General features: G+C 54.9%; 56 protein-coding genes and 1 pseudogene (2 of these 57 cut by a window edge). 32 read left to right on the forward strand and 25 right to left on the reverse strand.

The genetic code is table 11. The annotated features are described in order from the left end of the window. Both UR504_RS11260 and UR504_RS11265 read right to left on the reverse strand, forming a co-directional pair. Window positions 1–436 carry the 5' portion of a DUF72 domain-containing protein gene (locus UR504_RS11260; RefSeq protein WP_274240216.1) on the reverse strand. The gene continues 383 nt to the left of window position 1, outside the view, so the window shows 436 of its 819 coding nt (coding positions 1–436); the start codon lies at window positions 434–436; its stop codon lies off the left edge, out of view. After that, window positions 433–999 (reverse strand): hydrolase, encoded by a 567-nt coding sequence (locus UR504_RS11265; RefSeq protein ID WP_271369328.1) that lies wholly within the window; start codon window positions 997–999, stop codon window positions 433–435. The genes UR504_RS11260 and UR504_RS11265 overlap by 4 nt, the downstream gene beginning before the upstream one ends. Before the next feature lie 263 nt (window positions 1000–1262). Here UR504_RS11265 and aspS point away from each other — a divergent pair, with 263 nt between their 5' ends. The 6 genes from aspS to ruvB all read left to right on the forward strand — a co-directional run bounded on the left by aspS (window position 1263) and on the right by ruvB (window position 6518). Next, complete coding sequence (gene aspS, locus UR504_RS11270) at window positions 1263–3035, forward strand: aspartate--tRNA ligase (protein WP_111964818.1); 1773 nt, start codon at window positions 1263–1265, stop codon at window positions 3033–3035. A 1-nt stretch (window position 3036) separates the two neighbouring features. Then, on the forward strand, window positions 3037–3480 hold the full coding sequence (nudB, locus tag UR504_RS11275) for a dihydroneopterin triphosphate diphosphatase (RefSeq protein WP_008500446.1): 444 nt from the start codon (window positions 3037–3039) through the stop codon (window positions 3478–3480). 27 nt (window positions 3481–3507) lie between these two features. Beyond that, window positions 3508–4248 carry a YebC/PmpR family DNA-binding transcriptional regulator gene (locus tag UR504_RS11280; protein WP_008500447.1) on the forward strand — a complete coding sequence of 247 codons (741 nt, stop codon included), beginning with the start codon at window positions 3508–3510 and terminating at the stop codon, window positions 4246–4248. A 34-nt stretch (window positions 4249–4282) separates the two neighbouring features. Beyond that, complete coding sequence (ruvC, locus tag UR504_RS11285) at window positions 4283–4804, forward strand: crossover junction endodeoxyribonuclease RuvC (protein ID WP_003859749.1); 522 nt, start codon at window positions 4283–4285, stop codon at window positions 4802–4804. A gap of 80 nt (window positions 4805–4884) precedes the next feature. Then, entirely contained in the window at window positions 4885–5499 is a 615-nt protein-coding gene (ruvA, locus tag UR504_RS11290; protein WP_274240202.1) for a Holliday junction branch migration protein RuvA, read from the forward strand. An 8-nt stretch (window positions 5500–5507) separates the two neighbouring features. Continuing rightward, complete coding sequence (gene ruvB / locus UR504_RS11295) at window positions 5508–6518, forward strand: Holliday junction branch migration DNA helicase RuvB (RefSeq protein ID WP_008500449.1); 1011 nt, start codon at window positions 5508–5510, stop codon at window positions 6516–6518. 52 nt (window positions 6519–6570) lie between these two features. Here ruvB and znuB read toward each other — a convergent pair whose 3' ends face one another. Further along, window positions 6571–7356, reverse strand: a complete 786-nt coding sequence (znuB, locus tag UR504_RS11300) for a zinc ABC transporter permease subunit ZnuB (RefSeq protein WP_302235248.1) — start codon at window positions 7354–7356, stop codon at window positions 6571–6573. Then, entirely contained in the window at window positions 7353–8108 is a 756-nt protein-coding gene (gene znuC, locus UR504_RS11305) for a zinc ABC transporter ATP-binding protein ZnuC (RefSeq protein WP_023312233.1), read from the reverse strand. Before znuC ends, znuB begins: the two co-directional genes overlap by 4 nt. A 77-nt stretch (window positions 8109–8185) precedes the next feature. Here znuC and znuA point away from each other — a divergent pair, with 77 nt between their 5' ends. From znuA to lpxM, 3 genes are all read left to right on the forward strand, one after another. Then, the gene (gene znuA, locus UR504_RS11310) at window positions 8186–9130 is read left to right on the forward strand and encodes a zinc ABC transporter substrate-binding protein ZnuA (protein WP_133295439.1); all 945 of its coding nucleotides are present in this window, start codon (window positions 8186–8188) and stop codon (window positions 9128–9130) included. Window positions 9131–9145: 15 nt separating this feature from the next. Then, complete coding sequence (mepM, locus tag UR504_RS11315) at window positions 9146–10465, forward strand: murein DD-endopeptidase MepM (RefSeq protein WP_045326742.1); 1320 nt, start codon at window positions 9146–9148, stop codon at window positions 10463–10465. 121 nt (window positions 10466–10586) lie between these two features. Then, a complete protein-coding gene (gene lpxM, locus UR504_RS11320) occupies window positions 10587–11558 on the forward strand; it encodes a lauroyl-Kdo(2)-lipid IV(A) myristoyltransferase (protein WP_127731450.1) in 972 nt (323 codons plus the stop codon). A gap of 45 nt (window positions 11559–11603) precedes the next feature. On the opposite strand, the gene pyk is transcribed toward lpxM, so the two are convergent. Continuing rightward, window positions 11604–13046 carry a pyruvate kinase gene (gene pyk, locus UR504_RS11325; protein ID WP_008500455.1) on the reverse strand — a complete coding sequence of 481 codons (1443 nt, stop codon included), beginning with the start codon at window positions 13044–13046 and terminating at the stop codon, window positions 11604–11606. A gap of 140 nt (window positions 13047–13186) precedes the next feature. Beyond that, entirely contained in the window at window positions 13187–14056 is an 870-nt protein-coding gene (locus UR504_RS11330) for a MurR/RpiR family transcriptional regulator (RefSeq protein ID WP_115875687.1), read from the reverse strand. A 356-nt stretch (window positions 14057–14412) separates the two neighbouring features. Between UR504_RS11330 and zwf the strand changes: the two genes are divergently transcribed. The 3 genes from zwf (at window position 14413) to kdgA (ending at window position 18614) form a co-directional block, all read left to right on the forward strand. Continuing rightward, entirely contained in the window at window positions 14413–15888 is a 1476-nt protein-coding gene (gene zwf / locus UR504_RS11335; protein WP_008500457.1) for a glucose-6-phosphate dehydrogenase, read from the forward strand. Window positions 15889–16121: 233 nt separating this feature from the next. Next, window positions 16122–17933: a phosphogluconate dehydratase gene (gene edd, locus UR504_RS11340; protein ID WP_115875686.1), complete on the forward strand. Its 1812-nt coding sequence runs from the start codon at window positions 16122–16124 to the stop codon at window positions 17931–17933. 39 nt (window positions 17934–17972) lie between these two features. Next, window positions 17973–18614: a bifunctional 4-hydroxy-2-oxoglutarate aldolase/2-dehydro-3-deoxy-phosphogluconate aldolase gene (gene kdgA / locus UR504_RS11345; protein ID WP_063409039.1), complete on the forward strand. Its 642-nt coding sequence runs from the start codon at window positions 17973–17975 to the stop codon at window positions 18612–18614. Between the two features lie 41 nt (window positions 18615–18655). On the opposite strand, the gene purT is transcribed toward kdgA, so the two are convergent. After that, the gene (purT, locus tag UR504_RS11350) at window positions 18656–19834 is read right to left on the reverse strand and encodes a formate-dependent phosphoribosylglycinamide formyltransferase (protein WP_302235251.1); all 1179 of its coding nucleotides are present in this window, start codon (window positions 19832–19834) and stop codon (window positions 18656–18658) included. A 171-nt stretch (window positions 19835–20005) separates the two neighbouring features. On the opposite strand from purT, the gene UR504_RS11355 reads away from it, so the two are divergent. Then, the gene (locus UR504_RS11355) at window positions 20006–20653 is read left to right on the forward strand and encodes a tellurite resistance TerB family protein (protein WP_111964812.1); all 648 of its coding nucleotides are present in this window, start codon (window positions 20006–20008) and stop codon (window positions 20651–20653) included. 85 nt (window positions 20654–20738) lie between these two features. Further along, complete coding sequence (gene ptrB, locus UR504_RS11360) at window positions 20739–22799, forward strand: oligopeptidase B (protein WP_302235255.1); 2061 nt, start codon at window positions 20739–20741, stop codon at window positions 22797–22799. On the opposite strand, the gene exoX is transcribed toward ptrB, so the two are convergent. The 3 genes from exoX to UR504_RS11375 all read right to left on the reverse strand — a co-directional run bounded on the left by exoX (window position 22796) and on the right by UR504_RS11375 (window position 24474). Further along, a complete protein-coding gene (exoX, locus tag UR504_RS11365; RefSeq protein WP_010432611.1) occupies window positions 22796–23458 on the reverse strand; it encodes an exodeoxyribonuclease X in 663 nt (220 codons plus the stop codon). The genes ptrB and exoX overlap by 4 nt on opposite strands. 24 nt (window positions 23459–23482) lie before the next feature. Further along, entirely contained in the window at window positions 23483–24133 is a 651-nt protein-coding gene (locus tag UR504_RS11370; protein ID WP_274240177.1) for a carbon-nitrogen hydrolase family protein, read from the reverse strand. Window positions 24134–24243: 110 nt separating this feature from the next. Further along, window positions 24244–24474, reverse strand: a complete 231-nt coding sequence (locus UR504_RS11375; protein ID WP_008500465.1) for a DNA polymerase III subunit theta — start codon at window positions 24472–24474, stop codon at window positions 24244–24246. A 137-nt stretch (window positions 24475–24611) separates the two neighbouring features. On the opposite strand from UR504_RS11375, the gene yobA reads away from it, so the two are divergent. Genes yobA through UR504_RS11390 form a run of 3 tightly spaced genes read left to right on the forward strand, consistent with a single transcriptional unit; the run spans window position 24612 to window position 26209 of the window. Beyond that, window positions 24612–24983 carry a CopC domain-containing protein YobA gene (gene yobA / locus UR504_RS11380; RefSeq protein WP_115875680.1) on the forward strand — a complete coding sequence of 124 codons (372 nt, stop codon included), beginning with the start codon at window positions 24612–24614 and terminating at the stop codon, window positions 24981–24983. 1 nt (window position 24984) lies between these two features. Continuing rightward, window positions 24985–25854, forward strand: coding sequence for a copper homeostasis membrane protein CopD (gene copD / locus UR504_RS11385; RefSeq protein WP_127731440.1), 870 nt, complete (start codon window positions 24985–24987; stop codon window positions 25852–25854). A gap of 16 nt (window positions 25855–25870) precedes the next feature. Then, complete coding sequence (locus UR504_RS11390) at window positions 25871–26209, forward strand: YebY family protein (protein ID WP_111964807.1); 339 nt, start codon at window positions 25871–25873, stop codon at window positions 26207–26209. Window positions 26210–26649: 440 nt separating this feature from the next. Here UR504_RS11390 and UR504_RS11395 read toward each other — a convergent pair whose 3' ends face one another. Both UR504_RS11395 and UR504_RS11400 read right to left on the reverse strand, forming a co-directional pair. After that, window positions 26650–27546: a benzoate transporter gene (locus tag UR504_RS11395; RefSeq protein WP_302235257.1), complete on the reverse strand. Its 897-nt coding sequence runs from the start codon at window positions 27544–27546 to the stop codon at window positions 26650–26652. Window positions 27547–27719: 173 nt separating this feature from the next. Continuing rightward, window positions 27720–28661, reverse strand: a complete 942-nt coding sequence (locus UR504_RS11400; RefSeq protein ID WP_133294682.1) for a VirK/YbjX family protein — start codon at window positions 28659–28661, stop codon at window positions 27720–27722. Between the two features lie 166 nt (window positions 28662–28827). On the opposite strand from UR504_RS11400, the gene pphA reads away from it, so the two are divergent. Next, the gene (gene pphA / locus UR504_RS11405) at window positions 28828–29472 is read left to right on the forward strand and encodes a protein-serine/threonine phosphatase (protein ID WP_271369296.1); all 645 of its coding nucleotides are present in this window, start codon (window positions 28828–28830) and stop codon (window positions 29470–29472) included. A 34-nt stretch (window positions 29473–29506) separates the two neighbouring features. On the opposite strand, the gene UR504_RS11410 is transcribed toward pphA, so the two are convergent. The 4 genes from UR504_RS11410 to yebS form a co-directional block, all read right to left on the reverse strand. Beyond that, the gene (locus UR504_RS11410; RefSeq protein ID WP_008500472.1) at window positions 29507–29746 is read right to left on the reverse strand and encodes a YebV family protein; all 240 of its coding nucleotides are present in this window, start codon (window positions 29744–29746) and stop codon (window positions 29507–29509) included. 107 nt (window positions 29747–29853) lie between these two features. Further along, window positions 29854–31296: a 16S rRNA (cytosine(1407)-C(5))-methyltransferase RsmF gene (gene rsmF / locus UR504_RS11415; protein ID WP_414464878.1), complete on the reverse strand. Its 1443-nt coding sequence runs from the start codon at window positions 31294–31296 to the stop codon at window positions 29854–29856. A gap of 77 nt (window positions 31297–31373) precedes the next feature. After that, a complete protein-coding gene (locus UR504_RS11420) occupies window positions 31374–34007 on the reverse strand; it encodes a PqiB family protein (protein WP_302235259.1) in 2634 nt (877 codons plus the stop codon). Then, window positions 33976–35259, reverse strand: a complete 1284-nt coding sequence (gene yebS / locus UR504_RS11425) for a membrane integrity lipid transport subunit YebS (RefSeq protein WP_045908227.1) — start codon at window positions 35257–35259, stop codon at window positions 33976–33978. Before yebS ends, UR504_RS11420 begins: the two co-directional genes overlap by 32 nt. A gap of 132 nt (window positions 35260–35391) precedes the next feature. On the opposite strand from yebS, the gene UR504_RS11430 reads away from it, so the two are divergent. The 4 genes from UR504_RS11430 (at window position 35392) to htpX (ending at window position 39815) form a co-directional block, all read left to right on the forward strand. Further along, window positions 35392–35889, forward strand: a complete 498-nt coding sequence (locus UR504_RS11430; RefSeq protein WP_008500476.1) for a GAF domain-containing protein — start codon at window positions 35392–35394, stop codon at window positions 35887–35889. 96 nt (window positions 35890–35985) lie between these two features. Next, window positions 35986–36672, forward strand: a complete 687-nt coding sequence (gene proQ / locus UR504_RS11435) for an RNA chaperone ProQ (RefSeq protein ID WP_028018656.1) — start codon at window positions 35986–35988, stop codon at window positions 36670–36672. A gap of 19 nt (window positions 36673–36691) precedes the next feature. Beyond that, window positions 36692–38740 (forward strand): carboxy terminal-processing peptidase, encoded by a 2049-nt coding sequence (gene prc, locus UR504_RS11440; RefSeq protein WP_320739701.1) that lies wholly within the window; start codon window positions 36692–36694, stop codon window positions 38738–38740. Window positions 38741–38933: 193 nt separating this feature from the next. Further along, a complete protein-coding gene (gene htpX / locus UR504_RS11445) occupies window positions 38934–39815 on the forward strand; it encodes a protease HtpX (RefSeq protein ID WP_014884290.1) in 882 nt (293 codons plus the stop codon). A 50-nt stretch (window positions 39816–39865) separates the two neighbouring features. Here htpX and UR504_RS11450 read toward each other — a convergent pair whose 3' ends face one another. Continuing rightward, the gene (locus UR504_RS11450) at window positions 39866–41239 is read right to left on the reverse strand and encodes an MFS transporter (RefSeq protein WP_302235263.1); all 1374 of its coding nucleotides are present in this window, start codon (window positions 41237–41239) and stop codon (window positions 39866–39868) included. 179 nt (window positions 41240–41418) lie between these two features. On the opposite strand from UR504_RS11450, the gene kdgR reads away from it, so the two are divergent. Further along, window positions 41419–42210, forward strand: coding sequence for a DNA-binding transcriptional regulator KdgR (kdgR, locus tag UR504_RS11455; protein ID WP_111964800.1), 792 nt, complete (start codon window positions 41419–41421; stop codon window positions 42208–42210). 63 nt (window positions 42211–42273) lie between these two features. Here kdgR and UR504_RS11460 read toward each other — a convergent pair whose 3' ends face one another. Further along, window positions 42274–42513, reverse strand: a complete 240-nt coding sequence (locus UR504_RS11460; RefSeq protein WP_111964799.1) for a YobH family protein — start codon at window positions 42511–42513, stop codon at window positions 42274–42276. A gap of 161 nt (window positions 42514–42674) precedes the next feature. Here UR504_RS11460 and mgrB point away from each other — a divergent pair, with 161 nt between their 5' ends. From mgrB to rlmA, 7 genes and pseudogenes are all read left to right on the forward strand, one after another. After that, complete coding sequence (gene mgrB, locus UR504_RS11465) at window positions 42675–42818, forward strand: PhoP/PhoQ regulator MgrB (protein WP_013096124.1); 144 nt, start codon at window positions 42675–42677, stop codon at window positions 42816–42818. A gap of 74 nt (window positions 42819–42892) precedes the next feature. Further along, on the forward strand, window positions 42893–43183 hold the full coding sequence (locus UR504_RS11470; RefSeq protein WP_111964798.1) for a YebO family protein: 291 nt from the start codon (window positions 42893–42895) through the stop codon (window positions 43181–43183). A gap of 23 nt (window positions 43184–43206) precedes the next feature. After that, entirely contained in the window at window positions 43207–44196 is a 990-nt protein-coding gene (locus UR504_RS11475) for an MBL fold metallo-hydrolase (RefSeq protein ID WP_302235267.1), read from the forward strand. A gap of 525 nt (window positions 44197–44721) precedes the next feature. Beyond that, window positions 44722–44866, forward strand: a pseudogene (locus UR504_RS11480) (DUF2627 domain-containing protein). Window positions 44867–44879: 13 nt separating this feature from the next. Further along, window positions 44880–45089 (forward strand): transcription antiterminator/RNA stability regulator CspE, encoded by a 210-nt coding sequence (cspE, locus tag UR504_RS11485; protein WP_001062678.1) that lies wholly within the window; start codon window positions 44880–44882, stop codon window positions 45087–45089. A gap of 231 nt (window positions 45090–45320) precedes the next feature. After that, window positions 45321–47027 carry a peptidoglycan glycosyltransferase FtsI gene (gene ftsI, locus UR504_RS11490; protein WP_115875570.1) on the forward strand — a complete coding sequence of 569 codons (1707 nt, stop codon included), beginning with the start codon at window positions 45321–45323 and terminating at the stop codon, window positions 47025–47027. Window positions 47028–47092: 65 nt separating this feature from the next. Then, a complete protein-coding gene (rlmA, locus tag UR504_RS11495; RefSeq protein ID WP_302235270.1) occupies window positions 47093–47908 on the forward strand; it encodes a 23S rRNA (guanine(745)-N(1))-methyltransferase in 816 nt (271 codons plus the stop codon). On the opposite strand, the gene mntP is transcribed toward rlmA, so the two are convergent. The 5 genes from mntP to manX form a co-directional block, all read right to left on the reverse strand. Further along, window positions 47905–48471 carry a manganese efflux pump MntP gene (mntP, locus tag UR504_RS11500; RefSeq protein WP_127731419.1) on the reverse strand — a complete coding sequence of 189 codons (567 nt, stop codon included), beginning with the start codon at window positions 48469–48471 and terminating at the stop codon, window positions 47905–47907. The genes rlmA and mntP overlap by 4 nt on opposite strands. 398 nt (window positions 48472–48869) lie before the next feature. Beyond that, window positions 48870–49328: a DUF986 family protein gene (locus tag UR504_RS11505; protein ID WP_111964794.1), complete on the reverse strand. Its 459-nt coding sequence runs from the start codon at window positions 49326–49328 to the stop codon at window positions 48870–48872. Between the two features lie 55 nt (window positions 49329–49383). Further along, window positions 49384–50235: a PTS mannose transporter subunit IID gene (locus UR504_RS11510; RefSeq protein ID WP_028018668.1), complete on the reverse strand. Its 852-nt coding sequence runs from the start codon at window positions 50233–50235 to the stop codon at window positions 49384–49386. A 12-nt stretch (window positions 50236–50247) separates the two neighbouring features. Continuing rightward, on the reverse strand, window positions 50248–51048 hold the full coding sequence (gene manY / locus UR504_RS11515) for a PTS mannose transporter subunit IIC (RefSeq protein ID WP_008500490.1): 801 nt from the start codon (window positions 51046–51048) through the stop codon (window positions 50248–50250). Between the two features lie 47 nt (window positions 51049–51095). After that, window positions 51096–52061 (reverse strand): PTS mannose transporter subunit IIAB, encoded by a 966-nt coding sequence (gene manX / locus UR504_RS11520; RefSeq protein WP_271369288.1) that lies wholly within the window; start codon window positions 52059–52061, stop codon window positions 51096–51098. Window positions 52062–52378: 317 nt separating this feature from the next. Here manX and UR504_RS21555 point away from each other — a divergent pair, with 317 nt between their 5' ends. Further along, the gene (locus tag UR504_RS21555; protein ID WP_372587060.1) at window positions 52379–52537 is read left to right on the forward strand and encodes a protein YoaL; all 159 of its coding nucleotides are present in this window, start codon (window positions 52379–52381) and stop codon (window positions 52535–52537) included. Continuing rightward, the gene (gene yoaE / locus UR504_RS11525) at window positions 52525–54084 is read left to right on the forward strand and encodes a CNNM family cation transport protein YoaE (protein ID WP_111964792.1); all 1560 of its coding nucleotides are present in this window, start codon (window positions 52525–52527) and stop codon (window positions 54082–54084) included. The genes UR504_RS21555 and yoaE overlap by 13 nt, the downstream gene beginning before the upstream one ends. 6 nt (window positions 54085–54090) lie before the next feature. Here yoaE and UR504_RS11530 read toward each other — a convergent pair whose 3' ends face one another. Beyond that, window positions 54091–55689, reverse strand: coding sequence for a cyclic diguanylate phosphodiesterase (locus UR504_RS11530; RefSeq protein WP_302235271.1), 1599 nt, complete (start codon window positions 55687–55689; stop codon window positions 54091–54093). Window positions 55690–55819: 130 nt separating this feature from the next. Continuing rightward, a protein-coding gene (gene sdaA / locus UR504_RS11535) for an L-serine ammonia-lyase (RefSeq protein WP_023312197.1) crosses the window boundary here: on the reverse strand, window positions 55820–57150 show its 3' portion. Its footprint extends 34 nt past the window's final position; the window shows 1331 of its 1365 coding nt (coding positions 35–1365); its start codon lies off the right edge, out of view; its stop codon occupies window positions 55820–55822.

Genomic DNA, 57150 nt, shown 5'->3' on the forward strand with positions numbered 1-57150 from the left:
GCGCTTTTTCCGCTTCGCCCTTAGCAAAAAACTCAGGATGCCTGACTTCAACGCCGTAGGTAAACTCCCGGGGCAGGGCGTCCAGAAACGTCCACAGCGAGGGCAGGTCGCGCGGGCCAAAGACGGCCGGAAGCTGCAGCCAGTACTGGCCGATGCGGTTTGCCAGAGGCGTCATCCGGGCAAAGAATTCATCGGTCAACTCACCGCAGTTTCGCAGTGCGGCCTGGTGAGAAATGGTCGCCGGAAACTTAAAGCAGAAGCGGAAGTCATCGGTCGTTTGTTCCCGCCAGCGCGCAACAATCTCGGCTTTCGGAAGCGCATACAGGGTGGTGTTACCCTCGACACAGTTGAAGTGCCGGGCATATTCCTCAAGGCTGGTGATGCCAAGGCGCACCCATTTCGGGTGCGACCACTGGGGTAAACCGACATACATCATAGCGCGCTGACAATCTCATCCGTGCTGCGCACGCGGCCGATGCGCGGGAAGATGTGGGTCATGCTGCCCTGATGCTGTTCTGCGGAGGCCGCGCTGCAGGCATCTTCGGCAATCACCAGATTAAAGCCGAGTTCCCACGCGTTGCGGGCAGTCGACTCCACGCCGATGTTGGTGGAAATACCGCACAGGATAATGGTGTCAATGCCGCGACGGCGGAGCTGCAGTTCAAGATCGGTGCCGTAGAATGCGCCCCACTGACGTTTGGTCACTTCAATATCGCTGTCGCGTTTACCCAGTGAGGCCGGATACGTCCACCAGTTTTCCGGCAGGGCGCGTGCAGGAGCCTGGGCATCAACGGGCTGTTTTAACGCTTCGGCGTAATCAGCAGACCAGCCGACGCGCACCATGACAACCGGGGCACCGCTGGCGCGGCATTTTTCCGCCAGGCGGGCGGCGCGGCTAACTACATCTTCCGCGGTATGCGGGCCACCGGCGAAGGGCAAAATGCCTTCCTGTAAATCAATCACGACAAGCGCGGTTTTACTGGCATCAAGTGTTAACATCGTTACTCCCGTTAAATGAATCACTTCCGGACACCATACGACGTGATGGCCTGTTCCTGGGCGGATAATTTTGTTAATTTTTGTGAGAATGCGCAATAAGAGTGCAGCAAACGACCGCCAGGCCGTGGTTCGCTCTTATCGTCCGGCGGAATTTCCAGTATAATAGCCGCCTTTTTTCATCCAGTTGTGACATACAGAAAGCTGCGACATAGTAGCCTGCATACCAGGCGACATTTAGCCTGCGGCTAATTAAGGGATATCTCATGCGTACAGAATATTGCGGGCAGCTGCGTCAGTCCCACGTCGGACAGCAGGTAACCCTGTGTGGTTGGGTCAATCGTCGTCGTGATCTTGGTAGCCTTATCTTCATCGATATGCGCGACCGCGAAGGTATCGTTCAGGTGTTCTTCGACCCGGATCGCGCTGATGCGTTGAAGCTGGCCTCTGAGCTGCGTAATGAGTTCTGCATTCAGGTCACCGGCACCGTGCGTGCGCGTGACGAGAAAAACGTTAACGCCGACATGGCGACGGGTGCCATTGAAGTGCTGGCGTCCGATCTGACGATCATTAACCGTGCTGAAGCGCTGCCGCTGGACTCCAACCACGTCAACACTGAAGAAGCGCGTCTGAAATACCGCTATCTGGATCTGCGTCGTCCGGAGATGGCTCAGCGCCTGAAAACCCGTGCGAAAATCACCAGCCTGGTGCGTCGCTTTATGGATGACCACGGTTTCCTCGATATCGAAACCCCGATGCTGACCAAAGCCACGCCGGAAGGCGCGCGCGATTACCTGGTGCCATCCCGCGTCCATAAAGGCAAATTCTACGCGCTGCCGCAGTCTCCACAGCTGTTCAAACAGCTGCTGATGATGTCCGGCTTCGATCGCTACTATCAGATCGTGAAATGCTTCCGCGACGAAGACCTGCGTGCTGACCGCCAGCCTGAATTTACCCAGATCGATGTGGAAACCTCCTTCATGACCGCTGAGCAGGTGCGTGAAGTGATGGAAGCCCTGGTGCGTAGCCTGTGGAACGACGTTAAAGGCGTTGAGCTGGGCGATTTCCCGATCATGACCTTCGCGGAAGCCGAGCGTCGTTATGGCTCTGACAAACCAGACCTGCGTAACCCGATGGAGCTGGTGGACGTTGCAGACCTGGTGAAAGCCGTTGAGTTTGCCGTCTTCTCCGGCCCGGCTAACGATCCTAAAGGCCGTGTGGCGGCCCTGCGCGTACCGGGTGGTGCAGCACTGAGCCGTAAGCAGATCGACGATTACGGCAACTTCATCAAGATCTACGGCGCTAAAGGTCTGGCCTATATTAAAGTGACCGAGCGTGCGAAAGGTCTGGAAGGTATCACCAGCCCGGTCGCGAAATTCCTGAACGCTGACATCGTGGAAGCGATCCTTGAGCGCACCGGCGCGCAGGACGGCGACATGATCTTCTTCGGCGCAGATAACAAGAAAGTTGTTGCGGATGCGATGGGCGCGCTGCGTCTGAAGCTCGGCAAAGACCTGAACCTGACCGACGAGAGCAAATGGGCGCCGCTGTGGGTTATCGACTTCCCAATGTTTGAAGACGACGGTGAAGGCGGCCTGACCGCGATGCACCACCCGTTCACCTCGCCAAAAGAGATGACGGCGGCAGAGCTGAAAGCGGCACCGGAAGAGGCCGTCGCCAACGCCTACGATATGGTCATTAACGGCTACGAAGTGGGCGGCGGTTCCGTGCGTATTCACAGCGGTGAAATGCAGCAGACCGTGTTCGGCATCCTGGGTATCAACGAGCAGGAGCAGCGCGAGAAATTCGGCTTCCTGCTGGACGCGCTGAAATACGGTACGCCTCCGCACGCGGGCCTGGCCTTTGGTCTTGACCGTCTGACCATGCTGCTGACCGGCACCGATAACATCCGTGATGTTATCGCCTTCCCGAAAACCACTGCCGCAGCGTGTCTGATGACCGAAGCGCCAAGCTTTGCCAACCCGGCCGCACTGGCTGAGCTGGGCATTGAGGTGGTGAAGAAGGAAGAGAAAAACTGATATGACATATAAGCTCCCCGTTTCGGTCCTGGTGGTCATTTATGCAGAAGACACGAAGCGGGTGCTGATGTTGCAGCGGCGTGATGACCCTGAATTCTGGCAGTCGGTTACCGGCAGTCTGGAAGAGGGGGAGACCGCGCCGCAGGCCGCCGCGCGTGAAGTAAAGGAAGAGGTCGCCATTGACGTTGCCCGCGAGCAACTGACCCTGAAGGACTGTCAGCGCACGGTGGAGTTCGAAATTTTTAGCCATTTACGTCATCGCTACGCGCCGGGTACCGAGCGCAATACGGAATCGTGGTTCTGTCTCGCGCTCCCCCATGAACGGGAGATCGTGTTTACCGAACACCTGACCTACCGCTGGGTGAATGCGGCGGATGCCGCCGCGCTGACCAAGTCGTGGAGCAACCGGCAGGCGATTGAAGAATTTGTAATTAACGCTGCCTGAAAAGGCGCGCTCTTTGAGGATATTTTTATGGCAGGTCATAGTAAGTGGGCCAACACCAAACACCGCAAAGCGGCACAGGATGCCAAGCGCGGTAAGATCTTTACCAAAATCATTCGCGAGCTGGTGACGGCAGCGCGTCTGGGCGGCGGCGACCCGGCGTCTAACCCGCGTCTGCGCGCGGCGGTTGATAAAGCGCTGTCCAACAACATGACGCGTGACACCCTGAACCGTGCAATCGCACGTGGCGTGGGCGGTGACGAAGACGCGAACATGGAAACCATCATTTATGAAGGTTACGGTCCTGGCGGTACGGCGGTGATGGTTGAGTGCCTGTCCGACAACCGTAACCGTACCGTTGCGGAAGTGCGCCACGCGTTCACCAAAACCGGTGGCAACCTGGGCACTGACGGTTCCGTTGCGTACCTGTTCAGCAAAAAAGGCGTCATCTCTTTCGAGAAAGGCGACGAAGATGCGATCATGGAAGCGGCGCTGGAAGCCGGTGCGGAAGACGTAGTGACCTTCGACGACGGTGCTATCGACGTTTATACCGCATGGGAAGAGATGGGTGCCGTGCGCGACGCGCTGGAAGCGGCAGGCCTGAAAGCGGACAACGCTGAAGTCTCCATGATCCCGTCCACCAAAGCGGACATGGATGCGGAAACCGCACCAAAACTGCTGCGTCTGATCGACATGCTCGAAGACTGTGACGACGTGCAGGAAGTGTACCACAACGGTGAAATCTCTGATGAGGTTGCAGCGACTCTCTGATGAGAGCGTATGAATCCGTTACAGGAGACGCGTGATGTCGATTATTCTCGGGATTGACCCAGGCTCACGCGTCACCGGTTATGGCGTTATCCGTCAGGTGGGACGCCAGTTAACCTACCTGGGCAGCGGCTGTATCCGCACCAAAGTTGACGATCTGCCGTCGCGCCTGAAGCTCATTTATGCGGGCGTATCTGAGATCATCACCCAGTTTCAGCCGGACTATTTCGCCATCGAGCAGGTCTTCATGGCGAAAAACGCCGATTCGGCGCTGAAGCTCGGCCAGGCGCGTGGCGTTGCCATTGTCGCTGCCGTGAACCAGGATTTGCCGGTATTTGAATACGCGGCGCGTCAGGTTAAGCAGACGGTGGTGGGTATTGGTAGCGCGGAGAAAAGTCAGGTGCAGCACATGGTGCGTACCCTGCTGAAGCTCCCTGCGAACCCGCAGGCCGATGCCGCGGATGCGCTGGCGATTGCGATTACCCACTGTCACGTGAGCCAGAACGCGATGCAAATGAGCGAGTCGCGGCTCAATCTGGCGCGAGGCAGGTTACGATAATGACAAATCAGGCTGGATGTTTATCCAGCCTTTTTTTATTATGTCGGCAGTTAATTTCTTCCAGAACGCAGGAGCGTCACGTGATAGGCAGACTCAGAGGCATCATCATTGAAAAACAACCCCCGTTAGTGCTGCTGGAAGTGGGTGGCGTGGGCTATGAAGTCCATATGCCGATGACCTGCTTCTACGAGCTGCCGGACGCGGGCAAAGAGGCGATTGTCTTTACTCAGTTTGTGGTGCGTGAAGATGCCCAGCTGCTGTATGGCTTCAACAACAAGCAGGAACGCACGCTGTTCCGCGAGCTGATTAAAACCAACGGCGTCGGGCCGAAGCTGGCGCTGGCGATCTTATCCGGCATGTCTGCACCACAGTTTGTGAATGCCGTTGAGCGCGAAGATCCTGCGGCGCTGATTAAGCTTCCGGGCATCGGTAAGAAAACGGCAGAGCGTCTGATTGTCGAGATGAAAGACCGCTTTAAAGGCCTGCATGGCGATCTCTTCACGCCGGCGGCCGATCTGGTACTGACCTCTCCAGGTGCGCCTGCGACGGATGATGATGCCGAGCAGGAAGCGGTTGCCGCGCTGGTGGCGCTGGGCTATAAACCTCAGGAGGCCAGCCGTATGGTGAGCAAAATTGCCAAACCGGACGCCAGGAGTGAAACCCTGATTCGTGAAGCGCTGCGCGCTGCATTGTGAGGTAAAGGATGATTGAAGCAGACCGCCTGGTTTCGGCAGGCACTGTTCAGGCAGAGGATGTGGTGGATCGCGCGATTCGCCCAAAACTGCTTGATGAGTACATTGGCCAGCCGCAGGTTCGTTCCCAGATGGAGATTTTCATCCAGGCGGCAAAGCTGCGCGGCGATGCGCTCGATCACCTGCTGATTTTTGGCCCTCCCGGTTTAGGCAAAACCACGCTGGCGAATATCGTCGCCAATGAGATGGGCGTTAACCTGCGCACCACCTCCGGCCCGGTGCTGGAGAAGGCGGGCGATTTGGCGGCCATGCTGACCAACCTCGAACCGCATGACGTGCTGTTTATCGATGAGATCCACCGTCTTTCACCGGTGGTAGAAGAGGTGCTCTATCCGGCGATGGAAGATTACCAGCTGGATATCATGATCGGCGAAGGTCCGGCCGCGCGCTCCATCAAAATTGATCTGCCGCCGTTTACCCTGATTGGCGCAACGACGCGAGCCGGGTCGTTGACCTCTCCACTGCGCGACCGTTTCGGGATCGTGCAGCGTCTGGAATTTTATCAGGTTGCCGATCTCCAGCACATCGTTGGCCGCAGCGCCCGCTATATGGGGCTGGAAATGAGCGAAGAGGGCGCGTTTGAAGTGGCGAAGCGTTCCCGCGGTACGCCGCGTATCGCCAACCGCCTGCTGCGCCGCGTGCGTGACTTTGCTGAGGTGAAGCACAACGGTTCGATTTCCGCCGAGATTGCCGCCCAGGCGCTGGACATGCTGAACGTCGATGCCGAAGGTTTTGATTACATGGACCGCAAGCTGCTGCTGGCGGTGCTGGACAAGTTCTTTGGTGGCCCGGTCGGGCTGGATAACCTGGCGGCGGCTATTGGTGAAGAGCGTGAGACGATTGAAGATGTGCTGGAGCCGTATCTGATTCAGCAGGGCTTCCTGCAGCGCACCCCGCGTGGACGTATGGCAACGGTGCGGGCGTGGAATCATTTCGGCATTACGCCACCGGCAATGCCGTAAGCAGCGATAATTTGTAGCCCCGGTAAGCGAAGCGCCACCGGGGACATACCCACTACTGTGCGGTCTTCTTCATCATACTGAGGATAAACAGCACCGCAGCACTCAGCACCACGGACGGCCCCGCAGGCGTGTCATAGAACGCCGAGAAGGTGAGTCCACCCGTTACCGCAATCATCCCGACGATCACGGCTACGCCGGCCATCTGCTCAGGCGTACGGGCAAAACGACGCGCCGTAGCGGCAGGGATGATCAGCAGGGACGTAATAATCAGCGCGCCGACAAACTTCATCGCTACGCCAATGGTTAACGCCGTCACCAGCATCAGCAGCAGCTTAACGCGCTGCAGCTTCACGCCGTCGACAAACGCCAGGTCCGGGCTGACGGTCATGGCCAGTAAATTCCGCCACTGCCAGAACAGAATAGCGAGCACCACCAGCACGCCAATGGCTATAGCGATGAGATCCTCCGGCGTCACGGCCAGCAGGTCACCGAAGAGGTAGGCCATCAGATCCACGCGGATGTTCGACATCAGGCTGACCACCACCAGGCCCAGCGACAGGGCACTGTGCGCCATGATGCCAAGCAGGGTATCGATGGCGAGGTGAGGGCGCTTCTCCAGCCAGACCAGACCGGCCGCCAGCAGCAGCGTGACCACAATCACCGCGTAGAACGGGTTGACGTTCAGCAGCAGGCCAAAAGCCACGCCCAGCAGGGACGCATGCGCCAGGGTATCACCGAAGTAAGACATTCTGCGCCATACCACAAACGAGCCGAGCGGGCCCGCGGCGCAGGCAAGCATAATCCCGGCCAGCCAGCCGGGCAGTAACAGTTCAATCATGAGTGTCCATTTCCCCGACGCAGTACGATTCGTCCCTGTAAATCATGGCGATGATTATGATGATGACGATAAATGCCAAGCTGCTCGGCGCCGCGAGGGCCGAACATGGAGATAAACTCCGGATGCATGGAGACGACTTCAGGTGTACCTGAGCAGCAGATATGATGGTTGAGGCACAGCACTTCGTCGGTTTTTGCCATTACCAGATGGAGATCATGGGAGACCATCAGCACTGCGCAATCGAGCTCTCGACGTAGCTGGTCGATCAAATCATAAAGCGCAACCTGACCATTCACATCCACACCCTGAGTCGGCTCATCCAGTACCAGAAGCTGCGGGCTGCTCAGCAGCGCGCGGGCAAGTAAAACACGCTGAGTTTCACCGCCGGACAGTTTTTGCAGCGGCGCATCGACAAGATGGCCCGCCTGCACGCGTTTCAGTGCCGGGAGAATATCGGCTTTACGCGTGCCGGGGCGCAGACGCAGGAAACGGCTGACCGTCAGCGGCAGCGTGGCGTCGAGATGAAGTTTTTGCGGCACATAGCCAATACGCAATTTTTCCTCACGCTTAATCACGCCTTCATCGGGTGCGACCAAACCCAGCACCACGCGTACCAGGGTGGATTTACCTGCGCCATTGGGGCCGAGAAGCGTCAGAATTTTGCCGGGCTTCAGATCGAGCGACACGTCAGAGAGGACGCGGCGCTGGCCAAATGAGACCGAAATATTTTCAAGAGAAACCAATGTCGTCATGTCATTTTAAGCTTGAAGAAGTCAACGAATGTTATAATATCACACTCCACGCATTCACTACGATGATTAGTCGCATTATGTTACATAAAAATACGCTTCTTTTCGCAGCATTATCTGCTGCCCTTTGGGGGACAACCGCACAAGATGTTAACGCTGCGGTTGTCGCTTCGCTTAAGCCACTTGGATTCATCGCGTCCGCCATTGCAGACGGCGTAACGGAGACCCAGGTTCTGCTCCCTGATGGTGCATCTGAGCATGACTATTCCCTGCGCCCGTCAGATGTAAAACGCTTGCAAAACGCGGACTTAGTCGTCTGGATTGGTCCTGAAATGGAAGCGTTCATGCAGAAGTCAGCAAAACAGGTGGCGGGTGAAAAACAGGTCGCGATTGCCGACCTCCCCGGCGTGAAACCGTTGCTCATGAAAGGGGCGGATGACGACGGCGACGAACATGACCACAATGCTGCAGACGGTGAAAAAGGTGATGGAGATCACCATCACGGCGAGTACAACATGCATCTTTGGTTATCCCCAGAGATAGCGCGGCTTTCAGCGGTTGCAATCCATGACAAATTAGTGGAACTTATGCCGCAAAGTCGAGCCAAACTAGACGCCAACCTGAAGGATTTTGAGGCACAATTAGCCGCAACCGATAAGCAGGTGGGTAATGAGCTCGCACCGTTGAAAGGAAAAGGGTATTTCGTTTTTCATGACGCCTACGGCTATTACGAAAAACACTACGGTTTGACCCCGCTGGGCCACTTCACCGTCAACCCTGAAATTCAGCCTGGTGCGCAGCGTTTACATGAAATCAGAACACAGCTGGTTGAGCAGAAAGCGACATGCGTTTTTGCTGAGCCACAGTTCAGGCCAGCGGTCGTAGAAGCCGTGGCCAGGGGAACATCCGTGCGCATGGGAACCCTTGACCCGCTAGGTACGAATATCCAGTTGAGCAAAGCGAGCTATTCGCAGTTCCTCAGCCAACTGGCGAACCAGTATGCGAGCTGCCTGAAAGGAGAATAACGAGGAAGTGAATACGTGCAACAGATAGCCCGCTCTGTCGCCCTGGCATTTAACAATCTGCCTCGACCCCACCGCGTTATGCTGGGGTCGCTTACAGTACTCACCTTAGCGGTCGCCGTCTGGCGGCCCTATGTGTACCACCCGAGTTCTGCCCCTATTATCAAAACCATTGAGCTTGAAAAGAGCGAAATCCGTTCTTTGCTGCCTGAAGCCAGTGAGCCTATCGACCAGGCGGCACAGGAAGATGAAGCTATCCCGCAGGATGAACTGGACGATAAAACCGAGAACGAAGCGGGTATCCACGAATATGTAGTGTCTACCGGTGACACGCTGAGCAGCGTGCTGAACCAGTACGGCATCGACATGGGTAATATCAGCCAGCTGGCGGCTGCGGATAAAGATCTTCGTAATCTGAAAATCGGACAGCAGCTCTCCTGGACATTAACGGCGGATGGCGATCTCCAGCGTCTGACCTGGGAAATGTCCCGCCGCGAAACCCGCACCTACGATCGCACTGCAAACGGTTTCAAGATGACCAGCGAAATGCAGAAGGGCGACTGGGTTAACAGCGTTCTGAAAGGCACCGTGGGCGCGAGCTTTGTTTCCAGCGCGCGTGATGCAGGGTTGACCAGCGCTGAAATCAGTTCGGTGATCAAAGCCATGCAGTGGCAGATGGATTTCCGCAAGCTGAAGAAGGGTGATGAGTTCTCCGTCCTGATGTCACGCGAAATGCTGGACGGCAAGCGCGAGCAAAGCCAGCTGCTGGGCGTCCGACTGCGCTCTGAGGGTAAAGATTATTACGCGATTCGTGCCGAAGACGGTAAGTTCTACGATCGCAGCGGTACGGGCCTTGCGAAAGGCTTCCTGCGCTTCCCGACGGCAAAACAGTTCCGCGTCTCCTCTAACTTTAACCCGCGTCGTCTGAACCCGGTTACCGGGCGCGTCGCGCCGCACCGTGGGGTTGATTTTGCCATGCCGCAGGGTACGCCGGTACTGGCGGTAGGGGATGGCGAAGTGGTGGTGGCCAAGCGTAGCGGTGCCGCCGGATATTATGTCGCGGTACGTCATGGTCGTACTTATACGACCCGCTACATGCACCTGCGCAAGCTGCTGGTCAAACCGGGCCAGAAGGTGAAGCGTGGTGACCGTATCGCGATTTCCGGCAATACCGGACGCTCCACCGGCCCGCATCTGCACTATGAAGTGTGGATCAACCAACAGGCAGTGAACCCGCTGACGGCGAAACTGCCGCGCACCGAAGGCCTGACAGGTAAAGATCGTACTGATTATCTGGCGCAGGTGAAAGAGGTGATACCGCAGCTGAGCTTAAACTAAGCCCTCTGTTTTTGTTAAAAAAGCCGGCGCACACTGACGCCGGCTTTTTCTTTTGTGCGGGGACGACTGCCTCGCTACACTATCTGAATAAAATTTTGCGTCATCAGACCCTGGATCCAGCATGGAAACCAAAAAAAACAATATTGAATACATTCCTGAGTTTGAAAAATCCTTCCGCCATCCGCGCAACTGGGGCGCCTGGCTTGGTGTTTACGCCTTCGCGGGGATGGCGTTGCTGCCGGCTTCCGTCCGAGACCCGGTTCTGGGGAAAATTGGCCGTCTGGCCGGGCGTTTAGGCAAGAGCGCCCGCCGCCGCGCGCAGATTAACCTCTACTACTGTTTTCCTGAGAAAAGCGACGCCGAACGTGAGGTAATTATTGATGAGATGTATACCACTGCCCCGCAGGCAATGGCGATGATGGCGGAACTGGCGCTGAAAGGGCCGGATAAAATCGTCGATCGCGTTGACTGGAAAGGGCTGGACATCATCGAGGAGATGCGCCGCAATGACGAGAAAGTGATTTTCCTTGTCCCCCACGGCTGGGGCGTTGATATTCCGGCGATGCTCATGGCGTCTCAGGGCCAGAAAATGGCGGCAATGTTCCATAACCAGGGAAATAAAATCTACGATTTTGTCTGGAACACGGTGCGTCGTCGTTTTGGCGGACGTTTGCATGCGCGTAACGATGGCATTAAGCCCTTCATTCAGTCGGTACGTCAGGGGTACTGGGGCTACTATCTCCCGGATCAGGACCACGGCCCAGAGCACAGCGAGTTTGTCGATTTCTTTGCGACCTATAAAGCGACGCTTCCCGCGATTGGTCGACTGATGAAAGTCTGTCGTGCCCGCGTGATCCCGCTATTCCCGGTCTATGACGGCAAAACGCATCGCCTGAGTATTGAGGTCCGTCCGCCGATGGACGATCTGCTCACCGCGGACGACCACACCATCGCGCGTCGAATGAACGAAGAGGTGGAGATCCTGGTGGGGCCGCATGCCGAACAGTACACGTGGATTTTGAAGCTGCTTAAAACGCGTAAACCGGGTGAAACAGAGCCCTACAAACGCAAAGAGCTTTATCCGAGGAAATAAAAAAAGCCCTCTCCAGACGGAGAGGGCTTTTTAACACAAACGTTATTACTCGACGGTCATAACGCGCGTGGTGTTGGTTGAGCCGATGGTGCTCATCACATCGCCCTGGGTCACGATGACGATATCACCGGACACCAGATAGCCTTTGTCGCGCAGCAGGTTTACGGCATCGTGCGCTGCAGCTACGCCGTCATTGGTGCTGTCGAAGTGAACCGGCGTCACGCCGCGGTACAGCGCCGTCAGGTTCAGGGTACGTTCGTGACGGGACATGGCGAAAATTGGCAGGCCAGAGCTGATACGAGAGGTCATCAGCGCGGTGCGGCCAGATTCGGTCATGGTGATGATCGCGGTAACGCCCTTCAGGTGGTTTGCCGCGTACATCGCAGACATCGCAATCGCTTCTTCCACGTTGTCGAACTGCACGTCCAGACGATGTTTAGAGACGTTGATGCTTGGGATCTTTTCAGCGCCCAGGCAGACGCGCGCCATGGCGGCCACGGTTTCTGCCGGATACTGGCCCGCAGCGGTTTCCGCAGAGAGCATCACCGCATCCGTACCGTCCAGCACGGCGTTGGCCACGTCCATGACCTCCGCACGGGTTGGCATTGGGTTGGTGATCATCGATTCCATCATCTGAGTGGCGGTGATCACCGCGCGGTTCAGCTGACGTGCGCGACGAATCAGCGCTTTCTGGATACCGACCAGCTCAGGGTCGCCGATTTCCACGCCCAGGTCACCACGCGCAACCATGACAACGTCAGAGGCGAGGATCACATCGTCCATGGCATCCTGATCGCAAACGGCCTCCGCGCGTTCAACTTTAGCGACGATTTTAGCATCACAGCCTGCATCACGTGCCAGGCGACGCGCATAGTTAAGATCTTCGCCACAGCGCGGGAAGGAGACGGCCAGGTAGTCAACGCCGATCAGCGCGGCAGTTACGATGTCCGCTTTGTCTTTATCGGTAAGCGCTTCTGCTGAGAGGCCGCCACCCAGTTTGTTGATGCCTTTATTGTTGGAGAGCGGGCCGCCAACGGTGACTTCGGTGAACACTTTCATGCCCTGAACTTCCAGCACCTTCAGCTGTACGCGACCGTCGTCGAGCAGCAGGATATCGCCAGGCACCACGTCAGCCGGCAGGCCTTTATAGTCGATACCAACTTTCTCTTTATCGCCTTCGCCTTTGCCCAGGTTGGCATCAAGCAGGAATTTGTCGCCGATATTGAGGAAAACTTTACCCTCTTTAAAGGTCGATACACGGATTTTTGGACCCTGCAAATCGCCGAGGATAGCAACGTGGCGGCCCAGTTTTGCTGCAATTTCACGCACTTTATCGGCACGTAATTTATGGTCTTCTGGCGTACCGTGAGAGAAGTTCATACGCACCACGTTGGCACCGGCGGCGATAATTTTTTCGAGATTATTATCGCGATCGGTGGCCGGGCCTAAGGTGGTTACGATCTTGGTTCTGCGAAGCCTTCTGGACATGTAATACTCCGTTGACTGAAACAACTTTGGTGTTGCGTGAACATTGAATCGGCCTTCATCTGCTGCAAGGCAGCGGCGAGGGGACCGAATGCCGTAAATCGTTACATCGTCATTATTCGTGACGTATTCGTTATCAACTATCAGGGAACATCGCTCTTTATAAGCAATTCTTTATCAAAACGCGATTCCTTCAGCGCTTCCTTGACCCGCTTCAAGTTATCCCGGAATTTTGCCCCGCGACGTAGGGTAAAACCGGTCGCAAGCACGTCAATCACGGTGAGCTGGGCCAGTCGGGAGACCATCGGCATATAAATGTCTGTGTCTTCCGGCACGTCGAGGGTGATTGCCAGCGTTGCCTCACGCGCCAGCGGCGTGCCGGCTGTAGTGAGGGCAATCACCATGGCATCGTTTTCACGGGCCAGCTGCGCCAGCTCTACCTGACTTTTGGTGCGGCCGGTATGCGAAATCAGTACCACGACGTCATCTTCACTGCAATTCATACAGCTCATGCGTTGCAGCACAATGTCATCGGAATAAATAACCGGAACGTTAAAGCGGAAAAATTTATTCATGGCGTCATGCGCGACGGCCGCCGACGACCCGAGCCCAAAGAACGCAATTCGCTTGGCCTGGGTGAGTAAATCCACCGCGCGATTCACGGAGCTCATGTCCAGAGACTGACGGACGTGGTCAAGCGAAGCCATGGCCGACTCAAAAATTTTCGTGGTATAGGCATCAACGCTGTCGTCTTCATCCACATTACGATTAACATAAGGGGTGCCGTTAGCCAGACTTTGTGCCAGATGCAGTTTAAAATCAGGAAAGCCGCGCGTTTCCAGACTGCGGCAAAAACGATTGACCGTGGGTTCGCTAACACCCGCTTCCTGTGCCAGAGCGGCGATGCTTGAATGAATCGCCTGAGCGGGGGAGGCCATAATGACCTCGGCCACTTTTCGCTCGGATTTGCTAAGGTGTTCCAGTTGAAACTGGATTTTTTCCAGCATGTTCATGTTAACAGGACGCTCATGGGTGTAAACGATTTCATAAATTGATGAAATCGAGATTCGATTTAGCCGATATTACCCTTGTGGCTTCCATTAAGGGTAATAATCGACAAGATAATGTTGTTGTTTTTTTTCATTACTTGATCGATGTCGGGTTTTGCTATGACCCTGTTGCGCAAAGAAACGACGGTTGTTGCGTCATTAAGCCGTCGAAATCATCCGAAGGGTGAAAAATCGCGGTATCGCACGCGACGATAAGCGCTAATGGTTTCGGGAATGACGTAAAAGCAGTACAGTGCATTGTAATAAAATTACAACGATACCTGGCAGAAGCACCAGGTGATCCAACTGAGGAGAATGACATGGCGGTAACGCAAACAGCCCAGGCATGTGACCTGGTCATTTTCGGCGCGAAAGGCGATCTTGCACGCCGAAAATTGCTGCCTTCCCTGTATCAACTGGAGAAAGCGGGCCAAATTCATCCGGATACCCGTATCCTGGGTGTAGGGCGCGCCGACTGGGACAAGGACGCTTATACCAAAGTCGTCCGCGAGGCGCTCGAAACTTTCATGAAAGAAAAAATTGATGAAAGTTTGTGGGATACCCTGAGTGGACGCCTCGATTTCTGCAACCTGGACGTGAATGACGTCAGCGCATTCGCCCGCCTGGGCGCGATGCTGGATCAGAAAAACCGTGTCACCATTAACTATTTCGCCATGCCGCCAAGCACCTTCGGCGCCATTTGCAAAGGTCTTGGCGAAGCCAAACTGAACGCCAAACCGGCGCGCGTCGTGATGGAGAAGCCGCTGGGTACGTCGCTGGCAACCTCGCGCGAAATCAACGACCAGGTGGGCGAGTTCTTTGAAGAATGCCAGGTCTACCGTATCGACCACTACCTCGGTAAAGAGACGGTTCTGAACCTGCTGGCGCTGCGTTTCGCTAACTCCCTGTTTGTGAATAACTGGGACAACCGCACTATCGATCACGTGGAAATCACCGTGGCGGAAGAGGTGGGGATTGAAGGTCGCTGGGGTTACTTTGACCAGGCCGGTCAGATGCGCGACATGATCCAGAACCACCTGCTGCAGATTCTGTGCATGATTGCCATGTCTCCTCCGTCTGACCTGACGGCTGACAGCATCCGCGACGCCAAAGTGAAAGTGCTGAAGTCGCTGCGCCGTATCGACCGCTCCAACGTGCGCGAGAAGACCGTTCGCGGCCAGTACACCGCCGGGTTTGCGCAAGGCAAAAAAGTGCCAGGCTACCTGGAAGAAGAGGGCGCGAACAAGTCCAGCAACACCGAGACGTTCGTGGCGATCCGCGTGGATATCGACGACTGGCGTTGGGCGGGGGTTCCGTTCTACCTGCGCACCGGTAAGCGTCTGCCGGCCAAATGTTCCGAAGTGGTTGTCTACTTTAAGAACCCGGAACTGAACCTGTTCAAAGAGTCCTGGCAGGAACTGCCGCAGAATAAACTGACCATTCGTCTGCAGCCGGACGAGGGCGTGGATATCCAGATCCTGAACAAAGTGCCGGGCCTGGATCATAAACACAACCTGCAGACCACCAAGCTGGATCTGAGCTATTCCGAAACTTTCAACCAGACGCACCTGGCCGATGCTTACGAGCGTCTGCTGCTGGAAACCATGCGCGGTATTCAGGCGCTGTTCGTGCGCCGTGATGAAGTGGAAGAAGCATGGAAATGGGTCGACTCCATCACCGAAGCCTGGGCTGCCGATCAGGATGCGCCAAAACCGTATCAGGCGGGCACCTGGGGACCTGTCGCGTCGGTGGCGATGATCACCCGCGATGGCCGCTCCTGGAACGAGTTTGAGTAAGATAATCCGCTAGCCCGAAAGTGTTATTTTACCGGTAACATGATCTAACACAGCTAGTGGCACAATTTTCAACTTTTAAGCTCCGTGTGGATTCACCCGCGGAGCTTTTTTTATTACACTGCCGGAAGTGATTTTGCCCCTGAGCTCCGGACAGCAAGCGTTTCAGCGTTGTTAACAACTGCCAGCGACTTTGTAAACACCCGAGCCCGGACAGATAAATGAGAGGAGCTTTTATGAATCCGACATTGTTACGCGTAACACAGCGCATTATTGAGCGCTCGAAAGAGACCCGTTCGGCCTACCTCGCCCGAATTGAGCAGGCAAAGAGCAACACCGTCCACCGCTCCCAGCTGGCCTGCGGTAACCTGGCGCACGGCTTCGCCGCCTGCCAGCCTGACGATAAAGCGTCGCTGAAAAGCATGTTGCGTAACAATATCGCCATCATTACCGCCTATAACGATATGCTCTCCGCGCACCAGCCGTATGAGGTCTACCCGGATATCATTCGTAAAGCGTTGCACAGCGTGAATGCGGTGGGCCAGGTCGCGGGCGGCGTACCTGCCATGTGCGACGGCGTGACGCAGGGACAGGACGGTATGGAGCTCTCCCTGCTGAGCCGCGAAGTGATTGCCATGTCCGCAGCGGTTGGCCTGTCACACAACATGTTTGATGGCGCGCTTTATCTCGGCGTGTGCGACAAAATTGTCCCGGGTCTGGTGATGGCGGCGCTGTCGTTTGGGCATCTGCCTGCTATCTTCGTGCCGTCCGGTCCAATGGCAAGCGGTCTGCCGAACAAAGAAAAAGTGCGTATCCGCCAGCTGTACGCGGAAGGGAAAGCAGACCGTCAGGCGCTGCTGGAGGCGGAAGCCGCGTCCTATCATGCGCCGGGGACCTGCACGTTCTACGGTACGGCTAACACTAACCAGATGGTGGTGGAGTTTATGGGGATGCAGCTTCCGGGCTCGTCCTTTATCCAGCCGGATGCGCCGCTGCGCAAGGCGCTGACCGAGGCCGCGGCCCGTCAGGTCACGCGTCTGACCGGAAACGGCAACGAATGGATGCCGATGGGTAAAATGGTCGATGAAAAAGTCATCGTCAACGGGATTGTCGCGCTGCTGGCAACCGGGGGGTCAACCAACCACACCATGCACCTGGTGGCTATGGCGCGTGCGGCGGGCATTCTGATTAACTGGGATGACTTCTCCGAGATCTCTTCCGTGGTGCCGCTGATGGCACGCCTCTACCCGAACGGTCCGGCGGATATTAACCACTTCCAGGCCGCTGGCGGCGTACCGCTGCTGATGCGCGAGCTGCTGAAGGGCGGTCTGCTGCATGAAGACGTGAATACCGTGGCTGGCTTTGGCCTGCAGCGCTACACCCAGGAGCCGTGGCTGAACAACGGCGAGCTGGACTGGCGTGATGGGGCGAGCGCGTCTCTTGATGCGCAGGTGATTGCCACTATCGACAAACCTTTCTCTCCTCACGGTGGCACCAAAGTGCTGAGCGGCAACCTCGGTCGCGCGGTGATGAAAACCTCTGCAGTACCGGAAGAGAACCAGATTATCGAAGCGCCGGCGGTGGTGTTTGAAAGCCAGCACGACGTATTACCCGCCTTTGACGCCGGCCTGCTTGATAAAGACTGCGTGGTGGTGGTGCGCCACCAGGGGCCTAAAGCCAACGGGATGCCAGAATTACATAAACTTATGCCCCCACTTGGTGTATTATTGGACCGCCGTTTCAAAATTGCGTTAGTAACCGATGGACGCCTCTCTGGGGCATCCGGTAAAGTGCCTTCAGCCATCCACGTGACGCCTGAAGCTTACGACGGCGGTTTACTGGCGAAAGTGCGTGACGGTGACACGATCCGCGTGAACGGTCAGACAGGTGAGTTAACCCTGCTGGTCGATGACGCCGAGCTGGCGGCACGTCAGCCCCATATTCCTGACCTGAGCGCATCGCGCGTGGGGACCGGACGCGAAATGTTCAGCGCGCTGCGTGAGAAACTCTCCGGTGCGGAGCAGGGCGCTACCTGTATTACGTTTTAAGACGACTTGATTTTAACGATCTGGCGAGAGAAAACTCTGATGAAAAACTGGAAAACAAGTGCAGAATCAATCCTGACCACTGGCCCTGTCGTGCCGGTTATCGTGGTAAACAAGCTGGAGCACGCTGTACCGATGGCGAAAGCGCTGGTTGCGGGTGGCGTTCGCGTTCTGGAAGTGACCCTGCGCACCGCCTGCGCAATGGATGCCATTCGCGCGATTGCCAAAGAAGTGCCGGACGCCATCATCGGTGCGGGTACCGTGACGAACGCAAAACAGCTGGCTGAAGTGACCGAAGCGGGCGCACAGTTTGCCATCAGCCCGGGTCTGACCGAGTCGCTGCTGAAAGCCGCGACCGAAGGCACTATTCCACTGATCCCGGGTATCAGCACCGTCTCCGAACTGATGCTGGGCATGGACTACGGTCTGAAAGAGTTCAAATTCTTCCCGGCTGAAGCGAATGGCGGCACCAAAGCGCTGCAGGCGATTGCGGGTCCATTCTCTCAGGTACGCTTCTGCCCGACGGGCGGCATCTCTCCTGCCAACTACCGTGACTACCTGGCACTGAAAAGCGTCCTGTGCATCGGTGGCTCATGGCTGGTTCCGGCGGATGCGCTGGAAGCGGGCGACTGGGATCGCATCACAAAACTTGCTCGCGAAGCGGTGGAAGGCGCGAAGCAGTAAGTCTCTCGTCGCATGAAAAACGGGCCTTACGGCCCGTTTTTTTATCCTGCAACCTTGACGCTCGCAGCGGCCGCTTTGGCTCTCGCCACGGCGTCGTCAACGTTATCCCCGGTGGCTAACGCCACGCCAAGACGGCGGGTTCCGTCGATCTCCGGCTTACCGAACAAACGTACCTGCAACCCGGCACCCACCGCCGCGTCAACGTTATCAAACGTAACGTTCTGGCTGGTTAGCTGCGGCAGGATCACCGCCGAGGCGGCCGGGCCGTACTGACGGATACCCCCGACGGGCAGGCCGAGGAAGGCACGCACGTGCAGAGCGAATTCGGAGAGATCCTGCGAAATCAGCGTCACCATGCCGGTGTCATGCGGGCGAGGGGAGACTTCGCTGAAAATCACCTCATCACCGCACACAAACAGCTCCACGCCAAACAGGCCATAGCCGCCCAGCGCCAGGACGGTTTTACGGGCGATCTCCTGAGCACGTTCAAGCGCCAGGGCGCTCATCTGCTGCGGCTGCCAGGATTCGCGGTAATCGCCATCTTCCTGGCGGTGGCCAATCGGGTCGCAGAAATGGACGCCGTCAACGGCGCTGACGGTCAGCAGGGTGATCTCGAAATCAAACTTCACGACGCCTTCGACGATGACGCGACCGGCACCGGCGCGGCCACCCTGTTGGGCGTACTCCCACGCCTTGCCCAGCGTGCTGCTGTCGCGGATAAAGCTCTGTCCTTTACCGGAGGAGCTCATCACCGGCTTAACGATGCACGGGTACCCAATCTCCTCAACGGCCTGCAGGAATGCGGCTTTATCGCCAGCAAAACGATAGCTCGACGTGGGCAACCCGAGCTCTTCTGCCGCCAGACGACGAATGCCTTCGCGGTTCATGGTCAGCTTTGCGGCTTTCGCGCAGGGCACCACGCGCTGGCCTTCCTGCTCAAGCGCAATCAGCGTGTCGGTGGCGATGGCTTCAATTTCCGGCACGACAAAATCAGGTTTCTCGCGCGTAATCAGCTCGCGAAGGGCATCGCCGTCCAGCATGTTAATCACATAAGAACGATGGGCGACGTGCATGGCGGGTGCATCGGCGTAGCGGTCTACGGCAATAACTTCCACGCCTAAACGCTGGCACTCAATGGCGACCTCCTTTCCCAGCTCGCCCGATCCCAACAGCATCACTCGCGTCGCCGCAGGTCGCAGCGCGGTTCCTAAACGAATCATAACAATCCCCCTGAAAAAGTTGCGGGCAGTATAAACGAAAACGTTTGCGTCTGTCTTGTGCACGGCCAGGTGAGGGGAGAAGAAATTTGCGCTTCTTTAGCCCGTCCAGACATTTCCTGACGCCTGCTCGCTTACGCTGTGGATTATGTTCACCGTTAAGTGAGGGAAACTATGTCTGGCTGGCTAAATCAATTGCAATCCCTGTTAGGGCAGAAAACATCGTCTGGCGAGCGGGACCTGAGCAAACTGCTGGTACCCGGGGCGCTCGGCGGGCTGGCAGGCCTGCTGGTCGCGAATAAATCCTCGCGCAAGCTGCTGGCTAAGTATGGGACAGGCGCGCTGCTCGCCGGTGGGGGCGCCATTGCGGGTACCGTCCTGTGGAACAAATACAAGGACAGGGTTAGGACCGCGCACAGCGATGAACCGCATTACGGCGAGCACACCTCGCCGCTGGATCTGCGTACCGAACGGCTGATCCTGGCGCTGGTCTTTGCCGCGAAAAGTGACGGACATATCGACGATAAGGAACGACTGGCGATCGAGCAGCAGCTGCGTGAAGCCGGCGTTGAAGAGAAGGGCAGAACGCTGGTGGCGCAGGCCATCGAACAGCCTCTGGAGCCGCAGCGTCTGGCGCAAAGCGTGAAAAATGAGGAAGAGGCGCTTGAACTCTATTTCCTCAGCTGTGCCGCCATCGATATCGATCACTTTATGGAGCGGAGCTACCTTAACGCCCTGGGTGATGCGTTAAAGATCCCACAAGACGTGCGCGAAGGCATTGAGCGGGATATCCGGGAACAAAAACAGGCGTTACAGGGATAGTTCTCGCCGTTGCGACCCTGTTTCGCTTGCATCATGCGTGGGTTTTGCCAACCTTATAGGGTGTAAAACGAAAAAGAATGATGACATGCCACCGAAAGCCCGACGTATACCTTATGCGATCACCACGCATGGCGATACGCGTATAGACAATTATTACTGGCTACGGGACGATTCGCGCTCCCGGCCAGATGTGCTCGACTACCTGCACGAGGAAAACGACTATGGCCGCAAGGTCATGTCCAGCCAGCAGACGCTTCAGGACCAGCTGCTGAATGAAATGGTGCAGCGTATTCCTCAGCGCGATATCTCCGCGCCCTGGACCAAAAACGGCTATCGCTATCGCCATATTTACGAGCCCGGCAATGAGTATCCCATCTATCAGCGTCAGTCGGTGTTAAGCGCCGAATGGGACGAGTGGGATATTCTGCTGGATGCCAACCAGCGCGCTGCACACAGCGAGTTTTATACCCTGGGCGGCATGTCCATTTCGCCGGATAACGCGGTGATGGCGCTGGCGGAGGATTATCTCTCCCGCCGCCAGTACGGCCTGCGGTTTCGCAATCTGGAGAGCGGCAACTGGTATCCGGAAATGCTGGAAAACGTCTCCCCGGATTTTGTCTGGGCGAATGATTCCGAGACGGTTTACTACGTCAAAAAGCACGCCTCGACGCTACTGCCTTATCAGGTATGGCGGCACACCGTGGGAACGGACTCCGCTGACGACGAGCTGGTTTATGAAGAGAAAGACGAAACGTTCTATGTCAGCCTGCATAAAACCTCCTCGCGCCACTATGTGATTATCTTCCTTGCCAGCGCGACGACGTCGGAAGTTCTGCTGCTGGATGCCGAACTGCCTGACGCCCAGCCGCTCTGTTTCCTGCCGCGCCGCAAGGATCACGAGTACAGCCTGGATCACTTCCAGCACAGCTTTTATCTGCGCTCCAATCGTGAGGGCAAAAACTTTGGTCTCTATAAAACCAAAGTGCGCGATGAGCGCAAGTGGGAGGTGCTTATTCCCGCGCGGGATCAGGTGATGCTGGAAGGGTTCACCCTGTTTACCGACTGGCTGGTGGTGGAGGAGCGCCAGCGCGGGCTGACCAGTATCCGGCAAATCAACCGCAAAACGCGTGAAGTGGTGGGGATTGCGTTCGACGACCCGGCCTATGTGACGTGGATTGGATTCAATCCCGAACCCGAATCATCGCGGCTGCGCTACGGCTACTCGTCCATGACCACACCGGACACCCTGTTTGAGCTGGACATGGATACCGGACAGCGCCAGGTGATTAAACAGACCGAGGTTAAAGGGTTTGAGTCCGAAAACTACCGCAGCGAGCACCTGTGGGTCACCGCCCGGGATGGCGTTGAGGTCCCCGTCTCGCTCGTCTATCACCAAGCCCATTTCCAGAAAGGCAAAAACCCGATCCTGGTTTACGGCTACGGGTCGTATGGCTCAAGCATGGACGCCGATTTCAGCAGCAGCCGATTAAGCCTGCTCGATCGCGGCTTTGTTTTCGCCATAGCCCATATTCGCGGCGGCGGTGAGCTGGGCCAGCACTGGTATGAAGACGGGAAATTCCTGAAAAAGAAAAACACCTTCAATGATTATCTCGACGTCTGCGATGCGCTGATTGAGCAGGGCTATGGCGATCCGCAACTCTGCTTTGGCATGGGCGGCAGCGCGGGCGGCATGCTGATGGGGGCGGTTATCAACCAGCGTCCCGACCGCTTTAAGGGGATTGTCGCGCAGGTACCGTTTGTCGATGTGGTCACGACCATGCTCGATGAATCCATTCCTCTTACCACCGGAGAGTTTGAAGAGTGGGGAAACCCGCAGGATGAGATGTACTACCGCTATATGAAAGAGTACAGCCCGTACGACAACGTGGAGGCGAAGGCCTACCCGCACATGCTGGTCACCACCGGTTTGCATGATTCTCAGGTGCAGTACTGGGAGCCGGCAAAATGGGTGGCAAAGCTGCGGGAGCTGAAAACCGATGACAATCTGCTGCTGCTGTGTACCGATATGGACTCCGGACACGGCGGGAAATCGGGACGATTTAAATCGTACGAAGGGGTTGCCCTGGAATATGCCTTCCTGATTGGCCTGGCGCAGGACACGCTGCCAGGCCGTGCGGAGGGTTAAGCGTCGCCCAGATAATGTTTCAGCGTTAAGCGCAGTTCCGGACTCATTCTGTCGAGGTTGTTATACAGCCAGCGCAAATAGCCCGGGTCTTTATCCGCTACCTCAGACACCGGCTTCCCGCGATATTTACCAAAGGTAAATGTGGTCAGTAACGCGGGGCGTCCGGTGATCGTCGCCATATCATCCGGTGTCCAGCCTGAGATATTCATAATATCAATCAGCAACGCGGCGGTGATATAGCAGTCATACAGGGCGCGGTGATGGTGAAGCCCCTCAGGGGTACGAACGCTGAGCTTGCGGGACTTGTACAGCGCCATATTGCTGTATTTGATGCCCGGCCAGAGACGACGCGCCAGCTTCATTGTGCAAATCCATTCGCCCGGCATTTCAGGTAGCACCCGGCGGTCAAAGCTGGCGTTATGCGCGACGTACCACGGGCTACCGTAGTAGTGCGGAATGATCTCTTCAATCCAGGGCTTATCCGCCACCATCGATTCTGTAATGCGATGGATAGCCATCGCCTGGGGGCTGATGGGGCGATCGGGACGCACCAGATGGCTCATTGGGTTGACGATTTTACCATCAACCACGTCGACAGAGGCCACTTCCACAATTCCGCCCTGAAGATCGCAAGTTTCGGTATCGATGACGCGCAGCATTGAAAACTCCTGAGCTTAAAACGCCTAGCCTAAAGGAATGATATCGCCTTGCCAACCCTCTCCGCCGAGCGTGCCGGTCACCAGAAGCTCGCCCTTATCCGCGCGGACGATCAGCTGGCCTTTTTCATCCCATAGCGCGCTGCCGCCGCAGGCATTCGCCATTAGCACCGCAATAGCATATTTATGCGCGAAGCGCTGCAGGTTACTGATGGACTGCCGCCAGCGATTATCCCCCACCGACTGGCAGCTGGTAACAAGCGTTGCTCTGGGATCGAGATTGGGAGAATCGGGATGTGCATCAATGATGCTAAGGTGCTTGTTCCCCGGCACCAGGCTGGCTCCGCGCCCTTGCGGATAGCGCAAAATGCGATGGCAAGCAGGCGAAAACAGCACAAGACCTTTCTGTCTCTGCCCATCCTGTTCCAGGGGGAGTCCTGCAATAACGGTAATCTGGTAAAAATGTGCCGCGTTAAGCAGCGGCTCCAGCTGCGCGTCATCGGGTGGGGGAGGTAGCGTCGGCGCGCCAGAACCCGTTAAGGAGAGTTCAGGGAAGACCAGCAGATCGCACCCCTGCCGTGCGGCTTCGGCGATGAAGCGCAGGTGGTGCGTAACATGGTCATTCACACTCTGATGCAGCCCGCCATACTGTGCTGCCGCTATGTTCCAATGTGACATCGTGACTTCCTTATACACTGAGTCGCAGGGATTTAAGAATACACCTAAATTTATCAGGGTTTTCTTATCCTGCCAGATTCCGTGTAAGGAAGTGTAACGACTCGTTAAGCTTATTTAACTTTAGGTTCGTACGGTAAACGGGAGAGGTTAACCGAGGCGAGACGGTGGGCGATTAATCTTTCGCGAAACCAGTCGCGCAGATGGGCGGGTTGTTCCCGTTCAACGACTTCAGCCACGACAGGCATGTTGTAACGCTCTTTGAACGCGACGCCAGCGGCAGCGAGATCGACATTCACTTTATCCATCTCGTCCTGCGGAAGGGCGGCCAGATTGATCTTCATTACCTTCTCCTTTTTCTGCGGCGGCAACGTTACCGCGATTGCACGACGATGACAAGCGGAGGCAGGATGATCCTCGACTCGTTTATTATACAGCGTTATTCTTTAGCATACAGACATAACAAAAAGGAATGATTGCGATGGGTTTCTCCGCCTCCCGCGCAGTATGCGCACTGGTTTTTGTGGCCTCGACAATGATGGCGCCCTCCGCGCTGGCACATGCACATCTTAAACAGCAGAGCCCGGCAGCGGACAGCGTGGTGAGCGCTCCGCAGGCACTTACGCTGAATTTTTCAGAAGGCATCGAACCGGGGTTTAGCGGTGTGGTGGTAACGGATGCGCAAAAGCAGGTCATCAAAACGGGAACCGCCACGCGCGACGAAAAGAACAAGGCGCAACTCACCGTTCCGCTGGAACAAACGCTGACGTCAGGAACGTACCAGGTAGACTGGCATGTCGTCTCCGTAGACGGCCATAAAACCAAAGGCAGCTATCACTTTAGCGTGAAATAGCATGCTGGCGCTGTGTTATATCGGGTTGCGCTTTATCCATTTCGGGGCGCTGATGCTTGTTTTTGGCAACGCGCTTTACAGCGTCTGGTTTGCGCCTTCCTCTCTCCACCGCCTGATGTCCCGGCGATTTCAGCTGCAGCAGAAAGTGGCGGCCTTAATGAGCCTGGCGGCAGCGCTCCTGATGTTTATGCTTCAGGGCGGACTGATGGGTAACGGCTGGGGAGATGTGTTTGCCCCGCAGGTCTGGTACGGCGTAATGAGGACGCAGTTTGGCGGCGTCTGGCTGTGGCAAATCATACTCGCTGCGACCACGGTCGGCGCAGCATGGCTCGCACCGCTGAAAGGTTCGCGGCTGCTGTTGCTTACGATGGGCCAGCTTATCCTGCTGGCTGGGGTAGGGCACGCGGCAATGAACGACGGTCCGATGGGGGCGTTGCAGCGTCTTAATTATGCTTTTCACATGATCTGCGCCGCAACCTGGCTTGGCGGATTACTGCCTCTGCTGTTCTGCATGCGTCTGGCCAAAGGACGCTGGCAGAATGCCGCCATTTATACCATGATGCGCTTTTCGCGCGTGGGCCATTACGCCGTCGCGGGCGTGCTGCTCAGCGGAGCGATCAATGCGCTCATGATACTGGGTGTCCATATTCCCTGGCAGGCCGGTTACGTACAGTTTTTGTTGTTCAAATGTGCGCTGGTGGCGTTGATGGTGGTAATTGCGCTGGCAAATCGGTATTTTCTGGTGCCACGGTTTCGTCCGGAGAGCGGGCGAGCACAACAGATTTTTATCAGGATGACGCAGGCAGAAGTGGTGCTGGGAGCGCTGGTGCTGGCAACGGTCAGTCTGTTCGCCACCTGGGAACCCTTCTGATAAGGTTAAATATCATATGAAAAAGACAGTACTTTCTCTCATCTTGCTGGCCTGTACGGGGAGCGCGCTTGCCGCACCGCAGGTTATCACCGTCAGCCGTTTTGAAGTGGGTAAGGACAAATGGGCTTTCAATCGCGAAGAGGTGATGCTGACCTGCCGTCCGGGCCATGCGCTGTATGCGATCAACCCGAGCACGCTGGTGCAATATCCGCTGAATGATATCGCAGAGCAGCAGGTAGCCAGCGGTAAAAGCAGCGGCCAGCCGATTAGCATTATTCAGATCGATGACCCGTCGCATCCGGGACAAAAAATGAGTCTGGCACCGTTTATCGAGCGCGCCGACAAGCTCTGCTAACGTTCGGGTTTCCAATAAAAAACCGCAGATGCTTGCGAAAGCACTGCGGTTTTTCACATTTAATGATGCTCTGGCGCTTTTTTTCCGACCGCTTTAGCTGTGGACTGGAAAACCTGGCGTCGTCATCTATTCTTAAAAGGCAAGGCGACTTAGCCTGCATTAATGCCAACTTTTAGCGCACGGCTCTCTCCCAAGAGCCATTTCCCTGGACCGAATACAGGAATCGTATTCGGTCTCTTTTTATCTGTATGTTTTTCAAAGCATTGTTCGGTACTGACTCGACATCACCCGAAACTTTCTCGAACTTTCCATATCCTGTCTAAACCATAACATACTCAGGACCGCGTGCGTCCAGGGTTTTTTGGGATCTTTGTTAAAATTTTGTGGCCGAGCGACCGCTGAGCAAACGCCTTCTGACGTGCGAAAGGGCAACCCGTAAGTTAAATAATGAACGCGCTGAATTTGTCTTTGTGTTGGACAATGTACTCAGGGAAGTTTTCAACCGTTAGCTCTTGCCTGATTAACGTCCTGTCCCGCCCCCAGATATCTTCCGCGTTTTTAATGACCTTCATGATGTGTTCCGGGTTGTTAAACTCAGGGAGATCGTATTCAGTATGGGAAATGGTCGACATTTTTTCTGAGATGCGCTCGGGTGTCATCACCCATGAGAAATGCCAGCCACCATTTTCAATGATGCGGTTGTTAATCTTGAACCAGTTCCACTTTAGCCAGGACCAGTTTTTAACACTTCGGGTGCGTTTAAGATTCCTGAATGATTCAGGTTCACCGCCAAAGAAGTTAACGAGATTTTTATACTGGGTGGCTCTCGGTAATTTACATTTTCTTGGCGTGTTATCTGTATTAAAAACCTGCAGGTTAAACTGATAATTATAAAAATTCTGATAAATAGTAGTGCAGAGCTTTTTGGGGTTTATCGATGCTACTACCTGAGGTGAAAATATCTCGTCCACATCGGAAACTAAAATCAAATCATCATCGTTGGCATGGGACAAACCCTGCATGATGGCATTCCTCTGCGCGGCTTCATTTGCCCACGCATCCACTACCATTCCCTCTGGCAAACCCGGGATCACCTCTCGGGCCGGATGTGATTCTTCAGCGGCTTTCGTAATCGGTTCTTTATCATGCACAACGTAGATAATTTTATCTTTAAACTGACTGTATTTATTAATGTCAAAATGCAGCTGCCTCTTTTTACCGGTAAAGGTATGCGTTGACTCAACGATAACGAAGCGATCGACAACGTCCGCTAGCGTGTTCAGCCTGATTTCGAGAAGCATATCTTCGTCGTAATATAAGAAGCAGTCATAGATCATTACCGAAGTCCCTCATTTTTGCGCCCACATTGCGCTTTTCCCAACGCATTCGCCGGTATCATTTCGCGCAATGCTAACTGAGCGCACTCGCCCTGCGCAATAGTACACTGCTTTATTATTCATCCTATAAATAGATTGCATCCACTATGCAGTGAGCGAAGACGCCAGCCAGGCTAAAAGTGGGACTTAACGGATACCTCTATTTCATCAAGCAGCTCAAAGCGGCGGCGGTATTCGGCACGTTTTTTACTGGCGATCTCTTCAAGCGATTTACGCTCCATCTGTAGCGGCAGCTGCCAGCAGAAGGCCGAGAGCTTTTTACCGTCCAGCGATGCCCAAAATTCATCGTAGCTGGCATGGAAATGGCGACCTTTACTCAGGCGATACCGCAACGCGCGGAAAACGTGACCCTCATCGCTGACGGCAAAAATCGCCCGGACGGATGACTGCGCAGCCAGCTGGAAGAGGACTTCCATCAACACCCGTTTGGGGAAAAGACCATGACAGGCGCGGGTGGCCTGTTTAATGACGTCTCGCGATACGCAGCGACGGGGTCCCTGAAGCCCGCCAATCACCATGACTTGCTGACCATTGCTGCGCGCGACGCTAAAGGTCAGGCTGGCCAGCAGCGTGTCCTCGTTGTCGCGTAGCCACAGCGTGCTTTCGCCTTCGCGCTCGGCTTTCCCCGCAGAGGAAGCATTGACCGTATAGGTTACACCGTCTTTTGCATGGAACTGCGCAACGGCTTGTTCCTGCGGGCTGGTCAGGGCCTGGGCGAGACCGCTCTCTTTCAGGCTGTCAATCCAGTAATAATGGTTAACGATAGCGTCGGCGCGATCGTTAGCCGTCAGGCCGCGCATCAGGTACTGCCGGTGGGTCTTGCTCGGCAATGTAATTTGAGAGGCCAGCAGCCTGTCAAAATCGTCGCGACCCGAAAGGGTTTCCAGCATGCGATGTGTAGAAGACCAGAACACCAGCGAACGTAACAGGAACTTCAGGCGATATTCGCGTTTGCGCCAGATCGGCCCCGGAACGCGTTTGCCGTTCACCAGCTCGGAAATAATATTTGTGCGATGCGGATAGAAAACATCGTTATGCAGGTGCGTATTAGACACGTGAAGACCCCTCTTTTTTTCTGCCCTTATTCTAAAGAGCCAGGAAAAGGGGATTAATAGCGCGAGGATCTTTATTTCTGTTTGGTTTACTGTTTGTTTGATTTCGTGATGACCACGCCTGTCCGTCGACTTTTCTGCGGCAGCTATACTGTTTAAAGGAGGTGCTATGTATCAGCGAATTGAAGGTGGAATGTGGCGTCACGTCTGGGTTGTCAGCGATATACACGGTTGCTACCAATGGCTTATGGATGAACTTAAACGCCGTCATTTTAATCCGTATGAGGATTTACTTATTTCTGTCGGGGATATGATCGATCGTGGCCCTGATAGCGTTAAATGCCTGCAGTTAATTAATGAAAAATGGTTTCGTGCCGTGCGGGGAAACCATGAGCAAATGGCGCTCGACGGTCTGGATAATAACGATTTTTCTCTCTGGATGATGAATGGCGGAATGTGGTTTTCGCATCTTGAACGCGATCGGCAACAGCTTGCGCTGTCGTTGCTTGACGCCTGTCGCGACTTACCTCATATCATCGAGATAACCTGTGCGAACGGTCTTAATGTGATTGCCCATGCTGATTATCCGGCCGCGGAATACCGCTGGCAAAAACCGGTCAGTGACCAGCGCATCTTATGGAACCGCGATCGGTTGATGGGGTTTATGGTGGGTAAAGGAGAGGGCATCAGCGGCGCGGATCATTTCTGGTTCGGACATACGCCCGTCGACAGAAGGTATGATTTTGACAATCTCCACTACATTGATACGGGTGCCGTATTTGACGGTTACTTTACGCTGGCGCAGCTGCAGTAATAAATAACCCGCCTTCGGGCGGGTTCTCTTTAGGTCAGGCAAGACGCATGACCCAGGCATCGGTTTTACTATCGTAATGCTCACGGTAAAGGACTGAATGTTCGCCATCAAGTATTGCCGGGACGCTGGTGTCTGCATCCCATGCATCAAGCTGCATGCACAAATCCGGGTCGGATTTGCAGGGAATACTTAACGTTCGATCGCCTTGTGCTTCGCCGCGCAGCTCTGCGTCGTCGATCTCAAAAGCGCCAATACGCACGCTGGTTTTCGTCATAGTGCTCTCCGGGTCGGTTGTCAAAAATCTGGTATGACCAGTGTGGCCACCCATTTTTGATCGTAGACAAAGAGAGCAAAATCGCCAGTAAAAAAATGCGCTTTTTATCAATCCGTGCGATCGTTACCGGTAAACAGCCGACCGTCCCGAACCAGCTCGCGTGGATAGCTGTTTTTCAGCCTTGAGCCGACCTTTTTTGCCAGGCCCAGCGGGTATCCCTGATACGTTACAATCACTTCATCGCCTGATGGCGTGCTCTCCGGATAGACATCGCGACCACGGTACCACTCTTCGGCTTCCTGATGCGTCAGGGCAAAGGTATTGTCGCGTCCGGCAAGGGCGATTACGGCCTCATGCTGCCAGCGATACCCTTTATTATGCACTTCCGCCAGGCGGATCCCGATTCGGGAAAAACGGACCTTTCCGATGAGCGGCTCGATCTGTGCCGGGAACAGCCATATCTCTTTATCACGCATCCAGGGGCGCAGGCTCTCATCCCAGACCAGTCCCGCTTTTTTAGCGGCGGCTTCAAGCTGTGCCGTTTCTCGACCTTTAAGGGGGGCAAACGGGAAGTTACCGACCTTGAATTTAGGTGCGGGCAGGGGAGCCACCGCCTGCGTTTTACGCAGACGCGCCACAAAGAACCCTTCGCAGTCGTAAATCTGCGGGAAAACATGGAGGAATCCCTCCGGGGTGACAGCCTCCTGTGCTGAGGCGAACAGATCGTCGAGCGGCAGAAACTCGACTGCATCCGGATATTGCGCTTGCAGCCACAGGCAGACATCTTCGTTCTCATCGCGGTTTAAGGTGCACGTCGAATAAACCAGCGTGCCGCCGGGGCGCAGGGCATGGAATGCGCTGTCGATCAGCTCTCGCTGCGTGGCCGCGATCTCAAGGTTGCTCTCAACTGACCAGTTTTTTAACGCATCGGGATCTTTACGCACCACCCCTTCGCCTGAGCAGGGGGCGTCCAGCAGAATGGCGTCGAAGGCTTCCGGCAGGGCGGCGCCAAACACGCGTCCGTCGAAGTGCGTCAGGGCAACATTATGAATACCGCAGCGGCTGATGTTGGCATGCAACACCTTCACGCGGCTGGCGGAAAACTCGTTGGCGAGGATCGCCCCTTGATTACCCATACGGGCGGCAATTTGGGTGGTTTTTGAGCCGGGCGCGGCGGCAACATCCATTACGCGCTCTGGCGAATTGCCATCGGCAAACAGGGCGGCAACCGGCAGCATCGAGCTGGCTTCCTGAATATAGAACAGACCGCTCAGATGTTCAGCGGTACTGCCCAGCGGTAGTGAAGCTTCGTCATCGCGTTCTATCCAGAACCCCTCAGCGCACCACGGTACCGGCGTAAGCTGCCAGCCGTACGGAGCGACCAGCGCCAGAAAATCATCAACGCTGATTTTCAGCGTGTTGACGCGAATACTCCGGCGTAACGGACGCTGGCAGGCGGCGATAAAATCGTCTAACGACAGGTGAGAAGGAAGCGCCTCGCGCATCTGCGCCAGGAATTGTTCAGGAAGAAATACGGAGTTTTGAGCCACGGGCACACCACAGGGAAAAATTCAGGTGCGCAGTGTAGCATAAAGGCTCCGGTGCGTTGACACCGGAGCCTGTCAGATTAACGCGGCAGGGCGGTTCCCCATTCGCGCCACTCTTTTGGTTCGCTCTCGAGCAGCAGGAAGTGTTTACCCGGCTGCGCTTTTGGCGCCAGCGGCGTTCCCGGCGGCGTGGCAAACGCGATACCGCCGCGAATGAACTGGTTGAAGGTGCCGGTTTTCACCACGCCTCCCGTCAGGCCAAAGTCCAGCGAATAGCCGGATGCCAGCCAGAATACCGAGTTATTTCGAACCAGGTGCTGGTAACGTTCGCTAATACGTAATGCCACCATCACGCGGTCGGAGAGCGTACCGAGCGTCAGGCCCGTGACCGTACCCACTTCAATACCGCGGAATAGTACCGGAGTGCCGATGTTCAGCGAGCCCGCTTCCGGCACTTCCACCACGATGCTCAGGCCGCCAAGGTAGCGCGAGTCGGTGATCGTGGCTTCCTGCAGCTCGAAATCACGGCGGGCATTGCCCTGGCCTGGCTCAACGTTGATGTACGGCTGCAAAATGGTGTCGAGGTGCTCAACGCCAGCGGCCGAGATCTGCGGCGTGACCACCGAGAAGCGCGAGCCGGTGCGGGCGAAGGTCTGCACATATTCCGGGTAGAGCACGGCGGTGGCCTGCACCTCGTTGCGCGAGGTGATCAGCGTCAGCTTCTGGATCTGCCCGATATCAATGCCCAGATAGCGGATTGGCATGCCTTCCGCCAGCTTGCCGGCATCAAAGGCGTGCAGGGTAATCTGCCCACCCACCGCGCGGGCGGCGGTCTCGGATGGGAAGAGAATACGCTTATCGCCTTTACGCAGATTCGCGCCCGCACCGCTGAGGTTATCGAAGCTAATCGCCCCCCGCAGCGCGCGTGACAGCGGAGAGGCCTGTACGGTTAGCCCGTTACCGTTAAGCTGAACTTTCGCGCCGCCTTCGGCCCAGAAGACGCTGTTTGGCGTCAGCAGCTTGCGGTACTCCGGCTTGATGTGCAGTTCGATATCGAACGCGTCCGCACGCGGGCGAACGGTGATCACTTCCCCGACTTCAAACTTGCGATACAGCACCACGGAACCCGCCTGTACGTCCGGCAGCGTCTCGGCGCTTAAGGTCAGCGTGGTGGTAGGAAGATCGCTCAGGCTGTTTTCAACCGCTTTCTCCAGGTTGGCATACAGCGGATAGCTGTCGCGCACGGGGCCTTTATTCCCTGGCAAAATGCGGATACCGCCGTTAACCCATTCGCTGGCGCTGGCGCCGAGGAACTCCACGCCGTCCAGACCCACCTTCACATCGACGCGACTGTTCACCACGAATTTGCTGTCGCCATGCACCAGGTCGCTGTATTGCGGATCGATAGCGACCGAGAAAGTCACGCCATTCGCGGAGAGCTTACGCTCCAGCACCTGACCAACCTGCACGCCGTGTAAAATTAACGGCTGTCCGGCTTCGATACCGTAACTTTCTGGCGCATTCAGCGTGACCGTCACTACGCCCGGCTTTTGCAGCAGGGCTTTATCAGCCGGGGCAATCACGAAGCTATTGCTGGGTTCACCTTCGCCGGGGATGAGCTCAAACGTATTGCCGGTCAACAGCGTGCTGAGGCTGGCATCGTTCAGAGAGAGCTTTGGACTGCGCATTTCGATACGCGTTTTCTCGCGCAGGAGATCGACCACGCTCGGGTCGACCGTCATTTCGCCGGTGACCGAGCCGCCCGGGTTGAGGGTCATTTTGGTGAGCTGACCAACCTGCAATCCCTGATACATCAGCGGTGTTGAACCCGCTTTTAGCCCTTTAGCATCGGGCAGGGCGAGTTTGACGATCACGCCGCGCTGGCTGTGCGCCAGGTCAGCGTACAATCCAAATGAATCATCAGCGGTGGCAGGGCTTGAGTTTTCCGGCGAGTCAAAGGCAATGGCACCATTAACCAGCGCGGCCAGACTCTCCAGCTTCACTTTCGCACCGCTCAGGCTGAGATCCGCGTCCACGCCGGACACGTTCCAGAAGCGGCTGCCTTTTTTCACCAGATTGGTGAAGCGACGCTCGATCAGCACGTCAATGGTGACGCCCTGTTTATTTGGGTTGATCGCGTAATCGTACACACGGCCAACCGGGATTTTGCGGAAATAGACCAGTGAGCCACTGTTCAGAGAACCGAGATCCGGCGCCTGCAGATGGATCATTAAATCGCCGTTATTGAGGCGGTACTTCGGCTGTGTATCCAGGGCAACAAAGTGATCCCGCGGCTCTCCTTTACCCGGCATCATGCCAATATAGTTACCGCCCACGAGCGCATCCAGCCCGGACACACCGGCCAGAGAGGCTTTTGGCGTCACCAGCCAGAACTGCGTTTCACTGCGCAGGGCATCCTGCATGTCAGATTTAATACTGACCCGCACCTGAATCTTGTTCAGCCCTTTTCCAAGAGAGATGTCCTGAACCGTACCCACTTCAACCCCCTGGAAGCGAACGGGCGTTCGCCCGGCGACGATGCCGTCGGCGGTCTGGAAATCAATGGTGACGGTGCTACCGCGATCTTCATAGCTCGTCCAGATAAGCCAGCCTGCAATCATCAGGGCGATGACGGGCAGCAACCAGAATGGCGAAATGCGGCGTTTTGTTTTAATTCTCGCTTCAGTCGGCGAAGCGGGGGTTTCCTGACTCATGTGCATCCCAAAGTAAGCGGCTATCCAGCCATTCCACAGCAAGAATAGTCAATATCACCGCAGAGCCGAAATAAAAAGCCGCGGGTCCCATTGTAAAAGCAAGTAACTGGTCGCGATTGATGAGAGACATCATCAGCGAAATTACGAACAAATCTAACATTGACCAGCGGCCAATCCAGGTGACGAATCGCAGAAGCAGAATGCGGGTTCGTAAGCCTTGTTCACACTTTAAGTGAATGCTGATGAGCAGGGTAATCATCACCACCACTTTGGTAAAGGGAACCAGAATACTGGCAATAAAAACGATCGCCGCCACCCCGACATTGCTGTGCGCAAGGGAGATAATCCCGGAGAGGATAGTATCCTCCTGTCGTCCGCCATTCACGTAAATGATGGAAATAGGCAGCATATTGGCGGGGATCAAAAACACCAGGGAGGCGATCAGCGCCGCCCAGCATTTTTGCAGGCTGTTGTTTCGACGCAGCCTTAATGGAATGTGGCACCGCGGGCAGCGTCCGCGCGGGTCGGGTAACCCGGTATAGTGGCAACCCAGACAGACGCGCAGATTTTCATCGGGACGGGTGGCGGGGCGCTGCGGGTAAAATCGCTCCCAGAGCTGCTCAACGTTCAGGTGTATCAGCGTCAGGATGCTCAGCAATACCAGACAGATGAAGGCAAAGAGTCCGATGCCGGGCTGCAAAAAGGCATAGTCCTGTACCTTTATTGACGCAACGCCCACGCCGACCAGATAAATATCCAGCATCACCCACTCTTTGAGTTTATCCAGCATCAGCAGCACCGGGCGAAGGTTCATGCCGAGAATATTGCCAAACCAAAGATAGGCAATGGCGGCGACCAGCACCAGCGGCGCGCCAACGGTGCAGAACAGCACCATGGCGGCGGTGATGGGATCGCCCTGACGGGTCATCTGCCAGATACCCTGCAGCACGTTGGCGTCAATGCGCACGCCAAGCAGGTAGAGTTTCAGCAGCGGTTCGCTCCAGGCGAAGGGCATCAACAACAGCATGGTGACGGCCATGGCGGCGAGGCGGGTCAACGACCAGTCGCGACCATCGCGAATTTTAGCGTCGCAGCGAGGACAAAAGGCACTTTGGTGCGATTTCATCTTCGGCAACATAAAAAGCGTATCGCACTGGGGGCAACGCTGATAATGTGCACGAGGCAAAGCTTCGCTTACCGTATGGACAGTTATCTTTCTCGTCGGCGTAATTTTGGTTGTTTTTAAGGCCATCAGCTGCGCACAAATAAGTATTGTTGAAAGTTATAATAACTCATGAACGGATTCATCTTGAGCATGAGCGCATTTAATGCTTATTTTAATAGGCTATGCGGTAAATTTGTAAGACAACTAAGTGATTGAATAATGAACAAAACAGAATTCTACGCGGATCTGAACCGCGATTTTAAGGCATTGATGGCGGGTGAGACCAGCTTCTTAGCCACTCTGGCAAATACTAGCGCATTGCTGTTTGAACGTCTCTCTGACGTAAACTGGGCCGGCTTTTACCTTCTGGAAGGTGAAACGCTGGTGCTCGGTCCTTTCCAGGGCAAACTGGCCTGCGTGCGTATTCCGGTAGGGCGTGGCGTATGCGGCACGGCGGTGGCAGAGAATCAGGTCCAGCGTGTGGAAGATGTCCATGCGTTTGACGGACACATTGCCTGTGATGCTGCCAGTAATTCTGAAATCGTTTTGCCGCTGGTGGTCAAAAATCAGATTATTGGCGTTCTGGATATCGACAGTACGGTCTTCAGTCGCTTTACAACCGAGGACGAACAGGGGCTGCGCGAGCTGGTGGCGAATCTGGAAAACGTACTCGCTGCAACCGATTATCAAAAATTCTTTGCGAGCGTCGCAGGATAATCAACGGATAACGTAGCATTTACTGATAGCGTCATTATAATGACGCCTGTTCATGCCTGCGCTTGTTGGCAACGTCCGTTGTAATCAGGAAATTTCATGGAAAATCAACCTAAGTTGAATAGCAGTAAAGAAGTTATCGCATTTCTGGCCGAGCGTTTCCCGCAGTGCTTCAGCGCGGAAGGTGAAGCTCGTCCCCTGAAAGTCGGTATTTTTCAGGATCTGGTGGCGCGTGTTGAAGGGGAAATGAACCTCAGCAAAACTCAGCTGCGTTCCGCCTTACGTCTTTATACTTCAAGCTGGCGTTACCTGTACGGTATCAAACCAGGCGCTACCCGCGTGGACCTCGACGGCAACCCTTGCGGTGAGCTGGACGAGCAGCACGTTGAGCACGCGCGCAAGCAGCTTGAAGAAGCCAAAGCACGCGTTCAGGCACAACGTGCAGAACAGCAGGCGAAAAAACGCGAAGCCGCCGCGGCAAACGGCCAGGAAGAAGCGCCTCGTCGTGAGCGTAAACCGCGCCCTGCGCCGCGCCGTAACGATAATAACGATCGCAAACCGCGTGCAGACAAACCAGCAGCAAAAGCCCCGCGTGCCCCTCGTGAAGAGCCGCGCCATACGCCGGTTTCTGACATTAACGCCCTGAGCGTGGGTCAGGCGCTGAAGGTAAAAGCGGGTAACAATGCTATGGACGCCACCGTACTGGAAATCACCAAAGATGGCGTTCGTGTACAGCTGACTTCTGGTATGTCAATGATTGTACGCGCAGAACACTTGTTGTTCTGAAACGGAGGCCAAGCCTGGCATGAACACTTTTTTTAAGCTCACCGCGCTGGCGGGTCTGTTTGCTATAACAGGTCACGCTTTTGCAGTGGACGATATCACGCGTGTTGATCAAATTCCGGTACTCAAGGAAGAGACGCAGCACGCGACGGTGAGCGAGCGCGTGACCTCACGTTTTACCCGCTCGCACTATCGTCAGTTCGATCTCGATCAGGCCTTTTCGGCCAAAATCTTTGACCGCTATCTGAACTTGCTGGATTACAGCCATAACGTTTTGCTCGCCAGCGATGTCGAGCAGTTCGCTAAGCGCAAATCCGAGGTGGGTGACGAGTTGCGTTCAGGCAAGCTGGATCTGTTCTACGATCTCTACAACCTGTCGCAAAAGCGTCGTTTTGAACGCTATCAGTACGCGCTGAAAGTGCTGGAACGTCCAATGGACTTCACCGGCAACGACACCTTTAATCTGGATCGCAGCAAAGCGCCCTGGCCAAAAGATGAAGCCGAGTTGAATGCGCTTTGGGACGGCAAAGTTAAATACGACGAACTGAGCCTTAAGCTGACCGGCAAAGACGAAAAAGAGATCCGCGACACGCTGACGCGTCGTTATAAATTTGCTATTCGTCGTCTGGCGCAGACCAACAGCGAGGATGTTTTCTCACTCGCGATGACCGCCTTTGCGCACGAAATCGATCCGCACACCAACTACCTCTCTCCGCGCAACACTGAGCAGTTCAATACCGAAATGAGCCTGTCTCTGGAAGGTATCGGCGCGGTGCTGCAGATGGACGATGATTACACGGTGATCAATTCAATGGTCGCGGGTGGCCCGGCATCCAAAAGCAAAGCGATTAGCGTAGGCGATCGCATTGTGGGTGTTGGACAAACCGGCCAGAACATGGTCGATGTGATCGGCTGGCGTCTCGATGACGTGGTTGCGCTGATCAAAGGTCCGAAAGGCAGCAAGGTACGTCTGGAAATTCTGCCTGCCGGTAAAGGCACCAAAACCCGTATTGTTACCCTGACCCGCGAGCGTATCCGTCTGGAAGACCGCGCGGTGAAAATGTCGGTGAAAACCGTGGGTAAAGAGAAGGTAGGTGTCCTGGATATTCCTGGCTTCTACGTGGGGCTGACTGACGATGTGAAAGTTCAGCTGCAGAAGCTTGAAAAGCAGAACGTTAGCAGCATTATCATCGACTTGCGTAGTAACGGCGGCGGTGCGCTGACGGAAGCGGTTTCACTCTCTGGCCTGTTCATCCCATCTGGCCCGGTGGTTCAGGTGCGCGATAACAACGGTAAAGTGCGCGAAGATGCGGACAATGACGGTGTGGTCTACTACAAAGGCCCGCTGGTGGTTCTGGTTGACCGCTTCAGTGCCTCCGCGTCTGAGATCTTTGCCGCTGCAATGCAGGACTATGGCCGCGCGCTGATCGTCGGTGAGCCAACCTTCGGGAAAGGCACCGTTCAGCAGTACCGCTCTCTGAATCGTATTTACGATCAGATGCTGCGTCCGGAATGGCCTGCGCTGGGCTCGGTTCAGTACACCATTCAGAAATTCTACCGCGTGAACGGCGGCAGTACGCAGCGTAAGGGCGTCACGCCGGACATCATCATGCCGACTGGCACCCAGGAGACGGAAACCGGCGAGAAGTTTGAAGATAACGCGTTGCCGTGGGACAGCATCAATGCCGCGACTTACGTGAAGGCGGGTGATATGACCCAGTTTGGCCCTGAACTGCTGAAAGCGCATAACGACCGCATCGCGAAGGATCCGGAATTCCAGTACATCATGAAGGATATTGCACGATTCAATGCCCTGAAAGATAAGCGGAATATTGTTTCTCTGAATTACGCACAGCGTGAGAAAGAGAACAACGAAGACGATGCAACTCGCCTGGCGCGTATCAACGATCGCTTCAAGCGCGAAGCTAAGCCTCTGCTCAAGAAACTGGACGATCTGCCAAAAGATTACCAGGAGCCGGATCCGTATCTGGACGAGACGGTGCATATCGCTCTCGACCTGGCGAATCAGGAAAAAGAGAAACCTGCCGTACAGCCCGCTCCGGCAAAATAACCTCCTGACAGGCACAAGAAATTGTGCCTGTTTCTTTTTGTTCTGCATCCTTCCGTCAGTCAGATTTCCAATTGTGTAAAGTTGTGTCTTTCTGGTGACTTACGCCCGTCTGATGCTTGAAAATAGCCGCAATACCCATACGATGTGGGTAATCGCATAGTGCGTTTTGTTAAACTGAGGTAAAAAGAAAATTATGATGCGAATCGCGCTCTTCCTGCTCACCAACCTGGCGGTTATGGTGGTTTTCGGGCTCGTGCTAAGCCTGACAGGAATTCAGTCGAGCAGCGTTCAGGGTCTGTTGATTATGGCGCTGCTGTTTGGTTTTGGTGGCTCGTTCATCTCCCTGCTGATGTCGAAGTGGATGGCATTGAAATCGGTGGGTGGTGAGGTTATTGAACAGCCGCGTAACGATATGGAACAGTGGCTGATGAATACGGTGGCTCAGCAATCCCGTCAGGCCGGGATCGCCATGCCGCAGGTGGCGATTTACCATGCCCCGGACATCAACGCTTTTGCCACGGGCGCCCGTCGCGATGCGTCGCTGGTGGCCGTCAGCACCGGCTTGCTGCAGAACATGAGCCGTGATGAAGCCGAAGCGGTTATCGCCCACGAAATCAGCCATATCGCCAACGGTGACATGGTGACCATGACCCTGATTCAGGGCGTGGTAAACACCTTCGTAATCTTCATCTCCCGTATTCTGGCGCAGATCGCGGCAGGCTTTATGGGCGGAAACCGTGACGAAGGTGAAGAGAGCAACGGCAACCCGCTGATCTACTTCGCTGTTTCAATGGTTCTGGAACTGGTCTTTGGTATTCTGGCCAGCATCATCACCATGTGGTTCTCCCGTCACCGTGAATTCCACGCGGATGCCGGCTCGGCGAAGCTGGTTGGTCGTGAGAAGATGATTGCCGCGCTGCAGCGCCTGAAAACCAGCTATGAGCCGCAGGAAGCGAACAGCATGATGGCCTTCTGCATTAACGGTAAGTCCAAATCGCTGAGCGAGCTGTTTATGTCTCACCCGCCGCTGGATAAACGTATTGAAGCGTTGCGCAGTGGGGAATACCTGAAGTAAGGCAAAGAACCCTACTAAGCCGGGCAGGAGAACACTCCGCCCGGCTTTTTTTATGCCTGAACCCTGGGCTGGGTCACCCGCAGGCCGCTGACGATGGCGGCGAGAGAGGCAAGGGCACCTGCGGTGAGAAGCGCAATATGGTTGCCGTTTTGTCCTGCGAGGTTAAACATCAGGGCGACCAGCGCAGCTCCGCTGCTTTGCCCCAGAAGTCGAGCGGTCCCCAGCATGCCGCTGGCACCTCCGCTGCGATGACGCGGCGCGGAGGTGATAATGGTGTGATTGTTAGGGGACTGGAACAGGCCAAACCCCGCGCCACAGAGGATCATGCGCCAGATGATGTCCAGATCGGTTGGCGATGACGGCAGCAGAGCCAGCGCGAAAAGACCTGTCGCCATCACCGCCAGCCCCAAAGCGCCCAATAAACCGGCATGGACGCGTTCAATGAGGTAACCTGCCAGCGGCGCCATCACCATTGTCGCCAGCGGCCAGGGGGTTAACAGCAGGCCAGTCTCCACTTCTGAACGGCCTACCACGCTCTGCAAAAAGAAGGGCAGAGAAACCAGGGCCAGCATCTGGGCGCAGAAGGAGCAGACGGACGTGCAAATGGAGAGGGAAAAGAGGGGGATACGCAACAGGTCAACGGGCAGTAAAGGTACAGGGAGAGTGAGCTGGCGGCGAACAAAGAAGAAGCCGATCGCCAGCAGAGCGATAAGCTCCACACCGGTAAGCATCAGGGACTGTCCCTGCGCAAAGCCGCTTAACGCCGTAATCAGCAGGCCAAAGGTCAGGGCATTCATCACAGCACTCGCCACATCGAAGCGCGGCATGGTGCTTTTGGGACCGTTAGCGGGTAGAAAGCGCAGGGCAAAGAAGATGGCGACAATACCCAGCGGTACGTTAATAGCGAACAGCCATTGCCATGACGCAACGGAAAGGATCGCCGCCGCAATGGTTGGTCCGGCGGCAGAAGAGACGGCGACTATAAAAGAATTTATCCCCATGCCGCGCCCCAGATGGCGTTGCGGATAAATTAAGCGGATCAACGCCGTGTTTACGCTCATGAGCGCCGCGCCGCCAAAACCTTGCGCAATGCGGGCAAGCGTCAGGGTATGCAGTGAATCTGAAAGGGCGCATAACAACGACGTAAAGGTGAAAACCACCAGACCGCACTGATACACCCGACGGTAACCGAACATATCGCCCAGGAAAGAGAACGAGAGCAGGGAAACCACAATCGCAATCTGGTAGGCGTTAACTATCCATATCGAACTGGCGGGAGAGGCGTGCAGGTCGCTGGCGATGGTTGGCAAGGCAACGTTCGCGATTGCGCCGTCAAGGACGGCCATTGAGATACCGATAATGATGGTGGCTATCGCGCCATACCGCTGGGGTAAAGGCAGGCCATCGGAAAGGGTCTTTTCCATTAAGATTAAAAAAGCTCAGTGTGAAATTATTCTCAGGATAACTATTTTAGCATTGTTACAGCCGCGATATGTCGCAGATTTGTAACGAAGTAAACGCGGATTGATTGCAGGTGACATGACGGGAACTTATAATAAAAACCGGTTCTGATTTTTATAAAACACTCTCTATGAGGTGGTAAATGGCTATTGCGGATTTGGATAAACAGCCAGATTCTGTTTCTTCCGTGCTGAAGGTGTTTGGCATCTTACAGGCGCTGGGAGAAGAGCGTGAAATAGGTATTACAGAGTTGTCGCAGCGCGTGATGATGTCTAAAAGCACCGTATATCGCTTTTTGCAAACCATGAAGTCGCTGGGCTATGTCGCCCAGGAAGGCGAATCTGAAAAATATTCTCTGACGCTGAAGCTCTTTGAACTGGGTGCCCGCGCGCTACAAAATGTTGACCTGATCCGCAGCGCTGATATTCAGATGCGCGAAATCTCTCGTCTGACTAAAGAGACCATCCATCTCGGTGCGCTGGATGAAGACAGTATTGTTTACATCCATAAAATCGACTCCATGTACAATCTGCGCATGTATTCGCGCATTGGTCGTCGCAACCCGCTCTACAGTACCGCGATTGGTAAGGTTCTGCTGGCGTGGCGCGATCGTGAGGAAGTGAAGCAGATCCTCGAAGGGGTGGAATACAAGCAAAGTACCTCACGGACCATTACCAGCACAGACGCGCTGTTAACGGTGTTGGATCACGTACGCGAGCAGGGGTATGGCGAAGATAATGAAGAGCAGGAAGAGGGGCTGCGCTGCATCGGCGTTCCGGTGTTTGACCGCTTTGGCGTGGTGATTGCGGGCTTAAGTATCTCCTTCCCGACTTTACGCTTCTCCGAAGAGCGTTTGCATGAGTATGTGGCTATTCTGCACACTGCCGCACGTAAAATTTCTGCACAGATGGGATATCACGAATACCCGTTTTAATCCCTCTTCGTAAAAAACGCCGCATCTGATGCGGCATTTTTTTTTGCGTCATAATCAGACTGATTAGCCATTATCAATCACGACGGATGTTTTACGCAGTACAGGGCAGTGGGTTAAGCCAACGATCCCGCTGTCAGTATGCAGATACTGGGCTGTGCTCATTCCTTGTGCTGTTAAATATTTACACTGAATGCCTAACCCGGCTGCGTTTTCGGTGCTCCCCACGAGCACGCCATAGCCCGATAACAGAAGGCCAATCCAGACAAGGGCGAGTACAATAATTGTTCGAACAATAAAGCGCATCATTACCTCTTTTATCATTGTTATCGTAATGCTAGCGTAATGTGTTTACGTGATGAAACAAGTGCATGATTCTGAAAAAAAGCGTGATAGAGGCACAGTTAGTCCTTGTTTAAGATAAGCGTGATAACCTCGCTACATCAGGTTTTAAGACGGAGTGTGGAGTGAAAAAAATACGCTGGGTGATTCTGGTTATCGTGCTGATAGCGTGCGTGGTGTTATGGACGCAGACGATCAATGTGATGTGCGATCAGGATGTACAGTTTTTTAGCGGCGTTTGCGCAATCAACAAGTTTATTCCGTGGTAAGAGACATTTTTTCTCAACGTGATTTCCTTCCTTCGCGCCAGTGGTAAAATAGACGTTTTTATTGAGGTGGTGAAATGGGTGAGTTACTGAATTCAGGGCTGCTGAATATAGCATCCCTGATGATTTCTTTGGTTGTTCTGCTCGTGGGTCTGGTCATTTGGTTTTTCGTGAACCGAGCCAGCTCCCGGACTAACGAGCAGATCGAACTGCTGGAAGCGCTGCTCGATCAGCAAAAACGTCAGAATGCGCTGCTCCGTCGTTTGTGTGAGGCTAACGAACCGGAAGAGAAAGACGCGCCGAAAGACGCGGTCGTCGAAGAAAACAAAGACGAAGATGACTTTATCCGCCTGGTGGCTGAGCGTTAATCTTTTTGTCCTGGGAGGTGGCTGTGGTCTGGAAAAACCCCTGGTATGACCCCTCCCTGAAACATCATACCCCGAACGGTTTTCGTAATACCCTCCCTGTCGGACATCAACCCGGCGACATTGACCGTTGGCGTAAAGCGCGTAAAGAGGCCGGTTTACCGAAACCACCTGCGCTGGGTTATGAAGATTTTATCCAACATTGGTGGCAACCTGTAGAGCTCACGCAACCTCATGGAGATGGGGTGTGGTGGCTCGGACACGCGAGCGTGTTGCTGCAGCTGGACGGTAATATCATCCTTACCGATCCGGTGTTTTCACGGCGCGCTTCTCCGCTCCCTTTCCTGGGACCACAGCGCAAAACGCCTCCCGTACTGTCTGTCGAGCAACTTCATCAGCTTGATGCGGTCGTCATCTCCCATAATCATTACGATCATCTTGATGACACGACCATTCGCCGAATTCTCAAGCGCTTTCCCGACGTTAGTGTTTTTGTTCCCCTGGGTCTGGCCGACTGGTTTCGTCGTCGGGGAGCAAAACGCGTAGTTGAGCTTGACTGGTGGCAGAGTTTCACCTGGCAGGGGATGACGCTGACCGCCGTACCGGCACAGCACTGGAGCATGCGCACGCCATGGAACCGCAATCGTTCCTTGTGGTGCGGCTGGGTGATGGAAGGACGGCATCACCGTTTCTGGTTCAGCGGTGATACAGGCTATTCACCTGAGCTGCTGTTGATTCCTGAACGCCTGGGCCAGATAGATGTTGCCGCGTTACCGATTGGTGCCTATGCCCCACGATGGTTCATGGCTGTCCATCATATGGATCCGCAATCTGCGGTGGCATTGTGGCAGCAGCTGGGCTGTCCACTGACGTTTCCCATCCACTGGGGCGTATTTGAACTGGCAGATGAAGCGCTAGATGAACCTGTGCAGGAGTTAACTAACGCGCTCGATAATTTAGCACCAGTTAATCATTCTTTCAGGATACTGAAAATTGGTGAATATTTATCCTTATAAACGAAGCGTTAAATTGTTGCATATATTCTTGATGTAAACGCTCGCAGGAATGTTTTATTTTTATCGAAACGTTTTGCTTGCCTTCTTTTGATGCAGAGTCATAAAAATTTCATTATTTTGGTGCATAACGCTGTTTATTAACTGGTGCATTTTAATACAGACGGAAGTGGTTTTTTAACAGTGTTTTTTCTCTGAAACAATTTGGTCGCGTTACAATGATTTAAGCATAAGTTTTCACAAATTGTTCTAACTCAATCAAGACGTAAGATTTCTTTTCCCGGTTGCTGGACGGTTCGTAATGATTGAGCTATGTTAAAAAAGTCTTAGATTACAGCGGTTGTGCAAGCAATGCTGGGTCTTTGTTACGCAGCAGGGCTGTCTGTACATGATGCGCATAATTGTGCAAAACCTGACAGGCACTGTTCGAATTTGTGCGGCGGATCGAGACATGTTTAAAAATGGCTTGCCATATTAAACATAGTGTGTGATAACACGTTTTGGGTCAAACGAGGTACAGTTCTGTTTATGTGTGGCATTTTCAGTAAAGAAGTCCTGAGTAAACACGTTGTCGTTGAATACCGCTTCTCTGCCGAACCTTATATTAGTGCCTCATGCAGTAATGTCTCAGTTTTATCTCAGTTAATGCCTGCGGGCTAAGAAAACACTCTAAGGAATTTTGCAAAATGGCAAAGATTAAAGGTCAAGTTAAGTGGTTCAACGAGTCTAAAGGTTTTGGTTTCATTACTCCTGCTGACGGCAGCAAAGACGTGTTCGTACACTTCTCTGCAATCCAGGGTAACGGCTTCAAAACTCTGGCTGAAGGCCAGAACGTTGAGTTCGAAATTCAGGACGGCCAGAAAGGCCCAGCTGCAGTTAACGTAACTGCCATCTGATCGAACCGCTGCTGACTGAAGCGCTTAGCACTTCACTCTCAGACATAAAGCCTCGCATACCGCGGGGCTTTTTTATGTCCCTTATCTTTCAAAATATTACCATTCGCGGTCTTGTTAGTAACTTGTTGCAAAGCTGCGAGGTTAGTAGCACTGTTTTGCCACCCATAACGCATCTTTTCCCGTTAAATCAGGGCGTTGTTTTACAGTCCTGGGGTTCAGGTGAAGAAGAAAATGATTACGACCGCTGGCAATTTCACGCCGGCGCGTTTTGCACTGCTCTGCTTAGCGATTTTTTGTAGTCTGGCTTTTTTGCTGGGCCGTGTTGCCTGGCTGCAAATCATCAAGCCTGACAATCTGGTAAAGCAGGAAGATATGCGATCCCTCCGCCAGCTGACGATTGATGCGCCGCGCGGCATGATAATGGATCGCGCAGGTCGACCCCTGGCGGTGAGCGTGCCTGTCCAGGCCGTTTGGGCCGATCCTAAAACGGTGCTGGCAAAAGGAGGCGTTGGCGTTGATGAACGCTGGCAGGCGTTGGCAAATGCGCTGCATCTCTCCCTGGGCACACTCTCGGCGCGAATTAACGCCAACCCGCAGGGGCGTTTTATTTATCTTGCCCGCCAGGTCGATCCCGCACAGGCAAAGTGGATCGATAAGCTGAATCTGCCCGGCATCAATTTACGCGATGAATCCCGCCGTTTTTATCCTGCAGGCCATGTGGCAGCGAACCTGATTGGCTTCACCAATATTGACGGGCAGGGCATTGAAGGCGTGGAAAAAAGCTTTAACGCGCAGCTGACCGGCAAGGCCGGAGTTCGGCAGGTAAGGGAAGATCGCTACGGTCGCGTGGTTGAAAACCTGACGGAAGTGGCACCCTCGCCAGCGCATAACATTCAGTTGAGTATTGACGAGCGGCTGCAGACCATTACTGAAGATGCGCTTGATAATGCCGTGGCCTGGAATAAGGCCGAGTCGGGTGCTTCGGTGCTCATTAATATCCCAACCGGGGAAATACTCGCGATGGCGAGCTATCCGGATTTCAATCCCAATAATCGGGAAGGTGCGACGATAAATGATTTTCGCAACCGCGCGATCAGCGATACGTTCGAGCCCGGTTCGACCGTCAAGCCGCTGGTGCTGATGACGGCCCTGCAGCAGGGTCTGGTTCAGCCCGACAGCGTGATTGACACTCATCCGTATACCCTTGACGGGCATCGTATCCGCGATGTGGGCTACTATCCTGAACTGACGATGACCGGGATCCTGCAAAAATCGAGCGACACCGGCGTGTCCCGACTTTCGCTGGCGATGCCTGTCCAGCACCTTATTGATACCTATCGAAACTTTGGTTTTGGTACGAATACGGGGCTTGGCTTAACGGGGGAAAGCGCGGGGCTGCTGCCCCAGCGTAAATACTGGAGCCAGCTCGACCGGGCGACCTTTGCCTTCGGCTACGGGTTGATGGTAACGCCGCTCCAGCTGGCTCACGTCTACGCCACGATTGGCGGCTTCGGGCTCGAGCGACCTCTTTCGATTACGCGTATCGATCCACCCGTTATCGGGCACCGCGTCATGCCGGAAGAGATTGCGCACGAGGTGGAGCACATGATGGAGAGCGTCGCGCTGCCCGGCGGCGGGGGCGTGAAGGCGGCCGTTCGTGATTACCGGGTGGCGGTGAAAACCGGTACGGCGAAGAAAATTGACGATAGCGGGAAGTACGTCGATAAATACGTCGCCTATACTGCCGGCGTTGCGCCTGCCAGCGATCCGCGATTTGCTCTGGTGGTGGTCATTAACGATCCGCAAAATGGCGCCTACTACGGCGGGGCCGTCTCCGCGCCTGTCTTCAGTGAAATTATGGGTAACGTGCTGCGTCTGGAAAATGTGAAACCTGACGGGCTACCGGCGGGTTCCGATCACCTAATCGTTATGCGTTAACCGGACGTTTATAACCAGGGCGAATAGCGGTACACTTCGCCCTTTGATTATGCTCCGGAGTCACCATGTCCTTCAGCTGTCCTCTTTGCCACGCGCCCCTGACGCACTCAGATAAAAGTTATACCTGTCCGCAGGGGCATCAGTTTGATATGGCAAAAGAAGGCTATGTGAATCTTTTGCCGGTGCAGCATAAGCGTTCCCGCGATCCAGGCGACAGTGCAGAGATGATGCAGGCGCGTCGCGCGTTTCTTGATGCCGGGCACTATCTGCCGCTGCGGGAGGCCGTCGCGCATATGGTGAATGACATACTGCCTGCTTCAGCCACCGCCGTGCTGGATATCGGCTGTGGGGAAGGGTACTACACCGCACGATTTGCAGAGGTTGCCCGTGATAAGGGTCTAAACACATTCGGTCTGGACGTGTCGAAAGTGGCCATTCGTGCGGCGGCAAAGCGTTACGCGGACGTGATGTTCTGCGTGGCATCCAGCCACCGACTGCCGTTTGATGATGCCAGCATGGATGCTGTTATCCGCATTTACGCGCCCTGCAAAGCGGAAGAACTGGCTCGCGTGGTGAAACCGGGCGGATGGGTTATCACTGTGACGCCGGGCCCGCGCCATCTGATGGAGCTGAAAGGTCTGATCTACGACAAAGTACGTCTGCATGCCCCTCATTCTGAACAGCTGGCCGGTTTTAGCCTGAAGCAGGAGCAAACCGTGGCGTATGATATGTCGCTCACAGGGGAAGAGGCCACCGCGTTGCTGCAGATGACGCCGTTCGCATGGCGGGCAAAACCGGAAGTATGGGGAACGTTAGCTGCACGCACAATATTTCACTGCCAGACGGATTTCAGCATCCACGTCTGGCAGCGCGAAGATTAACCGGCGAAGTGTGCCCAGAGGATCTGGGCACCAATGCCAATGAGCACAATCCCGCCCAGGATCTCTGCGCGTTTACCCAACAACGGGCCGATAAACCGTCCGACCATCATGCCCAGCGTGGACATAATCAGGGTTGCACAGCCAATGGCCAGCGCGGTGGCGATAATATTGACCTGCAGGAATGCCAGACCGACACCGACGGCCATCGCATCAAGGCTGGTGGCAATTGCCGTGGTGACCAGTAGCCAGAATCCGTGGCGCTGCTGCGGCTCCTCGTCATCTTCATCACCGCCGCGAAAACCTTCAATGACCATTCGGCCTCCGAGGAACACCAGCAGGACGAAGGCAATCCAGTGGTTCCACTCCAGCACGAACTGGCTGGCGAGCATGCCAAGTCCCCAGCCGATAAGCGGGGTCAGCGTTTCGATCGCACCAAAAATCAGGCCGGTACGCAGGGCTTCTGAGAATTTAGGTTTGTGAAGCGTGGCGCCTTTTCCGATGGATGCAGCAAATGCGTCCATGGACATGCCAAAAGCGAGGAGGATCGTAGCGGAGATATTCATAACAGCGTCCAGACCGGGGATATCCATATGACACATCACTGCCCCCAGTAAACAGCAGTTGATGTATCTATGGTCTCGCCTGATCCCAATGCACATAAGATGTGCAGTAAGCGATCCGTACGCGCCACGTTTTTCAACGAGTATGTTGACACGTACATTTCCTGTAAACAGGAAATCGGCTACTCCCCAACGACGGGCGCAACCTTAACATATTTTGAGAATATAAAACAACAATGAGGAGGCATTATTTAAAACGTTTGTTGATAACGATTTTCATTTGTCTTTAAGCGTGAAGATATCGTTAACAAATAGAGATCAAATTAACGAATGGGATATAGCAACGGCTATATTTCTTGCGCAAGACAAACGCAGAATATAGCCGTTGCTATATATCTAAGCTATTGAGTTTTCAGGAGTAAATTGTATATCTTTTCCAGATCGTCAATATTCTTCACCCGAATAAGCAGGCGGCGTTGTTCTAATTGCATCACCAGCACGCCGTCTTCCGATAAATTCATCTCTTTAATACGGTTATATTCTATCCATACATTGGCGAAGAAAAATCCGCGTGATTTAAAAATGATTTTCGGCGTACGGATCCAGAACAGATAAACAGCCATTAATGCCAGCGCACATAATAACCATGTGGTTAATATTGCACCATGGCTGGTGACGTTATTGTAAATAAGAATAACGATGAGACCCGCGAAGATAAACGCATCCACGCGCCCGCGTCGCAGAAGGGGAAGGGAGAGCAGCGTCTCGCCGTGACGGCGCGGCATGATGAACTCGTCATAGATCGCGTAAGCCAGAAGGGCAGCAATAAATAGAACCAGTACGATGTCCGTGACAGTCATTCATCCTCCAGATAAAAAAAACCGGGGGCAAGCCCCCGGCCTATAGCGTTGAAACTTAGAGACCCAGCAGGCCGACAGCGTAGCCCGCGATACCGATGATGAAGAAGCCAACGATAATCCACAGCGGGTTCACTTTCTTACGCAGCAGCCACATGCAGGCGAAGGTCAACAGCAGCGGCACCAGGCCCGGCATCAGCTGATCCAGAATCGTCTGCACGGTGGTGACGCGGGTCTGACCATCCTGACCGGTGATGGTCGATACCACCAGCGGGATGTTCACGTGCGTCCACTTGTTAACCAGTGCTCCCATGACAAACAGGCCCAGGATTGACGCCCCCTCAGTCAGTTTCTGCAGGAAGCCGCCGCCCATGTCCTTAACGATGTCCACCCCTTTACGGTAGCCGTAGGCCACACCGTAGTAACGGGTCAGCAGACGCACGGCGTTAAACAGGATGAAGAACAGCAGTGGGCCAAGCAGGCTGCCGCTCATCGCGATACCTGCCCCCAGCGCTGCGAAGACCGGACGCACGGTACCCCAGAAGATAGGGTCACCGACACCGGCCAGCGGACCCATCAGGCCGACTTTAATACCGTTGATGGCACCATCGTCGATCTCTGCGCCGTTTGCACGCTGTTCTTCCATCGCCAGCGTTACGCCCAGAACCGGAGCCGCAACGTAAGGATGAGTGTTAAAGAATTCCAGGTGACGCTTGATCGCCTGACGGCGCGCTTCGTTGTTTTCCGGATACAGGCGTTTGATCGCCGGAACCATGGAGAAGCAGAAGCCGAGCGCCTGCATACGTTCGAAGTTCCATGAACCCTGAAACAGGTTAGAACGGATGAACACGCCACGAATATCACCCGGAGTGAGTTTTTTCTCGGTGGTAGTTTTTGTCATATCAACCATTTCGCTCACCTGTTAGTCCAGTTCGTTATCGAGATCGTTGTTACCAGCAGCCTGCGCTGGGGCACCCGCGACGCGGTTATATTTCGGGCTGAGCTGGATGTAGAGAATCGCCATTACCGCACCAATCACACCCAGTGCAACCAGGTTGAAGTTGGTGAAGGCAGCGGTCACGAAGCCGAGGTAGAAGAACGGCATCAGGTAGCCTGCGCGCATCATGTTGATGACCATCGCATAACCGACGACCACGATCATACCGCCCGCGATATTCAGACCGCCGGTGACCACTTCAGGAATGGCGTTTAGCATGCTCTGCACTTCGCTGGTACCGACAGAGATCGCCACGATAACCGCCGGGATCGCGATACGCATCGCCTGCAGGAACAGGGATGAAACGTGGATCCACGACAGTGCCGTGAGGTTGCCGTTTTCGGCCGCCTTATCCGCCGCGTGCTGGAAGGCAACGGTGATAGTACGAACGATGATAGTCAGCACCTGGCCTGCGGCTGCCAGCGGGATCGCCAGGGCGATACCTGCACCGATACTCTGGTGACCGGCAATAACCAGAACGGTAGAAATGATAGAGGCCAGCGCGGCATCGGGCGCAACCGCCGCACCGATGTTCATCCAGCCCAGGGCGATCATTTCCAGGGTACCACCGATGATGATACCGGTTTTCATGTCACCCAGAACGGCCCCAATCAGCGTACAGGCCACCAGAGGACGGTGGAACTGAAATTCATCAAGTACGGATTCCATACCCGCAATACATGCGACCACGAACACCAGCACAATCTGAAGAGTGGTAATCTCCATTGTACTTCTCCTATTACATAAGCATTATGTGAAAAACCGGCGCGGGCTTATTTCCCAACTTTGCCGATCAAATCCATCATTTTCAGTTTCTGGTCCGTGGAAACCTTACGGGCTTCCAGCTCAATACCGCGCGCATTCAGCTTGTTGAATGCTTCGATATCTTTCGCATCGACTGAAATGGCGTTGTTGACCTGCGTTTTGCCCTGACGGAATGCCATACCACCAATGTTAACGGAGGTGATTTTCACGCCGCCTTCAACAATGCGCTCAACGTCTGTCGGGTTAGTGAACAGGAGCATCACGCGTTCGCCCGCATATTTCGGGTTGTTGTAAACGCGAATCATCTTGGCGACATCCACGACGTGCGCGGTAACGCCAGGAGGAGCAACCTGAGTCAGAAGGGTTTTACGTACGGTATCAGCGGCCACTTCGTCGCTGACCACGATGATGCGTCGAACATTGGTCTCTTTGGTCCAGCGCGTGGCAACCTGACCGTGGATTAAGCGGTCATCAATACGCGCAAGGCCGATCACCATGTAATCGTTCGGGCCCATTGGTTTTGCCGGTGCAGCTGCTTTTGGTGTCGCAGCAGGCGCAGGGGCAGGTTTTTCAACCGGCTGTGCTTTCAGGGCTTTTACCCCTTCGCGACCGGTTTCAACGGCCAGCGCAACCAGCTCATCGAAGGACGGATTGTCGTCTCGCGCCATGAGGGTTTCCACCAGCATGGGAATATTGACCCCGGCGACAACTTCATAGTGCTCTTTATCGACGACAATGCGGCTGGCGGCATTGAACGGGCTGCCGCCCCATGTATCAACGAGAAACAGCACGCCTTTGCTGGTATCCAGCTTCGCGAGTTGAGCGTTGTACTTCTCTATCAGCGTCTCGGCGTTTTCACCGGGAACGAAATCGATCCAGCCGACGTTTTCCTGCTCGCCCAACAGCATCTCTGCCGTTTTGAGTAGCTGCTCAGCAGCCCAACCATGTGTGCCTATGACAATAGCAATGGTCACTTGCTACCTCCTTTTATTATCATTAATACGTCTGCCAGGCAGCCGTACTGAGAATCGTATTGGCGAACCGAATCGATTCAGATAAGGGTTAGAGTTCAAAAAAACTAAGACTTCCGCGAATTATTTTAGATAGTGAAAAAATAATTTATGTGATGAAGATCCGTAATTTAGCCTCGCGTTAGAGATTTATCCGTAGAGTAAAGCCGCTGTGTTACAGAACTTTGCAAAGGAACGTAAATCTTTGCTAAAAACACATTGTCTCTGATATGTTTAGCCTCCGTTTAATTGTTCAGGAGTATAGGGCTACAGCCCACTATATGGACCGTCACCGACGTCAGTCATCTGCCAGGCCATTTCGCGCCTTATTCACCGGCGATCCTCGCCACGTATCGACTCTGTCTACCTCTGTTTTGCCCACGTTGAGTGGGGCACCGTTTCGTCATTCCTTTAGCAGGAGCTTGTCATGGAATTCTTAATGGACCCGTCAATCTGGGTGGGATTGCTCACGCTGGTAGTGCTCGAGATTGTTCTCGGCATTGATAACCTGGTGTTTATCGCCATCCTTGCGGACAAACTGCCGCCAAAACAGCGTGATAAAGCGCGTCTGATTGGTCTCTCGCTGGCGCTGGTCATGCGACTGGGGCTGCTCTCCGTCATCTCCTGGATGGTCACGTTGACCAAACCGCTGTTCTCCGTCATGGATTACACCTTCTCAGGGCGTGATTTAATCATGCTGATCGGGGGGATATTCCTGCTTTTCAAAGCGACGACGGAGCTACACGAGCGGCTGGAAAACCGTCAGCACGATGATGGGCACGGTAAAGGCTATGCCAGCTTCTGGGTGGTGGTGCTGCAGATTGTGGTGCTTGATGCCGTCTTCTCGCTGGATGCGGTGATCACGGCGGTCGGCATGGTGAATCATCTGCCGGTAATGATGGCGGCTGTCGTCATTGCGATGGCGGTCATGCTGCTGGCCTCAAAGCCTCTGACGCGCTTCGTGAACCAGCATCCGACGGTGGTCGTGCTGTGTTTGAGCTTCCTGCTGATGATCGGCCTGAGCCTGGTGGCCGAAGGTTTTGGCTTCCATATTCCGAAAGGCTACCTGTACGCCGCGATTGGCTTCTCGATCCTGATCGAGCTGTTCAACCAGATTGCGCGTCGTAACTTTATTAAGCAGCAGTCGAATCAGCCGCTGCGCGCCCGTACCGCAGATGCCATTCTGCGCCTGATGGGCGGTCGCCGTCAGGTGAACGTTCAGTCTGATTCCGAAAACCACAACCCGGTTCCGGTGCCTGAAGGGGCGTTTGTGGAACAGGAACGCTACATGATTAACGGCGTGCTCTCTCTGGCCTCCCGTTCGCTGCGCGGCATCATGACGCCGCGCGGTGAAATCAGCTGGGTCGATGCTAACCTGAGCGTGGATGAAATTCGCCAGCAGCTGCTCTCTTCACCGCACAGCCTGTTCCCGGTTTGTCGCGGTGAGCTGGATGAGATCATCGGCGTCGTGCGGGCGAAAGAGATGCTGGTGGCCCTGGAAGAGGGCGTCAACGTGGAAGCCGTTGCTGCCGCATCGCCTGCGATTGTCGTACCGGAAACGCTGGATCCGATCAACCTTCTCGGGGTGCTGCGCCGCGCTCGCGGTAGCTTTGTTATCGTTACCAACGAGTTTGGCGTGGTGCAGGGGCTGGTCACGCCGCTGGACGTGCTGGAAGCGATTGCCGGTGAATTCCCGGATGAAGACGAAACGCCAGAGATCGTTGCCGACGGTGAAGGCTGGCTGGTTAAAGGTACCACCGACCTGCACGCGCTCTCGCATACGCTGGGGCTGGAAAACGTCATCAACGATGAAGAAGACATCGCGACCGTTGCCGGTCTGGTTATCGCGGTTAACGGGCAAATCCCGCGCGTCGGAGATGTGATCGAGCTTTCGCCGCTGCACATTACGATCGTTGAAGCCAACGACTATCGCGTTGATATGGTGCGTATTGTTAAAGAACAATCTGCCCACGACGAAGATGAGTAAGCCGGCTTAGCGCAGCGGCATTAAGGGCACGATGTGCCCGTTATGATGCGCTGGCGGGGACGCGCTTCCCGCCAGCCACTTAGGAAAATCCCGTAGCGGCATAGGCCGCGCATAGAAAAAGCCCTGCAGAACAGGCACGCCATGGCGGCGCAAATAGCGCGCCTGCTCCTCTGTCTCGACTCCTTCAGCAACCAGTTCAATATTCAGCCGCTGGCCCAGCGCAATAATCATATCCGTCACCGTTGAATTCACGGCGTCTGTACCAATGGCGGTGGTGAAGGACTGGTCGATTTTCAGCACGTCCGGGTGCAGCTTTTCAAGCCAGGATAGGGAACTGTTTCCTGTACCAAAATCGTCGATGGCGAGCTTCACCCCTTTGCGATGCAGTTCGCGCACGATGCGATAATCCGCATCCAGCAGCGCATCCCGTTCCGTGAGTTCTATCACCAGCTGCTGGCGCGGACTGGCGCTGAACCATAGACGGTTCAGGTCCTGTATCAACACCGCGTTACGGAAATGGCTGGCGGCGACGTTAATGCCGATGTGAAAACCGGCGCTGGCGGGAAAGTAGCCTATCTGGCGCACCGTTTCGGCGATCACATAGCGGGTCAGGGGGACAATCAGGTTATGTTCTTCTGCCAGAGGAATAAACACTTCCGGGGAGATCCATCCCTGACGCGGATTATTCCAGCGCAGCAGGATCTCCACGCCAGTGCACGCCTGGGTACGGGCATTCACCAGCGGCTGGCAGAAAAGCTCAAATTCCCGGCCCGCAATCCCCATATCGATCTCCCACGTGAAGCTCATCCGGTTTGCCGTTGCCAGCCAGGCGAGATAGCCCAGCAGCAGGCTCAGCATAAGCCCGAGAGGCAGCTGGGCTGGCAGGCTTTTTAAGGCTAACTCTCCAGGGCCTGGCCCGCTGACCGTAATGGTGAAAGGATTTCGGGTTGATGATTGCTGGAAAAGCGAGCCTTCCTCATCAAACGTCAGGCTGTCGCTGACGCGTTGTCCATAGCGCAGAAAGCGATCGCCTACGGTCAGCGCCACGTCATTGATGAGCGGGCGCTGGGGCTCCAGAATCATTTTGGCGATCAGATCGATATTAATGATCTCGATGACGCCTGCTTCACCGTCCTGAGAAACGGGATACCACTGGATCAATATCGGGCTTCCCTTAAGCAGCCACTGGTCGGCGGATAAAATCAGCTTCGTCGTGCTGGCGGGGAGTTCTTTCAGGAAGTCGCGAACGGGCACATTGCGGCTGCCGAAAATACTCGAGCAGTACAGAATACCGTCTTTAATCAGGGCGATGGAGCGTACCGTCTGCAAAATGGCTGCCTGCTTTCGCAGCGCGAGGTGCGCCTGCGGGCAGGGCTGCCCCACCAGGGGCTGCAGCACGCTGCGGCGGTTCTCTAAAGAAAGCAGGACGTTATCAAGGGCGCGAACGGTGTGGCTGGTAAAATCGAGGATCCGCTGTTGGTTAACATTGCGCTGCGAAATAAAGCGAATGCCTAACGTCAGGATGAGCGTGAGGAGCGCAACCGTGACACAGACGATAACGCGTTTTCGGCGATAGTTTTTAATGATCGTTTGTGCAGTTTGCATGAACGGTCGCCTGATAAGCCACCAGCCACAAAAGCCGGACGCAACAGTGAAAGTGTAGTGGGGAAAGCAGAAGGAGACGAGAAAGAAGAGGGAAATTCGCCCATCCGTTGCAGATGGGCGAAAGGCAGTATTAGTCGCACTGCACCTTAATGGCCAGGCCACCACGGGACGTCTCGCGGTATTTCGCGTTCATGTCTTTACCGGTTTCGTACATGGTTTCAATCACCTTATCCAGCGATACGCGAGGTTCGCTGGTACGGCGCATCGCCATACGTGAGGCGTTGATGGCTTTCACGGAAGCAATTGCGTTACGCTCGATGCACGGCACCTGCACCTGGCCCGCGACCGGATCGCAGGTCAGACCGAGGTTATGCTCCATACCGATTTCAGCCGCCACGCAGACCTGCTCAGGGCTTGCGCCCAGCAGCTCTGCCAGACCTGCCGCCGCCATGGAGCAGGCCACGCCGACTTCACCCTGACAGCCTACTTCAGCGCCGGAGATGGAGGCATTCATTTTGTACAGCGCACCGATGGCACCTGCCGCCAGGAAATAGCGGATGTAGATATCAGGCGTCACGGGCTCAATAAAGTGATCGTAATACGCCAGCACTGCCGGAACGATACCGCACGCGCCGTTAGTTGGCGCCGTCACGACGCGTCCACCGGCGGCGTTTTCTTCGTTAACCGCCAGGGCAAACATGTTTACCCAGTCGACCACGTTCATCGGGTCGTTGGAAAACTTGTCCGTGGTCACCAGCATACGGCGCAGGGCGGAGGCACGACGCGGCACGCGCAGTGGACCCGGCAGAACGCCTTCGGTGTTCATCCCGCGATCGATACAGGCGCGCATGGTTTGCCAGACGTTGGCAAAATAGTCTTCAATCTCTTTCTTGCTGTGCAGGGCCAGTTCGTTCTGCATCACCATGCCGGACAGTGAAAGACCGGTCTCTTTGCAGTAGCCCAGCATCTCGGTAGCCGATTTGAACGGGTACGGTACGCTGACGTCGCCGACGCTATCTTTGCCAAAATGCTCTTCATCCACGATGAAGCCACCGCCGATGGAGTAGTACGTTTTGCTGTAAATCTCTTTTTCACCGCTGTAAGCGTGAATGGTCATGCCGTTTTCATGCAGCGGCAGGTTGTCGCTACGGAAACGCATGCCGTCATCCTGCGGGAAATCGACTTCCTGCTGGCCGTTTGCCAGCAGCAGGCGGCCGCGTGTTTCCACGTCGCGGATGAATGCCGGGATGGCATCAATATCAACGGTATCCGGCATATTGCCTGCCAGACCCATAATAATGGCGATATCGGTGTGGTGGCCTTTACCCGTTAATGACAGCGAGCCGTAAACATCCACGGCGACACGGGTAACGCTTTCCAGTAATCCTTTTTCGACCAGATCATCGACGAACTGTTTACCGGCCTTCATCGGGCCAACAGTATGGGAAGACGAAGGGCCAA

The organism is Enterobacter sp. 241F3 (genome assembly GCF_034106785.1).
GTDB classification, from domain to species: domain Bacteria; phylum Pseudomonadota; class Gammaproteobacteria; order Enterobacterales; family Enterobacteriaceae; genus Enterobacter; species Enterobacter vonholyi.

What these genes read in the sequence shown, in the direction of transcription:
- UR504_RS11265 (WP_271369328.1), bottom strand. Translation starts at nt 999, where the DNA reads ATGTTAACACTTGATGCCAGTAAAACCGCGCTTGTCGTGATTGATTTA.
- aspS (WP_111964818.1), top strand. Translation starts at nt 1,263, where the DNA reads ATGCGTACAGAATATTGCGGGCAGCTGCGTCAGTCCCACGTCGGACAG.
- nudB (WP_008500446.1), top strand. Translation starts at nt 3,037, where the DNA reads ATGACATATAAGCTCCCCGTTTCGGTCCTGGTGGTCATTTATGCAGAA.
- UR504_RS11280 (WP_008500447.1), top strand. Translation starts at nt 3,508, where the DNA reads ATGGCAGGTCATAGTAAGTGGGCCAACACCAAACACCGCAAAGCGGCA.
- ruvC (WP_003859749.1), top strand. Translation starts at nt 4,283, where the DNA reads ATGTCGATTATTCTCGGGATTGACCCAGGCTCACGCGTCACCGGTTAT.
- ruvB (WP_008500449.1), top strand. Translation starts at nt 5,508, where the DNA reads ATGATTGAAGCAGACCGCCTGGTTTCGGCAGGCACTGTTCAGGCAGAG.
- znuB (WP_302235248.1), bottom strand. Translation starts at nt 7,356, where the DNA reads ATGATTGAACTGTTACTGCCCGGCTGGCTGGCCGGGATTATGCTTGCC.
- znuC (WP_023312233.1), bottom strand. Translation starts at nt 8,108, where the DNA reads ATGACGACATTGGTTTCTCTTGAAAATATTTCGGTCTCATTTGGCCAG.
- znuA (WP_133295439.1), top strand. Translation starts at nt 8,186, where the DNA reads ATGTTACATAAAAATACGCTTCTTTTCGCAGCATTATCTGCTGCCCTT.
- lpxM (WP_127731450.1), top strand. Translation starts at nt 10,587, where the DNA reads ATGGAAACCAAAAAAAACAATATTGAATACATTCCTGAGTTTGAAAAA.
- pyk (WP_008500455.1), bottom strand. Translation starts at nt 13,046, where the DNA reads ATGTCCAGAAGGCTTCGCAGAACCAAGATCGTAACCACCTTAGGCCCG.
- UR504_RS11330 (WP_115875687.1), bottom strand. Translation starts at nt 14,056, where the DNA reads ATGAACATGCTGGAAAAAATCCAGTTTCAACTGGAACACCTTAGCAAA.
- zwf (WP_008500457.1), top strand. Translation starts at nt 14,413, where the DNA reads ATGGCGGTAACGCAAACAGCCCAGGCATGTGACCTGGTCATTTTCGGC.
- edd (WP_115875686.1), top strand. Translation starts at nt 16,122, where the DNA reads ATGAATCCGACATTGTTACGCGTAACACAGCGCATTATTGAGCGCTCG.
- kdgA (WP_063409039.1), top strand. Translation starts at nt 17,973, where the DNA reads ATGAAAAACTGGAAAACAAGTGCAGAATCAATCCTGACCACTGGCCCT.
- purT (WP_302235251.1), bottom strand. Translation starts at nt 19,834, where the DNA reads ATGATTCGTTTAGGAACCGCGCTGCGACCTGCGGCGACGCGAGTGATG.
- UR504_RS11355 (WP_111964812.1), top strand. Translation starts at nt 20,006, where the DNA reads ATGTCTGGCTGGCTAAATCAATTGCAATCCCTGTTAGGGCAGAAAACA.
- ptrB (WP_302235255.1), top strand. Translation starts at nt 20,739, where the DNA reads ATGCCACCGAAAGCCCGACGTATACCTTATGCGATCACCACGCATGGC.
- exoX (WP_010432611.1), bottom strand. Translation starts at nt 23,458, where the DNA reads ATGCTGCGCGTCATCGATACCGAAACTTGCGATCTTCAGGGCGGAATT.
- UR504_RS11370 (WP_274240177.1), bottom strand. Translation starts at nt 24,133, where the DNA reads ATGTCACATTGGAACATAGCGGCAGCACAGTATGGCGGGCTGCATCAG.
- UR504_RS11375 (WP_008500465.1), bottom strand. Translation starts at nt 24,474, where the DNA reads ATGAAGATCAATCTGGCCGCCCTTCCGCAGGACGAGATGGATAAAGTG.
- yobA (WP_115875680.1), top strand. Translation starts at nt 24,612, where the DNA reads ATGGGTTTCTCCGCCTCCCGCGCAGTATGCGCACTGGTTTTTGTGGCC.
- copD (WP_127731440.1), top strand. Translation starts at nt 24,985, where the DNA reads ATGCTGGCGCTGTGTTATATCGGGTTGCGCTTTATCCATTTCGGGGCG.
- UR504_RS11390 (WP_111964807.1), top strand. Translation starts at nt 25,871, where the DNA reads ATGAAAAAGACAGTACTTTCTCTCATCTTGCTGGCCTGTACGGGGAGC.
- UR504_RS11395 (WP_302235257.1), bottom strand. Translation starts at nt 27,546, where the DNA reads ATGATCTATGACTGCTTCTTATATTACGACGAAGATATGCTTCTCGAA.
- pphA (WP_271369296.1), top strand. Translation starts at nt 28,828, where the DNA reads ATGTATCAGCGAATTGAAGGTGGAATGTGGCGTCACGTCTGGGTTGTC.
- UR504_RS11410 (WP_008500472.1), bottom strand. Translation starts at nt 29,746, where the DNA reads ATGACGAAAACCAGCGTGCGTATTGGCGCTTTTGAGATCGACGACGCA.
- UR504_RS11420 (WP_302235259.1), bottom strand. Translation starts at nt 34,007, where the DNA reads ATGAGTCAGGAAACCCCCGCTTCGCCGACTGAAGCGAGAATTAAAACA.
- yebS (WP_045908227.1), bottom strand. Translation starts at nt 35,259, where the DNA reads ATGGCCTTAAAAACAACCAAAATTACGCCGACGAGAAAGATAACTGTC.
- UR504_RS11430 (WP_008500476.1), top strand. Translation starts at nt 35,392, where the DNA reads ATGAACAAAACAGAATTCTACGCGGATCTGAACCGCGATTTTAAGGCA.
- proQ (WP_028018656.1), top strand. Translation starts at nt 35,986, where the DNA reads ATGGAAAATCAACCTAAGTTGAATAGCAGTAAAGAAGTTATCGCATTT.
- prc (WP_320739701.1), top strand. Translation starts at nt 36,692, where the DNA reads ATGAACACTTTTTTTAAGCTCACCGCGCTGGCGGGTCTGTTTGCTATA.
- htpX (WP_014884290.1), top strand. Translation starts at nt 38,934, where the DNA reads ATGATGCGAATCGCGCTCTTCCTGCTCACCAACCTGGCGGTTATGGTG.
- UR504_RS11450 (WP_302235263.1), bottom strand. Translation starts at nt 41,239, where the DNA reads ATGGAAAAGACCCTTTCCGATGGCCTGCCTTTACCCCAGCGGTATGGC.
- kdgR (WP_111964800.1), top strand. Translation starts at nt 41,419, where the DNA reads ATGGCTATTGCGGATTTGGATAAACAGCCAGATTCTGTTTCTTCCGTG.
- UR504_RS11460 (WP_111964799.1), bottom strand. Translation starts at nt 42,513, where the DNA reads ATGCGCTTTATTGTTCGAACAATTATTGTACTCGCCCTTGTCTGGATT.
- UR504_RS11470 (WP_111964798.1), top strand. Translation starts at nt 42,893, where the DNA reads ATGGGTGAGTTACTGAATTCAGGGCTGCTGAATATAGCATCCCTGATG.
- cspE (WP_001062678.1), top strand. Translation starts at nt 44,880, where the DNA reads ATGGCAAAGATTAAAGGTCAAGTTAAGTGGTTCAACGAGTCTAAAGGT.
- ftsI (WP_115875570.1), top strand. Translation starts at nt 45,321, where the DNA reads ATGATTACGACCGCTGGCAATTTCACGCCGGCGCGTTTTGCACTGCTC.
- rlmA (WP_302235270.1), top strand. Translation starts at nt 47,093, where the DNA reads ATGTCCTTCAGCTGTCCTCTTTGCCACGCGCCCCTGACGCACTCAGAT.
- mntP (WP_127731419.1), bottom strand. Translation starts at nt 48,471, where the DNA reads ATGAATATCTCCGCTACGATCCTCCTCGCTTTTGGCATGTCCATGGAC.
- UR504_RS11505 (WP_111964794.1), bottom strand. Translation starts at nt 49,328, where the DNA reads ATGACTGTCACGGACATCGTACTGGTTCTATTTATTGCTGCCCTTCTG.
- UR504_RS11510 (WP_028018668.1), bottom strand. Translation starts at nt 50,235, where the DNA reads ATGGTTGATATGACAAAAACTACCACCGAGAAAAAACTCACTCCGGGT.
- manY (WP_008500490.1), bottom strand. Translation starts at nt 51,048, where the DNA reads ATGGAGATTACCACTCTTCAGATTGTGCTGGTGTTCGTGGTCGCATGT.
- UR504_RS21555 (WP_372587060.1), top strand. Translation starts at nt 52,379, where the DNA reads ATGGACCGTCACCGACGTCAGTCATCTGCCAGGCCATTTCGCGCCTTA.
- yoaE (WP_111964792.1), top strand. Translation starts at nt 52,525, where the DNA reads ATGGAATTCTTAATGGACCCGTCAATCTGGGTGGGATTGCTCACGCTG.
- UR504_RS11530 (WP_302235271.1), bottom strand. Translation starts at nt 55,689, where the DNA reads ATGCAAACTGCACAAACGATCATTAAAAACTATCGCCGAAAACGCGTT.